Source organism: Vulcanococcus limneticus LL (assembly GCF_002252705.1).
GTDB lineage: Bacteria > Cyanobacteriota > Cyanobacteriia > PCC-6307 > Cyanobiaceae > Vulcanococcus > Vulcanococcus limneticus.
In genome coordinates, this window is sequence record NZ_NQLA01000013.1 from 1 (window position 1) to 54,385 (window position 54,385).

General features: G+C 70.0%; 55 protein-coding genes, 1 tRNA gene and 2 pseudogenes. 27 read left to right on the plus strand and 31 right to left on the minus strand.

Annotation, left to right across the window (positions count from 1 at the left end; genetic code table 11):
* Positions 1-479: 479 nt before the first annotated feature.
* Positions 480-626, plus strand: a pseudogene (locus tag CJZ98_RS19065) (YihY/virulence factor BrkB family protein); the annotation flags it as partial.
* An 85-nt stretch (positions 627-711) separates the two neighbouring features.
* Here the strand turns inward: CJZ98_RS19065 and CJZ98_RS07505 are convergent.
* Complete coding sequence (locus tag CJZ98_RS07505; RefSeq protein WP_094589979.1) at positions 712-3,246, minus strand: ATP-dependent Clp protease ATP-binding subunit; 2,535 nt, start codon at positions 3,244-3,246, stop codon at positions 712-714.
* Positions 3,247-3,426: 180 nt separating this feature from the next.
* A complete protein-coding gene (gene rimI / locus CJZ98_RS07510) occupies positions 3,427-3,969 on the minus strand; it encodes a ribosomal protein S18-alanine N-acetyltransferase (protein WP_390625504.1) in 543 nt (180 codons plus the stop codon).
* Positions 3,970-4,027: 58 nt separating this feature from the next.
* Here rimI and lysA point away from each other — a divergent pair, with 58 nt between their 5' ends.
* From lysA to CJZ98_RS07555, 9 genes are all read left to right on the plus strand, one after another.
* On the plus strand, positions 4,028-5,473 hold the full coding sequence (lysA, locus tag CJZ98_RS07515; protein WP_094589981.1) for a diaminopimelate decarboxylase: 1,446 nt from the start codon (positions 4,028-4,030) through the stop codon (positions 5,471-5,473).
* A gap of 90 nt (positions 5,474-5,563) precedes the next feature.
* Positions 5,564-6,394 (plus strand): diadenylate cyclase, encoded by an 831-nt coding sequence (locus CJZ98_RS07520; RefSeq protein ID WP_094590069.1) that lies wholly within the window; start codon positions 5,564-5,566, stop codon positions 6,392-6,394.
* Positions 6,391-7,185, plus strand: coding sequence for an isoprenyl transferase (locus tag CJZ98_RS07525; protein ID WP_094589983.1), 795 nt, complete (start codon positions 6,391-6,393; stop codon positions 7,183-7,185). Before CJZ98_RS07520 ends, CJZ98_RS07525 begins: the two co-directional genes overlap by 4 nt.
* A gap of 82 nt (positions 7,186-7,267) precedes the next feature.
* Complete coding sequence (bioB, locus tag CJZ98_RS07530; RefSeq protein ID WP_094590071.1) at positions 7,268-8,221, plus strand: biotin synthase BioB; 954 nt, start codon at positions 7,268-7,270, stop codon at positions 8,219-8,221.
* An 8-nt stretch (positions 8,222-8,229) separates the two neighbouring features.
* The gene (gene trhO, locus CJZ98_RS07535) at positions 8,230-9,183 is read left to right on the plus strand and encodes an oxygen-dependent tRNA uridine(34) hydroxylase TrhO (RefSeq protein ID WP_094589985.1); all 954 of its coding nucleotides are present in this window, start codon (positions 8,230-8,232) and stop codon (positions 9,181-9,183) included.
* Complete coding sequence (locus CJZ98_RS07540; protein ID WP_232756308.1) at positions 9,180-10,172, plus strand: DUF952 domain-containing protein; 993 nt, start codon at positions 9,180-9,182, stop codon at positions 10,170-10,172. The genes trhO and CJZ98_RS07540 overlap by 4 nt, the downstream gene beginning before the upstream one ends.
* Complete coding sequence (locus CJZ98_RS07545) at positions 10,169-10,690, plus strand: hypothetical protein (protein WP_094589987.1); 522 nt, start codon at positions 10,169-10,171, stop codon at positions 10,688-10,690. The genes CJZ98_RS07540 and CJZ98_RS07545 overlap by 4 nt, the downstream gene beginning before the upstream one ends.
* Positions 10,691-10,818: 128 nt before the next feature.
* Positions 10,819-11,190: a rhodanese-like domain-containing protein gene (locus CJZ98_RS07550; RefSeq protein WP_094589989.1), complete on the plus strand. Its 372-nt coding sequence runs from the start codon at positions 10,819-10,821 to the stop codon at positions 11,188-11,190.
* Positions 11,187-11,654, plus strand: a complete 468-nt coding sequence (locus tag CJZ98_RS07555) for a GNAT family N-acetyltransferase (protein ID WP_094589991.1) — start codon at positions 11,187-11,189, stop codon at positions 11,652-11,654. Before CJZ98_RS07550 ends, CJZ98_RS07555 begins: the two co-directional genes overlap by 4 nt.
* Here the strand turns inward: CJZ98_RS07555 and CJZ98_RS07560 are convergent.
* From CJZ98_RS07560 to recR, 3 genes are all read right to left on the minus strand, one after another.
* Complete coding sequence (locus CJZ98_RS07560; protein ID WP_094589993.1) at positions 11,651-12,034, minus strand: hypothetical protein; 384 nt, start codon at positions 12,032-12,034, stop codon at positions 11,651-11,653. The genes CJZ98_RS07555 and CJZ98_RS07560 overlap by 4 nt on opposite strands.
* A gap of 94 nt (positions 12,035-12,128) precedes the next feature.
* Positions 12,129-13,046 carry a lipoyl synthase gene (gene lipA / locus CJZ98_RS07565; protein WP_094589995.1) on the minus strand — a complete coding sequence of 306 codons (918 nt, stop codon included), beginning with the start codon at positions 13,044-13,046 and terminating at the stop codon, positions 12,129-12,131.
* Between the two features lie 28 nt (positions 13,047-13,074).
* A complete protein-coding gene (recR, locus tag CJZ98_RS07570; protein WP_232756320.1) occupies positions 13,075-13,644 on the minus strand; it encodes a recombination mediator RecR in 570 nt (189 codons plus the stop codon).
* Positions 13,645-13,865: 221 nt separating this feature from the next.
* Here recR and psbP point away from each other — a divergent pair, with 221 nt between their 5' ends.
* On the plus strand, positions 13,866-14,390 hold the full coding sequence (psbP, locus tag CJZ98_RS07575) for a photosystem II reaction center PsbP (RefSeq protein WP_094590075.1): 525 nt from the start codon (positions 13,866-13,868) through the stop codon (positions 14,388-14,390).
* Positions 14,390-15,301: pseudogene (locus CJZ98_RS19070) on the plus strand (FAD-dependent oxidoreductase); the annotation flags it as partial. The gene psbP and the pseudogene CJZ98_RS19070, both read left to right, overlap by 1 nt.
* Before the next feature lie 10 nt (positions 15,302-15,311).
* On the opposite strand, the gene CJZ98_RS07585 reads toward CJZ98_RS19070, so the two are convergent.
* Positions 15,312-17,129, minus strand: a complete 1,818-nt coding sequence (locus CJZ98_RS07585) for a TolC family protein (protein ID WP_232756309.1) — start codon at positions 17,127-17,129, stop codon at positions 15,312-15,314.
* 182 nt (positions 17,130-17,311) lie between these two features.
* On the opposite strand from CJZ98_RS07585, the gene CJZ98_RS07590 reads away from it, so the two are divergent.
* Both CJZ98_RS07590 and CJZ98_RS07595 read left to right on the plus strand, forming a co-directional pair.
* Positions 17,312-18,640, plus strand: coding sequence for an NHLP bacteriocin system secretion protein (locus CJZ98_RS07590; RefSeq protein ID WP_232756310.1), 1,329 nt, complete (start codon positions 17,312-17,314; stop codon positions 18,638-18,640).
* 5 nt (positions 18,641-18,645) lie between these two features.
* Positions 18,646-18,834: a hypothetical protein gene (locus CJZ98_RS07595; protein WP_094590003.1), complete on the plus strand. Its 189-nt coding sequence runs from the start codon at positions 18,646-18,648 to the stop codon at positions 18,832-18,834.
* Here the strand turns inward: CJZ98_RS07595 and CJZ98_RS07600 are convergent.
* Both CJZ98_RS07600 and CJZ98_RS07605 read right to left on the minus strand, forming a co-directional pair.
* Positions 18,795-19,922 carry an FUSC family protein gene (locus tag CJZ98_RS07600; RefSeq protein WP_094590005.1) on the minus strand — a complete coding sequence of 376 codons (1,128 nt, stop codon included), beginning with the start codon at positions 19,920-19,922 and terminating at the stop codon, positions 18,795-18,797. The genes CJZ98_RS07595 and CJZ98_RS07600 overlap by 40 nt on opposite strands.
* Positions 19,916-21,001, minus strand: a complete 1,086-nt coding sequence (locus tag CJZ98_RS07605) for an FUSC family protein (protein WP_094590007.1) — start codon at positions 20,999-21,001, stop codon at positions 19,916-19,918. Before CJZ98_RS07605 ends, CJZ98_RS07600 begins: the two co-directional genes overlap by 7 nt.
* A gap of 78 nt (positions 21,002-21,079) precedes the next feature.
* Between CJZ98_RS07605 and CJZ98_RS07610 the strand changes: the two genes are divergently transcribed.
* Complete coding sequence (locus CJZ98_RS07610; protein WP_232756311.1) at positions 21,080-21,697, plus strand: MgtC/SapB family protein; 618 nt, start codon at positions 21,080-21,082, stop codon at positions 21,695-21,697.
* Between the two features lie 8 nt (positions 21,698-21,705).
* Entirely contained in the window at positions 21,706-21,978 is a 273-nt protein-coding gene (locus CJZ98_RS07615; protein WP_094590011.1) for a DUF6737 family protein, read from the plus strand.
* A 43-nt stretch (positions 21,979-22,021) separates the two neighbouring features.
* On the opposite strand, the gene CJZ98_RS07620 is transcribed toward CJZ98_RS07615, so the two are convergent.
* The 4 genes from CJZ98_RS07620 to CJZ98_RS07635 all read right to left on the minus strand — a co-directional run bounded on the left by CJZ98_RS07620 (position 22,022) and on the right by CJZ98_RS07635 (position 25,895).
* Positions 22,022-22,933, minus strand: a complete 912-nt coding sequence (locus tag CJZ98_RS07620) for an LCP family protein (RefSeq protein ID WP_094590079.1) — start codon at positions 22,931-22,933, stop codon at positions 22,022-22,024.
* Between the two features lie 146 nt (positions 22,934-23,079).
* On the minus strand, positions 23,080-23,385 hold the full coding sequence (locus CJZ98_RS07625; protein WP_094590013.1) for a hypothetical protein: 306 nt from the start codon (positions 23,383-23,385) through the stop codon (positions 23,080-23,082).
* A gap of 120 nt (positions 23,386-23,505) precedes the next feature.
* On the minus strand, positions 23,506-25,320 hold the full coding sequence (locus CJZ98_RS07630; RefSeq protein ID WP_094590015.1) for an ABC transporter ATP-binding protein: 1,815 nt from the start codon (positions 25,318-25,320) through the stop codon (positions 23,506-23,508).
* A gap of 155 nt (positions 25,321-25,475) precedes the next feature.
* Complete coding sequence (locus CJZ98_RS07635; protein ID WP_094590017.1) at positions 25,476-25,895, minus strand: RNA recognition motif domain-containing protein; 420 nt, start codon at positions 25,893-25,895, stop codon at positions 25,476-25,478.
* 259 nt (positions 25,896-26,154) lie between these two features.
* Here CJZ98_RS07635 and CJZ98_RS07640 point away from each other — a divergent pair, with 259 nt between their 5' ends.
* Positions 26,155-26,355: a hypothetical protein gene (locus CJZ98_RS07640; protein ID WP_094590019.1), complete on the plus strand. Its 201-nt coding sequence runs from the start codon at positions 26,155-26,157 to the stop codon at positions 26,353-26,355.
* 143 nt (positions 26,356-26,498) lie between these two features.
* Here the strand turns inward: CJZ98_RS07640 and CJZ98_RS07645 are convergent, their stop codons facing one another.
* The 6 genes from CJZ98_RS07645 to CJZ98_RS07670 all read right to left on the minus strand — a co-directional run bounded on the left by CJZ98_RS07645 (position 26,499) and on the right by CJZ98_RS07670 (position 38,878).
* Complete coding sequence (locus CJZ98_RS07645; protein ID WP_390625503.1) at positions 26,499-28,478, minus strand: DEAD/DEAH box helicase; 1,980 nt, start codon at positions 28,476-28,478, stop codon at positions 26,499-26,501.
* A 206-nt stretch (positions 28,479-28,684) separates the two neighbouring features.
* A complete protein-coding gene (locus CJZ98_RS07650; protein WP_094590021.1) occupies positions 28,685-29,074 on the minus strand; it encodes a phosphomannose isomerase type II C-terminal cupin domain in 390 nt (129 codons plus the stop codon).
* 113 nt (positions 29,075-29,187) lie between these two features.
* Positions 29,188-31,047: an AAA family ATPase gene (locus CJZ98_RS07655; protein WP_261348105.1), complete on the minus strand. Its 1,860-nt coding sequence runs from the start codon at positions 31,045-31,047 to the stop codon at positions 29,188-29,190.
* Entirely contained in the window at positions 31,044-34,826 is a 3,783-nt protein-coding gene (locus CJZ98_RS07660) for a UvrD-helicase domain-containing protein (RefSeq protein ID WP_232756312.1), read from the minus strand. Before CJZ98_RS07660 ends, CJZ98_RS07655 begins: the two co-directional genes overlap by 4 nt.
* Positions 34,823-38,182 carry an exodeoxyribonuclease V subunit gamma gene (locus CJZ98_RS07665; RefSeq protein WP_094590022.1) on the minus strand — a complete coding sequence of 1,120 codons (3,360 nt, stop codon included), beginning with the start codon at positions 38,180-38,182 and terminating at the stop codon, positions 34,823-34,825. Before CJZ98_RS07665 ends, CJZ98_RS07660 begins: the two co-directional genes overlap by 4 nt.
* 3 nt (positions 38,183-38,185) lie before the next feature.
* The gene (locus CJZ98_RS07670; protein ID WP_094590024.1) at positions 38,186-38,878 is read right to left on the minus strand and encodes a metallophosphoesterase; all 693 of its coding nucleotides are present in this window, start codon (positions 38,876-38,878) and stop codon (positions 38,186-38,188) included.
* Between the two features lie 141 nt (positions 38,879-39,019).
* Here CJZ98_RS07670 and CJZ98_RS07675 point away from each other — a divergent pair, with 141 nt between their 5' ends.
* Positions 39,020-39,460 carry a hypothetical protein gene (locus CJZ98_RS07675; RefSeq protein WP_315855790.1) on the plus strand — a complete coding sequence of 147 codons (441 nt, stop codon included), beginning with the start codon at positions 39,020-39,022 and terminating at the stop codon, positions 39,458-39,460.
* Between the two features lie 35 nt (positions 39,461-39,495).
* Here CJZ98_RS07675 and CJZ98_RS07680 read toward each other — a convergent pair whose 3' ends face one another.
* Positions 39,496-39,816, minus strand: coding sequence for an MgPME-cyclase complex family protein (locus CJZ98_RS07680; protein ID WP_094590028.1), 321 nt, complete (start codon positions 39,814-39,816; stop codon positions 39,496-39,498).
* A complete protein-coding gene (locus CJZ98_RS07685) occupies positions 39,813-40,562 on the minus strand; it encodes a pyridoxine 5'-phosphate synthase (RefSeq protein WP_094590030.1) in 750 nt (249 codons plus the stop codon). The genes CJZ98_RS07680 and CJZ98_RS07685 overlap by 4 nt, the downstream gene beginning before the upstream one ends.
* 284 nt (positions 40,563-40,846) lie before the next feature.
* Here CJZ98_RS07685 and CJZ98_RS07690 point away from each other — a divergent pair, with 284 nt between their 5' ends.
* The 4 genes from CJZ98_RS07690 to grxD all read left to right on the plus strand — a co-directional run bounded on the left by CJZ98_RS07690 (position 40,847) and on the right by grxD (position 42,918).
* On the plus strand, positions 40,847-41,635 hold the full coding sequence (locus CJZ98_RS07690) for a lysophospholipid acyltransferase family protein (RefSeq protein ID WP_232756313.1): 789 nt from the start codon (positions 40,847-40,849) through the stop codon (positions 41,633-41,635).
* A 26-nt stretch (positions 41,636-41,661) separates the two neighbouring features.
* Positions 41,662-42,222: a hypothetical protein gene (locus tag CJZ98_RS07695; RefSeq protein WP_198537566.1), complete on the plus strand. Its 561-nt coding sequence runs from the start codon at positions 41,662-41,664 to the stop codon at positions 42,220-42,222.
* Between the two features lie 100 nt (positions 42,223-42,322).
* Positions 42,323-42,556 carry a BolA family protein gene (locus CJZ98_RS07700; protein ID WP_094590034.1) on the plus strand — a complete coding sequence of 78 codons (234 nt, stop codon included), beginning with the start codon at positions 42,323-42,325 and terminating at the stop codon, positions 42,554-42,556.
* Between the two features lie 41 nt (positions 42,557-42,597).
* On the plus strand, positions 42,598-42,918 hold the full coding sequence (gene grxD / locus CJZ98_RS07705) for a Grx4 family monothiol glutaredoxin (RefSeq protein WP_094590037.1): 321 nt from the start codon (positions 42,598-42,600) through the stop codon (positions 42,916-42,918).
* A gap of 50 nt (positions 42,919-42,968) precedes the next feature.
* Here grxD and CJZ98_RS07710 read toward each other — a convergent pair whose 3' ends face one another.
* A complete protein-coding gene (locus tag CJZ98_RS07710) occupies positions 42,969-43,235 on the minus strand; it encodes a DUF6761 family protein (protein ID WP_094590039.1) in 267 nt (88 codons plus the stop codon).
* Positions 43,236-43,447: 212 nt separating this feature from the next.
* Here CJZ98_RS07710 and CJZ98_RS07715 point away from each other — a divergent pair, with 212 nt between their 5' ends.
* Positions 43,448-44,173 (plus strand): response regulator transcription factor, encoded by a 726-nt coding sequence (locus CJZ98_RS07715; RefSeq protein WP_232756314.1) that lies wholly within the window; start codon positions 43,448-43,450, stop codon positions 44,171-44,173.
* Here the strand turns inward: CJZ98_RS07715 and CJZ98_RS07720 are convergent.
* Positions 44,170-44,781 (minus strand): hypothetical protein, encoded by a 612-nt coding sequence (locus CJZ98_RS07720; protein WP_232756315.1) that lies wholly within the window; start codon positions 44,779-44,781, stop codon positions 44,170-44,172. The genes CJZ98_RS07715 and CJZ98_RS07720 overlap by 4 nt on opposite strands.
* The gene (locus tag CJZ98_RS07725) at positions 44,778-45,074 is read right to left on the minus strand and encodes a hypothetical protein (protein WP_094590093.1); all 297 of its coding nucleotides are present in this window, start codon (positions 45,072-45,074) and stop codon (positions 44,778-44,780) included. The genes CJZ98_RS07720 and CJZ98_RS07725 overlap by 4 nt, the downstream gene beginning before the upstream one ends.
* Before the next feature lie 106 nt (positions 45,075-45,180).
* Between CJZ98_RS07725 and CJZ98_RS07730 the strand changes: the two genes are divergently transcribed.
* The gene (locus tag CJZ98_RS07730) at positions 45,181-46,581 is read left to right on the plus strand and encodes a glutamate decarboxylase (RefSeq protein WP_232756316.1); all 1,401 of its coding nucleotides are present in this window, start codon (positions 45,181-45,183) and stop codon (positions 46,579-46,581) included.
* Positions 46,581-47,240, plus strand: a complete 660-nt coding sequence (locus tag CJZ98_RS07735) for a MarC family protein (RefSeq protein ID WP_094590041.1) — start codon at positions 46,581-46,583, stop codon at positions 47,238-47,240. The genes CJZ98_RS07730 and CJZ98_RS07735 overlap by 1 nt, the downstream gene beginning before the upstream one ends.
* Positions 47,241-47,268: 28 nt before the next feature.
* Here CJZ98_RS07735 and crtH read toward each other — a convergent pair whose 3' ends face one another.
* From crtH to CJZ98_RS07755, 4 genes are all read right to left on the minus strand, one after another.
* A complete protein-coding gene (gene crtH, locus CJZ98_RS07740) occupies positions 47,269-48,864 on the minus strand; it encodes a carotenoid isomerase (protein WP_094590043.1) in 1,596 nt (531 codons plus the stop codon).
* A gap of 32 nt (positions 48,865-48,896) precedes the next feature.
* Positions 48,897-50,309 carry an FADH(2)-oxidizing methylenetetrahydrofolate--tRNA-(uracil(54)-C(5))-methyltransferase TrmFO gene (gene trmFO, locus CJZ98_RS07745; RefSeq protein WP_232756317.1) on the minus strand — a complete coding sequence of 471 codons (1,413 nt, stop codon included), beginning with the start codon at positions 50,307-50,309 and terminating at the stop codon, positions 48,897-48,899.
* 65 nt (positions 50,310-50,374) lie between these two features.
* A complete protein-coding gene (locus CJZ98_RS07750) occupies positions 50,375-50,497 on the minus strand; it encodes a photosystem II protein Y (RefSeq protein WP_094590045.1) in 123 nt (40 codons plus the stop codon).
* A 117-nt stretch (positions 50,498-50,614) separates the two neighbouring features.
* Positions 50,615-51,136: a gamma carbonic anhydrase family protein gene (locus tag CJZ98_RS07755; RefSeq protein ID WP_094590047.1), complete on the minus strand. Its 522-nt coding sequence runs from the start codon at positions 51,134-51,136 to the stop codon at positions 50,615-50,617.
* A gap of 115 nt (positions 51,137-51,251) precedes the next feature.
* Between CJZ98_RS07755 and CJZ98_RS07760 the strand changes: the two genes are divergently transcribed.
* Together CJZ98_RS07760 and CJZ98_RS07765 are read left to right on the plus strand one after the other, a co-directional pair.
* Positions 51,252-51,323 (plus strand) — tRNA-Lys (locus CJZ98_RS07760).
* A 235-nt stretch (positions 51,324-51,558) separates the two neighbouring features.
* The gene (locus CJZ98_RS07765) at positions 51,559-52,920 is read left to right on the plus strand and encodes a site-specific integrase (RefSeq protein WP_094590049.1); all 1,362 of its coding nucleotides are present in this window, start codon (positions 51,559-51,561) and stop codon (positions 52,918-52,920) included.
* On the opposite strand, the gene CJZ98_RS07770 is transcribed toward CJZ98_RS07765, so the two are convergent.
* From CJZ98_RS07770 to CJZ98_RS07785, 4 genes are all read right to left on the minus strand, one after another.
* Positions 52,898-53,173 carry a hypothetical protein gene (locus CJZ98_RS07770; RefSeq protein WP_198537568.1) on the minus strand — a complete coding sequence of 92 codons (276 nt, stop codon included), beginning with the start codon at positions 53,171-53,173 and terminating at the stop codon, positions 52,898-52,900. The two genes, CJZ98_RS07765 and CJZ98_RS07770, sit on opposite strands and share 23 nt — an antisense overlap.
* Positions 53,166-53,363, minus strand: a complete 198-nt coding sequence (locus CJZ98_RS07775) for a hypothetical protein (RefSeq protein ID WP_094590050.1) — start codon at positions 53,361-53,363, stop codon at positions 53,166-53,168. The genes CJZ98_RS07770 and CJZ98_RS07775 overlap by 8 nt, the downstream gene beginning before the upstream one ends.
* 94 nt (positions 53,364-53,457) lie before the next feature.
* Positions 53,458-53,757 carry a hypothetical protein gene (locus CJZ98_RS07780; RefSeq protein WP_094590052.1) on the minus strand — a complete coding sequence of 100 codons (300 nt, stop codon included), beginning with the start codon at positions 53,755-53,757 and terminating at the stop codon, positions 53,458-53,460.
* A 69-nt stretch (positions 53,758-53,826) separates the two neighbouring features.
* Positions 53,827-54,090: a hypothetical protein gene (locus CJZ98_RS07785; protein ID WP_157910910.1), complete on the minus strand. Its 264-nt coding sequence runs from the start codon at positions 54,088-54,090 to the stop codon at positions 53,827-53,829.
* Between the last annotated feature and the right edge of the window lie 295 nt (positions 54,091-54,385).

A 54,385-nucleotide genomic window follows, 5' to 3' on the forward strand; every position in this document is an offset into this window, starting at 1 on the left:
GGGTAGCCCCCTGCGAAAATAGCTCGATGCCAGGTAAAAACTTGTTCCAGCCAAAGCCTGACTCCTCCCTTGCAGCGGAGAGTTCAGGTTTCATCAGCCAGTCCTGGCAGCAGCTTCTGACAAGACACCCCTCGTGAGAGCTGTCTTGTCAGTGTTGTATTGATGACAGGACTGAGGCTAAGACTGATGACGAGAGAGCCACCCTACGGGGTGGCTTTTTTGTTGGGCTGATGGATGGCTCCGGCGGGTTGGATGGCCGCTGTGGCGTGGGGACTGTCCTGCCCGCACAGCCAGGACAGGATTGCGGCACCGCGGTGGCGGAGCGCCATGGCGCCCTGGCCATCCTCGCCACAGCACAGGCACAGGCACAGGCCAGCCGCAGGGATTGCCGCAGGCTTGGCCGGCAGGGCCGTATTCCTGGAAGGGTCCCTCCCTACCCTGGAGATCCCACCGCCGCCGCCTGTGTGAGCAGCCAGTTCATGGGCCGTCGTGTGGGCTTCCGCCACACCGTGAAGATCGGCTGGTGGGCCTATCGCCTCTGGGACCGGGAGGACTGCATCGATCTCAGTGCTGCGTTTGCCTACCACAGCCTCCAGTCCTTCTTTCCGATTCTGTTGATTGCCCTGGGCTCTCACCATGACAAAAGGGGCCCGGTAAGGGCCCCTGCTACAACGTTAGTTGCAATCACGAATTCACCGTTAGTCTGCTGGTTCAGACACCGCTTCCGGCAAGCTCGGGGATGGCCACGGCGCCTTGCTTGCGGATGACCACCTGCTTGTCGTCGTTGACATCAACCACGGCAGAGTCACCCTCGCCAATGCGGCCGCTGAGGAACTCTTCGGCCAGGGAATCTTCCAGTAGCCGCATTACAGCCCGACGCAGGGGACGGGCCCCATAGCTGGGGTTGTAGCCCTCTTCCACGAGACGCTCCTTGAAGGCCTCGGTGACGGAGAGGTGGATCCCCTTCTCGGCCATCCGGCCAAAGACCTCCTTGAGCATGATCTCGGCGATCTCCTTGACCTCGTCGCGGCTGAGCTGACGGAAGACGATGATCTCGTCGAGGCGGTTGAGGAACTCGGGGCGGAAGTACTGCTTCAGCTCCTCATTCACCAGCGAACGGATGCGGTTGTAGTTGGTCTCCTCGGCATCGCCACCGCCGAATTCAAAGCCAAGACCGCCACCCCCTTTCTCGATGACTTTCGAACCGATGTTCGAGGTCATAATGATCAGGGTGTTCTTGAAATCCACCGTGCGGCCCTTGGAGTCGGTCAGGCGACCGTCTTCAAGTAGCTGCAGCAGCAGGTTGAACACATCGGGGTGAGCCTTCTCGATCTCGTCGAACAGCACCACGGTGTAGGGACGCCGGCGTACGGCTTCGGTGAGTTGACCGCCCTCGTTGAAGCCCACGTAGCCCGGAGGCGAGCCGATCAGCTTGCTGACCGTGTGGCGCTCCATGAATTCCGACATGTCGAGGCGGATCATCGCCTCTTCGCTGCCGAAGAAGTAGGCCGCCAGCGACTTGGTCAGTTCGGTCTTGCCGACGCCGGTGGGGCCGGAGAAGATGAAGCTGGCAATGGGACGGTTGGGGTTCTTGAGCCCCACGCGGGCACGGCGGATAGCGCGGGACACGGCCTTGACGGCTTCGTCCTGACCAATCAAGCGCTGGTGGAGGGTTTCCTCCATGTTCAGAAGCTTGACGGACTCGCTCTCGGTGAGCTTCTGCACGGGCACGCCCGTCCACGAGGCCACGATGTGGGCGATGTCCTCCTCGGTGACCACCGGGCTGCGATCAACCGCAGACCCTTCGGCCACGGCCACAGCTCCCTCGGCCTCCTTGCTGAGCTCGCTCGTGGGTTCTTCGTCTTTGCGGGTCTGCAGGATGGAGCGGATCTGATCGCGCAGCTCTACTTCCTTGTCGCGCAGTTCGCCGGCCTTGCCGAAGTCCTGCTCGCGGACGGCGTCCTCTTTCAGCTTCTGGATCTCCCGCAGCTGCTTGTCCACCTCCTTGGCGGCAGGGGGCAGCTTGGAGTTCATCAGCCGCACGCGGCTGCCGGCCTCGTCGATCAGGTCGATCGCCTTATCGGGCAGGAAGCGATCGGAGATGTAGCGATCGCCCAGGGTGGCGGCGGCGATCAGTGCTTCGTCGGCGATCTTGAGGCGATGGTGGGCCTCATAGCGCTCCTTGAGACCCCGCAGGATCTCGATCGTGTCGTCGACCGAAGGCTCACCCACCATCACCGGCTGGAAGCGGCGCTCCAGGGCCGCATCGCGCTCGATGTGCTTGCGGTATTCATCGAGGGTGGTGGCGCCGATGCACTGCAGCTCGCCGCGGGCCAGGGCGGGCTTGAGGATGTTGGCGGCGTCGATGGCGCCCTCCGCCGCACCGGCCCCGATCAGGGTGTGCACCTCGTCGATCACGAGGATCACGTTGCCGGCGCTGCGGATCTCCTCCATGATCTTCTTGAGGCGCTCCTCGAACTCACCCCGATATTTGGTGCCTGCCACCAGCAGGCCGATGTCGAGGGTGAGGACGCGCTTCTCCTCAAGGATGTCGGGCACATCGCCCGAGTTGATGCGCTGGGCCAGGCCCTCGGCGATGGCGGTCTTGCCGACGCCCGGTTCGCCGATCAGCACCGGATTGTTCTTGGTGCGGCGCCCGAGGATCTGGATGACGCGCTCGATTTCTTTCTGGCGGCCCACCACCGGGTCCAGCTTGCCGTCGGCGGCCTGCTGGGTGAGGTTGCTGCCGAATTCGTCGAGGGTGGGGGTCTTGGTGGAGCCCTTGCTGCCGCCACCGGAGCTGACCTCTGCGGTCTCGCCCAGCATGCGGATCACCTGGGTGCGGACCTTGGCCAGGTCCACGCCGAGGTTTTCCAGTACCCGGGCGGCGACGCCTTCGCCCTCGCGGATCAGGCCCAGCAGCAGGTGCTCGGTGCCGATGTAGTTGTGACCGAGCTGGCGGGCCTCCTCCAGGGAGAGCTCCAGCACGCGCTTGGCCCGGGGGGTGAAGGGGATCTCCACGGCCACGAAGCCGGAGCCGCGGCCGATGATCTTCTCGACCTCGACCCGGGCGTCCTTGAGGTTGACCCCCATGGACTTGAGGACTTTGGCGGCCACACCGGTGCCCTCGCCGATCAGGCCCAGCAGGATCTGCTCGGTGCCGACGAAGTTGTGGCCGAGGCGGCGGGCCTCCTCCTGGGCCAGCATGATCACCTTGATGGCCTTCTCGGTAAACCGCTCGAACATGGGGCGGTGCCTTTTGCGGGTGTCACCAACCTATCAGGGTTGGACGGTGGTGTGTGGTTGCGGCGGCCACGGGGGCAAAGCCGTTGCAGCGCAGCTGGACTGCCCAGGTGTTTCCAACAATTCAACCGACTGAACTTTCGGTTCTTCGCATCAAAAAATGGCGGCAATCCGCACAGCCGCTCAGCGGTCGCAGGACGGAGCCTCCCGCCCGATTCGACGCCATTGGATCAGGGCGTCCTGGCCGTTGCGGTAGTAGCGGCGACGGACCCCTGCAGTCTCGAAGCCCAGGGCCCGATAGAGGGCCTGGGCCGGGCCGTTGTCGGCCGCGACCTCCAAGGTGGCGTGGCGGGCTCCGCGCCCCACGGCCTCGGCCAGCAGGGCCTCCAGCAGCTGGCGGCCCAGGCCGCCGCGTCGATGGGCCGGATCCACCGCCACCACGGTGATGTGCAGCTCATCCACCACCAGCCAGCCGCAGGCCAGCCCCACCAGCGCCCGCCCCTGCCAGAGGCCGAGCCCGGGGCGCTCCGCCGCCGCCAGTTCCGTGTGCCACTGCTGGTCCGACCACAGGCCGCCCAGGGCAGCGGCGTCCAGGCCCAGACAGGCCTCCAGGTCCGCCGGGGTCAGGGGGGCCAGCTGCGGGGTCGATGGGGCCGCCCCATCCCGGGTCGTGCCCTCCACCGTCGTGGCCGCCGGCTGGGCTGGCGCGTCGGATTCGCTGGGCACGGAAGACAGGCCGGGTGCTGCCTACGATTGTCAACTCGTTCTGTCATACGGCCCCGAGATGAGCAGCAGCACGGCCAGCGCCCCCTCCGGTGCCGCGATCAGCGCCGATGCCGCTGGCGCCGGGGCAGGAAGCCCCGCGGCCACCTCTGCTCCGCGCCCCTTCGAGGTCGAGCGGGATGCGGCCAGTCCCAACCGCAACCTGACCCCGCTCACCACCCGCATCGACGGCCAAGGTCAGCTCGAGGTGGGTGGCATTGCCCTGGGCGAGCTGGCCCGCCGCTACGGCACTCCCCTCTACGTGCTGGATGAGGCCACCCTGCGGGGCACCTGCGCCGCCTATCGGGACGCTCTGGCCGCCCACTACCCCGGCGAGGCTCTGGCCCTCTACGCCTCCAAGGCCAACAGCAGCCTGGCGATCACCGCCCTGGTGGCCTCCGAGGGGCTGGGCCTCGATGCAGTGTCGGCCGGCGAGCTGCTCACGGCCCTGGACGGCGGTATGGCGCCCGATCGGATCGTCTTCCACGGCAACAACAAGTCGCTTGAGGAGCTGGACCTGGCGGTGCAGCGCGGCGTGACTGTGGTGGTGGACAACTGGTTCGACCTGGAGAACCTGGCGGCCCTGGCGCCGACGGCCCCGGTGAACCTGATGCTGCGCTTCACGCCCGGCATCGAGTGCCATACCCACGAGTACATCCGCACCGGCCACCTCGACAGCAAGTTCGGCTTTGACCCCGACCAGCTGGAGCCGGTGCTTAAGCACCTGGCCGGCTGCCCCTGGGCTCGCCTCAGCGGCCTGCATGCCCATATCGGCTCCCAGATCTTCGAGCTGCAGCCCCACCACGATCTTGCGGCGGTACTGGCCGATGCCCTGGCCCTGGCCCGCTCCCTCGGCCATCCCGTGACCGATCTGAACGTAGGCGGCGGTCTCGGCATCCGCTATGTGGCCAGCGACGATCCCCCGTCGATCCAGCAGTGGGTGCGCACCGTGGCTGAGGCGGTGGTCGCCGCTTGCCAGGCACGTGGCCTGGAGCTGCCCCGGCTGCTGTGTGAACCAGGGCGTTCCCTGGTGGCCACCGCCGGCGTGACCCTCTACACGGTGGGCAGCCGCAAGGAGATTCCCGGAATCCGCACCTACCTGTCGGTGGACGGGGGCATGAGCGATAACCCCCGGCCGATCACCTATCAGTCGCGCTACACGGCGTTGCTGGCGGAGCGGCCCGAGGCCGAGGCCAGCGAGACGGTGACCGTGGCCGGCAAGCACTGCGAATCCGGCGACGTGCTGCTCAAGGACCTGGCCCTGCCTCCCGCCACCAGCGGCGAGGTGCTGGCCGTGTTCGCCACCGGCGCCTACAACGCCTCCATGGCCTCCAACTACAACCGCATCCCCCGGCCCGCCACGGTGCTGGTGGGCGATGGTCAGGCTGATCTGGTGCAGCGCCGTGAGCGGCCAGAGGAGCTGCTGCGCTACGACGTCCTGCCCGAGCGCCTGCGGCCGGTAGCCTGACCCGGAGCACGGGGGCAGTGGGCGGTGTTTGGGCTCGGGCCGTTGGATCTGAGGCTGCTGCTGGATCTGCTCTTCGCCACGGCCCTTGGCATGGTGCTGTTGTCGCGGGTGAACGAGCCGCGCACCCTCTGGCTGCTGCGGGGCTATCTCACCCTGGTGGCGCTGGCCTGGGTGGTGCAGCGCTACGCCGATCTGCCGCTCACCAGCAAGTTGGTGGATGCCCTGGTGCTGGCCTGCAGCCTGGCCCTGGCCATCCTCTGGCAAGGGGAGCTGCGCCGGCTGATGGAACTGCTCGGCACTGGCCGGCTTGATGTGCTGTTCGGCAGTCGTCGGGCCGACCAGCTCGCCTCGGGCTCGGTGGCGGTGCTGAGCGAGGCGGCGGGGCGCCTGTCCCAGCTGCGGCGCGGTGGCCTCATCGTGCTGGATCTGGGCAGTGATCTGCGCCCCGAGGACTTCCTCAATCCCGGCATCGCCCTCGATGCCCAGCTCTCGGTGGATCTGGTGCTCAATCTCTTCGCCCAGGACACGCCCCTCCACGACGGAGCTGTGCTGGTCAAGGACAACCGCATCCTCTCGGCCGGGGTGATCCTGCCCCTCTCGCGCCACCAGGGCCTGAACCGCTACGGCACCCGCCACCTGGCGGCCCTGGGGATCACCGAGCGCTTCGATCGCTGTCTCTGCATCGTGGTCTCCGAGGAGACCGGCACCCTGTCGCTGGCGCGTCAGGGCCGGCTGGAGCGCCCGATCACCAGCAGTCGCCTCCAGGAGTTGCTCAGCGCCGCTGTGGTCAAGAGCTCCACCAAGGCTGGCGGCAAGGGCTCCGTCAAACCCGCCGCAAAGGCGGCTGCCAATCCTGCCCCGCTGTTGCCATCGGCCAGTGGGCGTAGCGTGTCAGCGGATTCGCCCGATCGTCATCCATGAGTCGCGCCCTGGCGACCTCCGATCCATCCCAGGGGAGTCGACCCGTGCTGCAGGCCCTGCCGGCGGACCTCGATCCGACCCGGCTGCCGGCCCACGTGGCCGTGATCATGGACGGCAACGGCCGCTGGGCCCGACGCCGCAACCTGCCGCGGGTGATGGGGCATCGGGAGGGGGTGGAGGCCCTCAAGCGCACCCTGCGCCTCTGCAGCGACTGGGGCATCGGCGCCCTCACGGCCTACGCCTTCTCCACCGAGAACTGGAGCCGGCCCGGTGAGGAGGTGAGCTTCCTGATGGCCCTGTTCGAGCGGGTGCTGGCCCGCGAACTGGAGGGTCTGGAGCGCGAGCAGGTGCGCATCCGCTTCTTCGGTGATCTGCAGCAGCTGCCCACAGGCCTGCAGGAGCTGATCGCCAGCGCCGAGGCCCGCACCGCCAACAACGTCGGCATCCATTTCAACGTCTGCACCAACTACGGCGGCCGCCGCGAGCTGGTGCGCGCCGCCCGCCGCCTGGCGGACCAGGTCGCCCGTGGGGAGCTGGATCCGGCGGCGATCGATGAGGCTGCCTTCGCCGCCGAGCTGCACACCGCCGGCGAGTCCGACCCTGACCTGCTGATCCGCACCAGCGGTGAACAGCGCATCAGTAACTTTCTGCTCTGGCAGCTCGCCTATGCCGAGTTGCACGTCACCGATGTGCTCTGGCCCGACTTCGACGCCCAGTCCCTGACCCTGGCCCTGCAGGACTATCAGGGCCGCCAGCGCCGTTTCGGCGGCGTCGATCCCGTCTCCCCCTGATCACCCCGCCTTGATCGCCACCCCCGCTTACCACGCCAGCACCGCCGCCAACGCCGTCCCCGGGGCTCCGCCGGCACCGTCGATCCGTCACGACTGGACGGTCCCAGAGATCCAGGCGCTGCTGGAGCTGCCCCTGATGGACCTGCTCTGGTGGGCCCAGGCTGTGCACCGCGCCGCCAATCCCGGCTACCGGGTGCAACTGGCTTCGCTGCTGAGCGTCAAGACCGGCGGCTGCGAGGAGGACTGCGCCTACTGCCCCCAGTCGCTGCACAACAGCAGCGATGTAACGGGCCGGCCCGAGCTTGAGGTGGAGCCGGTGCTGGAGCGGGCCCGGGCCGCCAAGCAGGCCGGAGCCCACCGCTTCTGCATGGGCTGGGCCTGGCGCGACATCCGCGATGGCGCCCCATTTGAGGCGATGCTGCAGATGGTGCGTGGGGTGCGGGAGCTGGGATTGGAGGCCTGCGTGACCGCCGGCATGCTCACCGACAGCCAGGCGGCGCGGCTGGCGGAGGCCGGCCTCACCTCCTACAACCACAACCTCGACACCAGCCCCGAGCACTACGACCGGATCATCAGCACCCGCACGTATCAGGAGCGGCTGGAAACCCTGGCGCGGGTGCGCCGGGCCGGTATCTCCATGTGCTGCGGCGGCATCATCGGCATGGGCGAGACCACCACGGACCGGGCCTCCCTGTTGCAGGTGCTGGCCAGCCTCAACCCCCATCCCGAGAGCGTGCCGATCAATGCCCTGGTGGCGGTGGAGGGCACGCCGCTGCAGGAGCAGCCGCCGGTGGATCCGCTGGAGCTGGTGCGGATGGTGGCCGTGGCCCGGATCCTGATGCCCACCAGTCGGGTGCGGCTCAGCGCGGGCCGCGAAACCATGAGCCGCGAGGGCCAGGTGCTCTGCCTGCTGGCGGGCGCCGATTCGATCTTCTACGGCGACACCCTGCTCACCACCGGCAACTCCGCAGTGGACGCTGACCGCGAGCTGCTGGCGGCCGCGGGCGTGAACCCCTGGCTCGATCCCTCCCGCTGAGGTCGGCCATGACAGTGCAGGTGGCGGCCTTCTACGGCTTTGCGGCAATGGAAGGCCTGCTGGAGCTGCAGCAGGAGCTGAAGGCTCTGGCGGCGGCTGGGACTGTGCGGGGCACGATCCTGCTGGCGGGTGAGGGCGTCAACGGCACCATCAGCGGGCCGCCGGCCGGGGTGGGGCGGGTGCTGGCGCGGCTGCGGGCCCTGCCGGGCCTGACGAACCTGGAGGCCAAGCTCAGCTGGGCGCCGCAGCCGGTGTTCCACCGGCTCAAGGTGCGGCTCAAGCGCGAGATCGTGACCATGGGCTGCCCCACGGTGAAGCCGGCTGAACAGGTGGGCACCTACGTGCCCCCCGAGCACTGGGACGAGCTGATCCGCGACCCCGACACCCTGGTGATCGACACCCGCAATGCCTACGAGGTGGCGATCGGCAGCTTCGAGGGCGCCCTCGATCCCGGCACCGCCAGCTTCCGGGAGTTCCCCACCTGGGTGGAGCAGGAGCTGCGGCCCCTGGTGGCTCAGCGCCGGCCCAAGGCGATCGCCATGTTCTGCACGGGCGGTATCCGCTGCGAGAAGGCCACGGCCTACCTGCAGCAGCAGGGCTTCGCCGGGGTGCATCACCTCCAGGGCGGGATCCTGAAGTATCTGGAGGAGGTGCCCGAGCAGGGCAGCAGCTGGCGGGGGGAGTGCTACGTGTTCGACCGGCGCGTGAGTGTGAATCACCGGCTGGAGCCAGGGATCTACAGCCTCTGCCATGCCTGCGGCCTGCCCCTCTCACCTGCCGATCGGGCCCTCCCCAGCTACCGGGAGGGGGTGAGCTGTCGTCACTGCATCGAGCGGTTCAGCGAGGCCGATCGCGAGCGCTTCGCCGAGCGTCAGCGGCAGATGGAGCGGGCCCGCACCCGCCGGGATGTCCCCATGGGGGTGTCGCCGGGGGCTGTGGCGCGGGGAGGCCAGGGGGCGTGACCAACCGCATCGGGGCGCTGCCGATCCTCTACAGCTTCCGGCGCTGCCCCTATGCCATCCGGGCCCGGCTGGCGATCGCGGTCTCCGGTCTGGTGGTGGAGTTGCGGGAGGTGGACCTCAGGGCCAAGCCCAGCCCACTGCTGACGGCCTCTCCCAAGGGCACGGTGCCCGTGCTGGTGCTCGGGGATGGCTCCGTTCTGGAGCAGAGCCTGGAGCTGATGGGCTGGGCCCTGGACCAGCACGATCCGGGCGACTGGCTCCGCCGGGGACCTGGAACCAAGGCGATCGTGGAGCGGCAGCGCATCGCCGATCTGATCGCCTGCAACGACGAGCAGTTCAAGCCCCATCTCGACCGCTACAAGTACGCCAGTCGCTACCCGGGCGCTGACCCGCTGGAGAACAGGCAGGCGGCTCTGGAGATTCTCCGGGACTGGAACGGTTGGCTCCAGGCCGGTGGCTGGCTGCTGGGGGAGCGGCCCTCGCTCGCTGATGCCGCGTTGCTGCCGTTCGTGCGTCAGTTCCGCCTGGCCGATCCGGCCTGGTTTGATGCCCTGGAGGATCTCGCTCCGCTGCAGGCCTGGCTGAGGCGGTTCCTGGCCAGCCCCGAGCTGGCGGCGGCCCTGGAGTCCGTCTCCCCGTGGCGGCCGGAGGATCCCCAACGCCTGTTCCCCTCCCATCGCCGTCTGCATCACCTGGCTCTGGCCAGCGAGTGGGAGCAAGCCCGCCGCGACGGCAGCTACCGGCGCTCCACCCGGGGGCAGAGCCTTGAGCAGGTGGGCTTCATCCACGCCAGCTTCGAGCACCAGCTGGCGGCCACCCACGCTCGCTTCTTCGCCGAGGCGCCGCCGTTGCTGCGGCTGGAGATCGATCCGGCCAGGCTCTCCGCGCCCCTGGCCCTGGAGCCCGCTCCGGGCGGCCATGAGCTGTTCCCCCACATCCACGGGCCCCTGAATCTGGACGCCGTGGTGGCGGTGGAGCCCTACCCATGACCACACCCGCCGTGGTCGATCCTCCGATCGGCCTGGAAACGATCGAAGCCAGGGCAGCCCGGCGCGGCCTGCTGCTGCGGCTGCGGGCCCCGCGCCGCCTGGGGGTCTGGAGTCTGCAGGTGGTGGTGGCACGGCCCCGGCCTGGCCAGTCGCCCCTGCTGCTGGGGGAACTGAAGGGGTGGGCCGTCCCGACGGCGACGGGTCTGCATCTGGACACACTGCGGGTGTGGGGGGAGACCAGCTACAGGGTGGGCCCCCTGATCTGGGCCGCCACCTTCGCCTGGGCCCTGGAGACCACCCCTTGCCGCCGGGCCCGGCTGCTCGCCATCCGCGATGGGCCTGAACAGCACAGACGGCTGGTGCGTTATTTCCAACGGCTGGGCTTTTGGCCGCAGCGGGAGCTGGGGGCCGGGCCCCTGGATCTGGGGCCCCGGCTGCTGTGGGGCGGCTCGGGGCTGCTGATGGAGGGTGACTGTGCCGGCGGGCTGCGGCGCTGCCAGCACTTGCTGGGGGAGTGAACAGCGCGACCGGCCTGAGCATCGAGCCGTCTCGGGTCGCACCGTCACCCGGGCGCGAAGGCCCTGGAACTACAGCGACCCGTCGCACCTGTCCCCTACATTGCGGCCCCCGTTGACCGGAACCCACCATGGCGGTCCATGACCCGGACTTTCTGCGCAGGGCCGCTGAGGCTCGATCCAGGATCACCGAGCTGAGCCCCGCCGAGGTGGAGGCCCTGCGGGACCAGGGAGCCCCGCTGCTGGATCTGCGCAGCGCCGCCGATTTTGCCGCTGGCCACATCGAGGGTGCGGCGCAGGTGGCGTTCGATCGACTCGCTGAAGAGATCTCCGCGCGGGTTCCCGATCGAAACACCCCGGTGATCTGCTACTGCAACGCTGGCAACCGCGGCGCCCTCGCCGCCGATGCGCTCCAGCAGCTCGGCTACCGGCGGGCCACCTCGATTGCCGGTGGGCTGACGGCCTATCGCGAGGCGCAGGCCAGCCGTTCCCCGGAGCCATGAGGCTGGGACCCGTCCTCTGCCGTGGGGTCACCGCCGCCGATGCGCCGGCTCTGGCGCAGCTGGCGGACCAACTGGGCTACCCCGTGAGCGCTCTCGAGGTGCTCGGGCGTCTGGAGCGCCTCCTGGAGCGTCAACGGCATGGGGACCGGGAGCGGGTGATCGTGGCCGAGGGGCCGCAGGCGCTGGTGCTGGGCTGGACCAGCTGCCGCCTCTGCGAGCCGCCCCATGAGCCTGCCCACGTGGAGATCGCGGGCTTCGTGGTGGACAGGTCGGCCCGACGGCAGGGGGTGGGCCGGGCCCTGATGGAGGCCGTGGCCGTCTGGGGACGGGAGCAGGGGGTGAGGTCCATTCACCTGGGCGCCAACGTGCTCCGTGAGGATGCCCATGGTTTCTATGCCGCCCTGGGGTTCCGGGAGGTGAAGCGTCAGGTGCGTTTCACCAGGGCCATCGATCCCGCGCCCTAGGGCCGCTCCGCCGCACGGTCGCCATTCCGTGGGGCCTGGCGCCGCTGGGGCCATTCCTGGGGGGCGAAGCTGCGGATCCAGCCGGCCCCAGGCTTCGGGGAGTGCCAGCCGCAGAGCACGACGCGAGGGAGCGGCGATCCGTGCAGGCCCACGAGGTAGCGGTCGCGCACCTGGGACCAGCAGGGAGTCGCCACCCGTCTGGCCCCGGCCAGATCTTTCAGTCGCTCCCCCAGGCAGGTCGCCAGGTCATCGGGTTCGCCGGCGGCGCAGCGGAGCTGATCGAAGAGCCTGGCCGGGCTGTCCAGCCCCTGTGGCAGCCACCAGTGGTGCTGCTCTCCTGACGCGACGGACAACACGGAGACGATGGCGCCCTGGCCCATGGGGGATCGATGTGGCTATCCGATCAGTGCCACCCCCGTTCCAGCAGGATCCGTGTGCTGGGTCGGCAGGCCCACCGCCCCTGAGCTCACCAGCTCAGGCCAGCTCCCCGGCGTGGTAGCTGCTGCGCACGAGCGGGCCGCTGCGGACCTGGGTGAAACCCTGCTCTCGGGCGATGGCGCCCAGCGCGGCGAACTCCTCAGGGTGCCAGTAGCGGGCCACGGGGATGTGGGCCAGAGAGGGGCGCAGATACTGCCCCAGGGTGAGCCGCTGGCAGTCGACGGCGCGCAGATCCGCCATGGTGGCCACCACCTCCTCGAAGCTCTCTCCCAACCCCAGCATCAGGCCGCTCTTGGTGGGGATTCCGGGGGCCAGCTCCCGGGCGGCGGCCAGCAGCTCCAGGGAGCGCCGATAGGTGGCGCCGCGGCGCACCTCGCCCTGGAGCCGCTCCACGGTTTCGAGGTTGTGGTTGAAGCACACCGGGCCCGCCGCCAGCACGGTGCCCAACCGCTGCCGCTGGGCCGCCAGACCTTCCGCCTCGTCGCGATGGCCGCCCCAGAAGTCCGGGGTGAGCACCTCGATCCTCACAAGCGGATTGCGGTGGCGAATGGCCGCCATGGCTGCGGTGAACAGGCCGGCGCCGTGGTCGGGCAGGTCGTCGCGGGCAACGGCGGTGAGCACCACGTAGCGCAGGCCCAGGACCTGCACCGCCTCCGCCACCCGTTCGGCCTCGGCGGGATCGAACGGGGTGGGGGCGCTGCCCTTCTCCACCTGGCAGAAGGCGCAACTGCGGGTGCAGATCGGACCGCCCAGCAGGAAGGTGGCGGTGCCGGCGGCGTAGCACTCGCCGCGGTTGGGACAGCGACCCTCCTCGCAGATGGTGTGCAGCCGCTGCTGCCTCACCACGCCCTGCACGGTCTCCAGCTGGGAGGCGTTGCCGATGGGTGCGTGAATCCAGTCGGGCAGCCGCTGGGCCGGGGGGATGGCGCTGTAGCGGGTTGATCGGGTGGCCATGGCCGGCGTGCGGGGTGGCTCGTGGGGGTCAGCCCATGGGCCGGCGCCCCTCCAGGGCCCGCGCCAGGGTGACCTCATCGGCGTACTCGAGTTCGCTGCCCACCGGCAGGCCGTAAGCGATGCGGCTCACGGCGGTGAAGGGCTTGAGCAGCCGCGCCAGATACAGGCTGGTGGTGTCACCCTCCACGCTGGGGGTGAGGGCCAGGATCACCTCCTCGATGCCATCGCGATCCACCCGCTCCACCAGCGGCGGGATCTGCAGCAGCTCCGGTCCCACCCCATCCATCGGCGAGATCAGCCCCCCCAGCACGTGGTAGCTGCCCTTGAATTCACGGGTGCGCTCCAGGGCCAGCAGGTCGCGCGAGTCGGCCACCACGCACAGCACGCCCGTCTGGCGGTTCTCGTTGCGGCAGATCTCACACAGCGGCTCAGCCGAGAGGTGGAAGCAGCGCTGGCACTGGCCCACCTGGCTGCGGGCCGTGAGCAGCGCATCCGCGAAGGCCTGGATCTGCTCGCTGGGCTGGCGCAGCACATGCAGGGCCAGCCTCTGGGCCGTGCGCGGACCGATGCCCGGCAGCCGCTCGAACTGGTCGATCAGGCGGGCCAGGGGGCGGGTGAAGCCGCTCAGGGCGCTGCTGCAGATGGCTGGAATCTAGGGGCGCTGCCACGGCGGCGGCCGCCGGACCGCCAGCCCCGGCAGCGCCCGTGCCCTGCGGACGGGAGAATGGCCATCACTCGCTCCCCCGATCCGTGCTCCTGGCCCCCCTCCGCTCGATCTGGACGCGCCTGCACGGGCGCCTCGGGGCCGGGGCCCGGGGCCTGGCCCTCGCAGTGGTGCTGAGCCTGGCGCTGGTGGGCTGCAGCGCCGCGGCAGCCGGTCTCAACTCCTTCCAGAGCCCCGATGGCCGCTACGCCTTCCTCTACCCCACCGGCTGGACACGGGTGCAGGTGAGCGATGGGCCCCAGGTGGTGTTCCACGACCTGATCAACAGCGATGAGACCCTCAGCCTGGTGATCTCCGATGTGAATGCCACCAACGACCTGGAGTCCCTCGGCAGTGCCGTGGCGGTGGGCGAGAAGCTGCGCCGCGTGGTGATCGCGCCCGAGGGCAGCGGCCGGCAGGCCGAACTGGTGGAGGCCCAGGAGCGACTGGACGGCGGCCGCACCTTCTACGACCTTGAGTACTCCGTGCACCTGAGCGACCGGGACCGCCACGAGCTGGCCACCGTTGTGGTGGACCGCGGCCGTCTGTACACCCTGGCCGCCAGCACCAACGAGGCGCGCTGGCCGCGGGTGAAGGTCCTGTTCCACCAGGTGATCCAGTCGTTCACGCTGCAGATCTGATGGCGGTGCCTGCCGGGGAGTTCTCCTCGGAGCGACTGGTGATCGGCGGGGGGCTGGCCGGATCTCTGCTGGCCCTGGCTCTGCGCGAGCGCGGGCTGGCCGTGACGCTGCTGGATCCCGGATCCGGTGAGACCGCCACCGAGCTCAGCTACGGCGTGATCCCTGGCTGGCCGCTGGCCGCCACGGGTCTGGCCCGGCTTGCCGCCCAGGCGGGTGCGCGCTGGCGGGTCTTGGAGGATCGCCATGGAGCCCTGGGCTGGCATCCCGCCCACTGGCGCCTGCCCCTGCCCGTGTCGCAGGTGGATGGGGAGGTCTTCGGCCAGCGGCTCCCGGCCGTGCTGGCCGCGGCGGGGGTGGAGCGGCGGCGGGGCCAGGCCCAGGGTCTGGAGCGCTCGGGTGCCGGCTGGCGCGTGGACCTGGTGGAGGGGCCGCCGCTGCAGGCCGCCCAGGTGGTGCTGGCGGCGGGCAGTGGCTGCCGGGCGCTCTGGCCGAAGCTGCCGGTGCGGCTGCGCAGCAGTTGGGCAGGGGTGCTGCAGCTGCAGGCCCGTCCCCGTGAGCTGCAGCCCGATCAGCTGCAGCTGCCGCTGCAGTTCCAGCGGGCGGATCTGGAGCGGCGGGCGCCGCAGCTGCAGGCCGAGGCCTGGATCGTGGATCCTGGCGTGGTGCCGCGGGGCCGTGGCGCCCTGGTGGGCCAGCTCACCCTGGTGCGGCCGGCCGACACCAGCTCCGGCGCCCCGGCAGATCCGGAGCCCGACCCCCAGCGGATGGAGCAGCGCCTGCGCCGGGGCCTGGAGCCCCTGGCCCTGGGCTGGCAGGCCGTGCCGGCCCGCTACCGCCAGGCCCGCGTGAGCTTCTGCAGCGAAGGGCAACCCCTGGTCGGACCCGTGGCCGGGGCCCCAGGCCTGTGGGTGTTCAGCGGCTTCAGCGGCGGCTTTGCCCAGGTCCCGGTGCTGGCGCCCCTGCTGGCGGAGTGCCTGGCTGATCCTGGCGGCCAGGCCCTGGACTCCCTGCAGCGGCTTGGGCTGCTGCCCCAGGCGGCAGGTTGAGCTGGGGTGTGAGTGGTGCCTGCGGATCCAGGGGCATCGGCAGCAGCTCCCGCAGCAGCCGCGCGTAGCTGATGTTCACGCCCACGGTGGCGTTGAGCCGTTGCACCAGGCTGGCGATGAGCCGTTCCTGGGTATTGGAGAGATCCAGTTCACTGGAGAGGCCGGTGCGGTAGCGCAGGGTCACGTCGCGGAAGGCCTCAAGGGCGGCGGCGACACCCCAGCGGGCCGCCGAGAGTTTTGCCAGGCTGGCCTCGTGGCTGAAGAAGGCCTGCTCCAGCCTCAGCCGGATGGCATCCCGCTGGGCGGCGTATTGCTGACTGGTGGCGGCCTCGCGGCGGGCCAGGGCGCGTGCCTGGCCGGCGCTGCTGCCGGCGTCGAACAGCAGCCACTGCAGGCTCAGCCCCACCGACCACTCGCCGCCGCTGCTGTTCTGCACCGGGATCACCGTGCTGCCGCAGCAGCCGCCGTTGCTGGCGCTGACGTTCGAGCTGTTGGCGTTGCTGCCGTAGACGCCGCCATTGGCGAACAGCGACAGCCTGGGCAGCAGCGCAGCCGCCGTGGCATCCCGCTGCCGGGCCAGGGCCTCACGGGTGGCGAGGATCGCCTCCAGTTCGGGGTTGCCGCGGTAGGCGCCCAGCAGGCTCTCCTCCAGGTTGAGGGGCCACCGGGGCATCGGCGTGATCGGATCGCCGGCGCTGGGCGTCAGGCCCGGTGGAAGGTTCAGCAACACCGCCAGCTGGCGACGGGCGACGGCCCGATCCGCCAGGGCCTGGATCAGGGTCTCCTGGTTGGCCGCTTCGATGGCGCGTCGCCGCAGCACATCGAGGCGCGGCACCAGGCCGGCCTGCTTGAGATCCAGGGCATCCCGCAGGATCAGCAGGTCGTTGCGCACGGCGGCGTCCTGGATGCGCACGGTCTGATCCGCCTGCTGCAGCTGGTAGTAGGCCTCACTCACCTGCAGCTGCAGCAGGCGAAGCTGGTTGGCGTAGCTGTGCCGCTCCCGCTGCAACCGTGCCCGGGCCGCCTGCACCGTGGGGGTGCGGGCGAAGTCGATCAGGGCATAGTCGAGCTGCAGACCCGCTGTGCCACCGCTGGTGGTGGTGGTGAGGGAGGCGGAACCGCCGCTGGGAACGTAGAAGGCGCCGGCCGTCGCCTGGCCGTTGGCGCCCAGCAGCCCCGTGGCCGAAAACTGGGGTCCCAGGCCCAGCCGGCCATTGCCCACCGGCGCGTTGGCGTAGAGGCTGCTCTGGCCGCTGCTGCCATTGGCGAAGGCACTGATGCGCGGCCAGTAGCTGCCCAGCTGGGCCTGCAGCTCCGCCAGGGCCGCTGCCACCAGCTCCCGCTGGGCCTGCAGGGTGGCGCTGTTGGCGAAGGCGATCGCCAGGGCCTGCTCCAGGCTCAGGCTCTGGACGCCCCCTGTCTGCAGGCTGGAGGCGGTCGGCAGGCTCAGGGGCGGGACCGGTGTGGCGGCAGGCCGCATCAGCGCACCCGTGGCGGGGCGGTTGGGTTGGAGCAGGGCCTCCGGCAGGGGCTGGCTCGGGGTGAGCCCACCGGCGCTGCGGTTGGCGCCCGGCTCGGGGTCGGGTGGGATCAGGGCATCGAGGGCCCGCAGCTGCTGATCCAGCTCCCGCCAGCTGCGCTCCAACAGCGCGGTGCCCGGGCTCTGGGCCTGGCTGGGGGCGGGCAGGGCCATCAGCGCGGTGAGAACGCCTGCGAGGGCGCCCCGCCAGCTCCCATGCGGTGCAGCCGTGCCCATCTGCCCAGGTTCCGCCAGCGGCGCCCAGTTTGCTCGATCGATCTGAGCCGTTTGAACTCCTGGCGCTGCCCTCTGCCGGCCTTGCTTCAATCGGGTCAGCCTGCCCCAAGCTGGGCGCCATGGTGCCGTCTCCACCTCCCCCCGAATCCGCGTGGCCCCAGCGCTTGCATGGCCGCTGGCGGGGGCTCGGCGAGCACGGCCAGGTGGGGGTCTGCCTGGCCGGCATGGGCGGGGCCCTGCTGCTCTGGGGGCTGTTCTGGCCAGTCCCCACCGAGGTGATGGGCCATGGGGTGCTCCTCTACCCCAACGACGCCGGCATCCTCGATGCCCGCGCCGGTGGCCAGGTGCGGCGCCTCCACGTCCAGGTGGGCGAAGCGGTGCGCCGGGGGCAGGTGCTGATGGAGCTCTATCTCCCCGTGCTGGAGCGGCAGCTGCAGCAGCAGAAGGGCAACCTGGCCCAGCTGGAGCGCATCAACCGCGATCTCGATCGTCGTGATCGGCTGCGGCTCACCAGCGAGCAGCTGAGCGTGGACACCGCCCTGGCCAAGCTGCAGGGCGACCGCCGTCGCTATCAGCGCCTGAAGACCACCTATGCCGACAAGCTCAGCAGCCTGGAGTGGCTGGCCAAGCGCGAGGTGGTGGCTCCGCTCTCCAACGCCGTGGTGGCGGCGGAGCAGGGCTTCACGAGCACGGGCGTCGATCTCGACCAGGTCGCAATCGACGAGAAGACGGTGCTCACCAACTACCAGAAGGTGAAGCTCCAGATCGAGAGCGAGGCCCAGCAGCGGCGCTATGAGATCGACGATCTCAAGCGCCAGATCCGGGTCACCGAAGCCAGGATCGCCTACGACGGCCAGGTCGAGGCCGAACGGGACGGCACCGTGCTCGACCTGCAGGTGATTCCCGGTCAGACCGTGGGCACCGGGCAACGGCTGGGCACCATCGGCCGCCCCATCGCGCCCGGTGCCAAGCAGCCTCCGCTGATGGCGGTGGCCTACTTCGATCCCGCCGATGCCCGGCGCCTGCCCCTGGGGCTGCCGGTGGAGGTGGTCCCGATGTGGAACCAGCGGGGGCGCTTCGGGGGCATCGTGGGCACGGTGAGCCGGGTCCTGACCCTGCCTGCCACCGAGGACGACATCTCGACGACGATCGGCAACCCGCAGCTGGCCCGGGAACTCAGCAAGGGTGGGCCGGTGATGCGCGCCGATATACGCCTCCTTCGCGACCCCCGCAGCACCGATGGCTACCGCTGGACACTCTCCGGTGGCAGTGGGGTCTTCCCGGTGCGCGAAGGACTCACCGTGAGTAGCCATGCCTATGTGGAATGGCGGAGTCCGATCAGCTATGTGATTCCGGGCCTGCGCTCCCTCACTGGCGGGTACCGCAGCCTGAGAATCGACAGCCTCTGGAACAGGCCGTTCCTGCGCCAGCCCGGCGCCCTGCCCTGATTGCCATGGCCTTTCCCCGCCCGAGGTTCCGAAACCCGCTGTTGCGTCAGGAGTTGCCTTGGCTGGTCAGTGAGCTGGTGTTGCTGATCGTGCTCTGCAATGCCAACCCACCGGAGCTCTGGTTCTGGCTGGTGGTGCTGCTTGTGCTGCTGGGCTACCGGATTGAGCGCTGGCTGGCCTCCCGGCCCGACTGAAGCTCTGGCCAGCCCTGCTCCAGGCGGGCCACGCTGGCGAGGGCCTGGCGGCACAGCATCAGACGGGTGGCGATGCGCTCCAGCTGCGGTAGCTCGAGTTCACCCGGATCCCCAGCGGTGGCGAGGGCCGGGGCCAGCAGCCAGCTCTCCACGGCCAACCAGCTGGCTGGGGGATCCAGAGGCTGGCGCTGTGCGCTGCGTCCTGCTGAGGCCGAACGGCCCGCACCGCTCCTGGTCAGAGCCCCAGCCCAGTGGCGCAACCGCAAGGCGAGCCAGGCCAGCAGCTCGGCTTCACCCCGGTGCAGGTGCTCCAGAGTGGCTTGCCCCTGCCGTGACGGTTCGGTGGCTGCTGGCGCCTGGCGCCCCAGGCCATCGACCACGCCGATCAGGCGGGAGCAGGCCACGTCGAGCCGTTGCAGGTGCCTGTAGCTGGGGTGGTGCTGGGGATTGCTGCCAAGTTCCGCGGCCACCGTCTGCATCTGCCGCCGCAGCCCTACCAGCTGGCTGCGCAGGCCGGCACTGGAGGGTGGCGGTGCCGCCCTCCGATCCGACCCTGTCGGCCCCACCGATTCGGCCCGCTGCTCCAGCTGGTTCGCCAGGGCCAGCACCAGTGTGGCGAAGTCGCGGTGGGCGGCATCCAGGGCCCGGGCCGGCCAGAACAGGCGCAGGCTCAGCAGGGCCCAGAGGATGCCGAGGGCGGTCCAGAACAGGCGCAGGGGAACCCAGGTGCCGAGCTGGCTGTCGTGCACCACCCAGCCCATCACCAGCACGATGCCGCCCACCTTGTAGCCCACCTGCAGCCCCAGGGCTCCGCCCAGCAGCCGCAGCCCACCCAGGGCGATGGCGATCCCCAGCGGCAGCGGCAGGCTGCCCAGTCCAGCCGAGGCCACCAGCAGCACGGCCGCCCCCAGCACCGATCCCAGCAGCCGCTGGCGCCCCAGGGCCAGGGAGCCGCCGTAGGAGCCGGTGCAGACCGCCAGCACCGCCAGGGGCATGTAGTAGCCGTAGGGAAGGCCCCCCAGCTGGCTGAAGGCGTTGGCCAGGCCAGCGGTGAGGGCCAGCCGCAGCTCGGAGCGCGTGATCAGCACAGCGCCTCCCGGGGGCCGCCAGCTGCTCCGGTTGTCCGAATCCCAGATCCCGCCCGTGGGGCGACGTTGGTGGCGCGGCGCAGCAGGGCCAGGCTGCTCAGGCTCGCCTGCAGGGGGTATTGCTCCTCCGCCAGGGCCAGCAGCGGCAGCAGCGGCAGACCCGCGGCGGCGGCCAGCGCCTGCCAGGTGCCTGGGCGGCGCTCCGGCCCGATGGGGGGGCCCCCTTCCAGCAGGTCGGCCATGGCCGCGATGCTGGCCTGCAGGGGGCCGGCGACGCGACCGGCGATCGGTTGATCGGCGATGCGGCCGGGGATCGTTGGATCGGCGATTGGGCTGCCGGGAAGCTCCAGCCCGCCCAGCTGCCGTTCCCATTGGATCCAGTGGTGATGGACTGCCTGCCAGAGCAGCAGGCGCTGGGGCCAGCGGCCACCTGCCAGGCCCCGGCGGTGGGGGCCGCGCCGCTCCTGCTGCACCAGCTGCTCCATCCGCAGCAGGGCTTCGCTGAGGGGGGACACGGCCAGGGGCTGGGGGCGCCCCGCCTCACCCCGCAGCCAGCGGTCGTAATGGCCCAGCTGCCCGGCCAGGGACGCGCGCAGCTGCTCCTCCAGCTGCTGCAGCTGGTGCAGGCCGTTGCGGGGCCAGAACAGAAGCCCCACACCGATGGCGATCAGGCAGCCCACGGCCGTGTCCAGGCTGCGGTCCAGCACGTAGGTCCAGTCGAGGGCGGCGTAGTGGGCGACGCTCAGGAACATCACGCTCACCAGGGTGGCGGTGCCGGCGGAGGCCTGCCAGCCGCAGCAGCGCAGCAGCGGCAGCAGGATCAGCAGCGACACCAGCACCCCGATCCAGCCGTCGAGGACCGTGTGCACCACAAAGGTGACCAGGCCCCCCGTCAGGGTGCCCAGGATGCGGCCGCTGGCGGATCGCAGGGTCTGGTCGTCGTTGTCGTCGACCACCACCACCACCGCCAGCAGCGGATACCAGAGGAAGGCGATGCGCTCCCACCACATCGCCACCGCGGCCGTGAGCAGGGCGGCAACCGCCAGCTTGAGGCTGTGGCGCAGCAGCTGGGGATCCACCGATGGCCACGGCCCGAAGGTGCCCGGAGCCTATGGCGCCCGCCGGCTTGCCGCCCTAACCATGGGAGCATGCCGGTCATGCAGCTCACCCCGGACCTTGAAGCCCTGCTGCGCATGGGCTTGGCCGTGCTTTGCGGTCTGGCCGTGGGCTTCAACCGCGCCCGCCACACCCAGGCGCCCCATCCCAACCGGGTGCGGGTGCACGTGCTGGTGGGGCTGAGCGCCTGCCTGATGGTGCTGGCGGCGGCGGGCCTGGATGGTGATCCCCAGGCCCGCAGCCGCGCGATCCAGGGGGTGGCCACTGGCGTGGGCTTCCTCGGCGCCGGCGAGATTCTGGTGGACCGGGGTACGCGCAAGCGCGGCACGCCCCAGGTCCATGGGCTCACCAGTGCCGCCTCGATCTGGTTCACCGCCTCCCTGGGCGTCACCGTGGCGGCCTCCACGCCTGTGCTGGCGCTGGCGGCCCTGGGCCTGGCCCTGATCACCCTCTCCAGCAGCGAAAACGGCCACGGCGAGGGCCCCATCGCCGCGCCCAAGGTCGCAGCTCACGCCGATGCCGCCCCCAGTGATCACCGCGCCCATCACCACGGCGTCCATGGGGCTGGGGCAGATGGGGGGGCTGGCCGGGAGCGCCGCGCCGCTGGCGATCGGCGCGCGGGCGAGCGCCGCCGCGGCGCGGACAGACCCGATGGCTGAGTGACGCAATGGCTGACGAGGCAACGGCCCCCGACTCCCTCTGGCAGCACAAGCCCTGGTGGTGTCAGCCCTGGTCGATCCTGCTGAGCGGAGTGGCGGTGGTCACCGGCAGCTGGTTCCTGCTGGGGCGCTGGTGGATCACCGTGCCCCTGGCGGCGGGGGTGCTGCTGTGGTGGTGGCTGTTCCTGGTGCTGGTGCCCGCGGCCTACAGGGCCGAAGTGGCTGACCTGGCGGTACGGCCAGGCACGGGCGAGCAGCCGGCGATTGCCGAGAAGCCCTGAGATTGCCGAACACCCGGGGCTGCTGAGTCGCTACCCCCCAGGATCAGAACAGGAAGCGGTAGCGGTCGCTGGTGGCCCCGGCGGCGGCCCCGGCCGCGCCTGCTGCGGCCTGGGCGGGCCACTCGGCCTCCCAGTAGCTGATGCCGTCACGCTCGAAGGGGCGGCCGCCGAGGCGCTCCGCATCGAGCTTGGTGCCACCCATGGCGGTGATCAGACCGCCCAGTTCCATGGGGCCCAGGTCGGTCTTGAGGTCCTTGCCGGCGGCCGACAGCAGGGCAGGCAGCCTCACCAGGTTCTCGGGGGTGGTGATCTTCTGGAACAGGGCCTTGAGCAGCAGCTTCTGGCGGTCGAGCCGGCCGATGTCGCCCATCTCGTCGTGCCGGAAGCGCAGGAAGCCCTCCAGATCGCGGCCCTTGAGGGTCTGGAGACCGGGCTGGAGATCGATGTAGAGCCCCTGGGTGTTATCGGTGTAGTACATCCGCTTGGGCACGGTCACCTCCAGGCCGCCGAGGGCATCGCCCAGGCGCCGGATCACCGACAGGTTCACCAGGATGTGGTGGTCGATCGGTCGGCCCAGGTGGCGGGAGAGCTCGCCCTTCACGGCCTCCGGTCCGCCCATGGCGTAGAGGGCATTGGCCTTGAGCGGCCCGAAGCTGCTGGAGTCGATGTAGGTGTCCCGCGGCACCTGGGTCAGGTGAGTGACCCCGTCCTTGACCCGCAGGGTGTACATCACGTCGGTGTTGCCGCCGCCCACATCGGTGCCCAGGATCACCACCTCCTGATCCCCCAGGCCGGCCCAGGCGCTGAAGGGGTTGATCAGGGCCTTGGTCTGCTCCTGCAGCTGGCCCTGGAGCAGCTCGGTGAGGGGGGCCGCCAGCAGCAGTCCGCCCCCCAGGCCAATCGCAGCCGCGAGCAGCACCGGAGTGCGGCCATCGCGGCGGGGAGCCTGGGACATCTTCAGGGCGGGACTCTTCATTCTCAAAACTTATTTCATGCCTCTTGACCCGCTGCATTCTGCGACCTAGCAGGCGGTCAGTTTCTGGGCTGGCCGGTGCTGGGCGAACCTGGTCCGCAGCGGACCCTCGGATCGCCGAGCCCGGTTCACGACCGACTGGCGGCCAGGGCATGGAGGCCCATGCGGATGTGGGCGCCGAGGGCACCCAGGGCCATCAGCTGCTGGGTGGTGCGGTTGGCCTGGAGCTCGCCGCTGTCCTGGTCCAGCTGGTCGAGCACGGTGCGGCCGATGCGCGCATAGGCCTCCAGGAGCCGCTCCAGCTGGGCCAGCTGCCCTTCGCTGGCTTCACCCGCTGTGGACCCATCGGCCGCGGCGTTCTCCAGCAGGCTGCTGAGCTGGCGGAAGCTGATGGCCTCGGGGACGGCCTGGGGGCCGGGAAAGGACCCTTCCATCACGGCTGGGGAACAACACGATGGATTGAGCCTATGGAGGGCTGATGGTGGGCAGAAGCCCTGCGCTGGTAGGGATCTCCCGACCCGGGGGTACGGTCTGGCCCGGTGGCGCCGCAGGCCTCAGAGGCTGAGGGCCTCGCCGTCGCGCAGACCAGCCTGCACCCTCCAGAGGTTGGCGTAGGCCCCGCCGGCCCCGATCAGTTGTTCGTGTCGCCCGCTCTCGACGATGCGGCCGTGGTCCATCACCACGATCCGATCGGCGTGGCGCACGGTGGAGAGGCGGTGGGCGATCACCAGGGTGGTGCGGTGCCGGGTGATGGTGTCGAGGGAGCGCTGGATCGCCGCCTCGGTCTCGTTGTCCACGGCGGCGGTGGCCTCATCGAGGATCAGTACCGGCGGGTCCTTGAGGATGGCCCGGGCCAGGGCGATGCGCTGGCGCTGACCGCCCGAGAGCCGCTGGCCCCGCTCCCCCACCACCGTGTCGTAGCCGTGGGGCAGGGCCTCGATGAAGCGTGACGCCTCCGCCAGCTGGGCCGCCCGGGCGATCGCCTCGCGGGAGGCGTCAAAGCTGCCGTAGGCGATGTTCTCGGCCACCGTGCCATGGAACAGGAACACCTCCTGGCTCACCAGGCCGATGGCGCGGCGCAGGTCGCCCAGTTCCAGCTCCTGGATCGGCAGGCCGTCGAGGCGGATCTCGCCGCGCTGCACGTCGTACAGCCGCAGCAGCAGCTTCACGATGGTGCTCTTGCCCGAGCCGGTGGCGCCCACGATCCCCACGGTGCTGCCGGCCGGCACCCGCAGGTTGAAGTCCTCCAGCAGCGGTTCCCGGCCGGCGTAGCCGAAGCCCACCCCGGCAAACTCCAGCTCCCCCCGCACAGCGGTCAGGGGCAGGGGACGATGGCCATCGGGGATGGCGATCGGCGTCTCCAGCAGATCCAGGACCCGCTGGGTGGAGGCCATGCCCCGCTGGTAGTCGTCGAGGGTGCGGCCCAGGGTGGTCAGGGGCCAGAGCAGCCGTTGGGTGATGAACACCAGAAACGAATAGGTGCCCACGGCGATGGCCCCCTGCCAGGCCTGCAGCCCACCGATCACCAGGATCGCCAGGAAGGCGAACAGCACCGCGAAGCGGATCAGGGGAATGAAGGCCGCCGAGAGGCGGATGGCGCGGCGGTTGCTGCTGCGGTAGGCGTCGCTCTCGATTCGGAGCCGTTCCCACTCCCACGCCTCGGCGGCGTAGCTCTTGATCGTGAGCATGCCGCCGAGGTTGTTGCTGAGGCGGCTGGCCAGGTCTCCGGCCTTTTCGCGCACCTCGCGGTAGCGGGGCTGCAGGCGTTTCTGGAAGCTGAGCGACCCCCACAGGATCACCGGGATCGGCAGGAACGACACCCCCGCCACCATGGGCGACAGCCACAGCATCGCCCCCCCGATCGCCAGCACGGTGGTGATCAGCTGCAGCAGCTCGTTGGCGCCGTGGTCGAGGAAGCGCTCGAGCTGGTTGATGTCGTCATTGAGGATCGCCATCAACCGGCCGCTGCTGCTGGCCTCGAAGAAGCCCATCTCCAGTTTCTGGAGGTGGTCGTAGGCCTCCAGCCGCAGCTCGTGCTGCACGGTCTGGGCCAGGTTGCGCCAGAGCAGGGCGTAGAGGTATTCGAACAGCGACTCGGCGCTCCAGATCAGGAAGGAGAGCACCGCCAGCACCCCCAGCTGGCTCGGCACCGACACGAAGCCGAAGGCGGCCAGCCAGGAGGTGTTCTGCTTCACCACCACGTCCACCGCCAGGCCGATCAGCACCGGCGGCGCCAGATCGAACAGCTTGTTGAGCACCGAGCAGCTGCAGGCCAGCCACACCAGGCGGCGGTGGGGCCGCAGGTTGGTCAGCAGCCGCCGCAGGGCCGGGGGCTGGGGGCGGGGCGGGCCGGCGAGGGCTGGGGCCATGGGAACGGCGGCCTGGGGCCGGCGGATTAGGCGCCATTTAAAGGGCTGGGCTGGGAGGAACCGCGTAGCCGGAGGCCATTCAGATTGCACCCCCCAAAAGAAACCCCCGGACTCGCCTTGGCGCGTCCGGGGGGAGGGATGTCAACGGGGGATGCTCACCAGCGGTTGCCGCCGCCGCCGTAGCCGCCAGCATCGCCACCGCCGTAGCCGCCACCGCCGCCGCCGCCATAGCCGCCGCGACCGCCGCCACCACCGCCATAGCCACCGCCGCGGTTGCCACCGCCGCCGCCGCCGTAACCACCGCGGCCGCCGCCGCCGCCACCACCGCCACCTTCACGGGGGGTGGCCTTGTTGACGCGGATCATGCGGCCCATCCACTCCACGTTTTGGAGGTCGTCGATGGCCTTCTGCTCATCGGCGTCGTTGGCCATCTCCACGAAGGCGAAACCGCGCTTGCGCCCGGTCTCGCGGTCGAGGGGAAGGCTGCACTTGGAGACTTCGCCGTACTGGCTGAAGAGATCGAGCAGATCCTCCTGTTCGGCCTGGAACGAGAGGTTGCCTACGTAAATGGTCATTCCTTTAGCGGAACCTGGAACTGATTCGTGGATGCTGCGGTTCCGAGTGGAGCCTGAAAGCCTTGGAATCAGGGCCAAGCCTACAGGGTCAGCGCGGCGTCCAGCCAGTGGCCGCAGGCCGTTCGGGGCCTGGTGCGCCCGCAGGGGAAGCTCCATGTAACGAGGCTTGAAGCAGAAGCGAAGCGAAGCGGAAGGAAGCCCCGCTCGCCCGACTACTGTCCCATTGTCAGAGAATCCTCACCCGTTACCGAGTCCTGCGATGACGGCACCCGTTCCCTGGAGTCTGGCCTGGCGCGACGATGGTGAGCTCAATCACCAGGATCGCTTTGACCTCCTGCAGAGCCTGGTCGCCTGCGAAAGCGAGGCTGTTCAGGCCACGTTGATTGCGGCCGTTGAGCAGCTGAGCCTGGAGCAGGTCAGCGTGCTCTCCATCGGTGAAGTCACCGGCCTCTGCTCCTGAGCCTCGCTCTGGGGCCTGGAGGGGGTGGATCTCCAGGCCCGTCGCGGCCAGCCAGGCGGACAGCCGGGGCTCGCTCGGTTATGGCTTCCGGACAGGGACTGATCCCGCCGACGCCAGACCCCTGAGCCCCAGGGGACTGGGGCTCAGATCCGCACGCGGCTGATCTGCAGCTCCTTGTTCATCACCCGCAGGCGCTTGAGCGAGGTGAACACGTCCTCGGGCATGCCCTTGGGCAGATCCACCATGCTGTGGCTGTCGAAGATCTGGATGCGGCCGATGCTGCGACCATTCAGGCCGGCCTCATTGGCGATGGCGCCGACGATGTTGCCCGGCTTGACCCGGTCCTGCCAGCCCACCTCGATGCGGAAGCGCTCCATGTGACCTTCCGGCGGGCCGGCCTGCTCACGGGGGCCGCGGCGGGCGGCGCCAGCGTCGGCGGGGCCGGGGCGATCGCCGCGTTCCCGCTCACCCCGGCGGCTATCGCGGGCGCCGGGGAGCTGGCGCAGCCAGTTCTCATCGCCGTGGACCAGCAGGGGCTGCTCACCCACCGCCAGCTGCAGGGCGGCCAGGGCCAGCTGGTCGCCGCTGACACCCTGCTCCCGGGCGACGCGCTGCAGGATTTCGGAGAGCAGGGCCCGTTCTTCCGCCTTGGGGTCGCGGTTGGACTGCTGGCCAGGATCGGCCTCGACCAAGCTGGTGGCCAGGGTCTTGGTGAGCCGGTCCCGCAGGCGATCGAGGCGGTTCTGGTTGATGGTGGCGTTGCTGGGCACCTCCATCGGCTCGATCGGCCGGCCCACGGCCCGCTCCAGGCCGCCGAGGAAACGGCGCTCCCGCGGGGTGATGAACAGGATCGCGTCGCCGGTGCGGCCGGCCCTGCCGGTGCGGCCGATGCGATGCACGTAGGCCTCTGAATCGAAGGGGATGTCGTAGTTCACCACCAGGGTGATGCGATCCACATCCAGGCCGCGGGCGGCCACATCGGTGGCTACGAGGACATCGACACTGCCGCTCTTGAGCCGCTCGATCGTGCGTTCGCGCTGGTTCTGGGCTACGTCGCCGTTGAGCACGGCCACGTCGTAGCCCTTGGCCTCAAGGGATTCGGCCACAGTGACGGTGATCGCCTTGGTGCGGGCAAAGATGATCACCCCCTCCTTGGTTTCCGCCTCGAGCACGCGGCTGAGGGCCTCCAGCTTCTGGGGGCCGTTCACCGTGATGTAGCGCTGGCGGATGCGGCTCGAATCCGACCCCTTGGTCTTGATCGTGATCTCGGCCGGATCGTTCAGGTATTGATGGGAGATGCGGCGGATCTCGGCGGGCATGGTGGCCGAGAACAGCACCACCTGGCGCTTCTCGGGCAGCTGACCCAGCACCCATTCCACGTCGTCGATGAAGCCCATGCGCAGCATCTCGTCGGCTTCGTCGAGCACCAGGCTGCGCAGCCCGGACAGGTCGAGGGTGCCCTGGCGCATATGGTCCATCACCCGGCCGGGGGTGCCCACCACCACCTGCACGCCGCGCTTGAGTCGGGCGATCTGGTCGCGGAAATCGGCGCCGCCGTAGATGGGAAGCACCCGCAGGTGCGGCAGCTTGGCGGCGTAGCTGTTGAAGGACTCGGCCACCTGGATGGCCAGCTCACGGGTGGGGGTCAGCACCAGCACCTGGGGGGTGCGCTGGGCCGGATCGAGGGCGGCGAGCAGCGGCAGGGCGAAGGCCGCGGTCTTGCCGGTGCCGGTCTGGGCCTGGCCCACCAGGTCACGGCCCAGCATCAGCTCGGGGATGGCGGCCTTCTGGATCGGCGAGGGCTCCTGGTAGCCAATGGCCGCCAGGGCTTCGAGCAGTTCGGGGCCGAAGCCGAAGCCGGAGAAGCCACTGGCTGGGGCTGGGGTGGCGCTGGCGTCGATGTCCTCGCTGAGGACGGCGCTGGCTGTGGTCTCCAGCACATCGCTGTCGCTGCTGGTCACGACGGACTGGCTCACCGTGGCGCTGGTCACCACGGTGGTTTCGATCTGGTCGCGGAGGATGACGCCCTGGTCCGAGAGCGTTTCGGAGAGCTGTTCGGATACGTGTTCCGACACGCTGAGATCCACAGAGCAGCTGAAGCTCTCGACGGAGGTATGGGTCACTGGTTAGGTCTGGGCCTGTTGATTCCTTCGTCGCAGGCCGGCAGACACCCGTGGATCACTGCGAGCACCGAGGTGAGCCGTTGCGTGGATCCATGGCCTGGGTGCCGATGAATCTGCGGACGGCTGGTGCGGTCGCGGATCAGAAAACTGCCTTGCCCTTCACAAAGGGTGAAAGACAACCTTAACACCTGGCCCGAAGCACCCCATCAGGCCCGGTTGTAGTCGTCGGCGAAGCGCTCGATGTCGTCCTCGCGCAGATCGGCTCCCCGCTGCACCTCCACGATCACCAGGTCGCTGGCGCCGGCCGTGGCGCGGTGGATGGCGCCGCAGGGCACCATCAACACGGTGCCGGGGCTCGCCTCATGCTGCTGGCCATCGCACTCGAGCAGGCCCGAACCGGCCACCACCACCCAGTGCTCGCTGCGGTGGTGGTGACGCTGCAGGCTGATGCGGGCGCCGGCCTGGATCCAGAGCCGTTTGACCCGATAGCCCTCACCGCCGCCCAGGCCCTCAAACCAACCCCAGGGCCGCAAGACCCGCTCGCCGCTCTCCTGAGGAGCTGAAGGATCGGCCGAAGGATTGCTGGGCTCACACATGGAGCGGTGTCGGACAGGCCCGGCAGTGCCTGGACCTTAGGCAGGCTGCACCATCTTCAGACCGGCCCAACCCGGCGGACGCCGCCCCACTGCTGCGCGATGGGGTGCCCTGCTCAGGGCAGCAGCCACTCCGGATCCGGCGGTGTGAAAAGGCTGGCCTGCAGGCGGGCGCGGGTGAGTCCGGTGTAGAGCAGCCGCGGATCCCAGTGGCGACTGGGGGGCAGCAACAGCAGCACCTCGCCGTACTGGCTGCCCTGGGACTTGTGGACTGTCAGGGCCAGGGCCGGTTCCGCGCCGACCAGCCGGGCTGGGTGCAGCAGCCTCGGGCCCGGAAACAGCACGAGCCGCTCGCCCCGGCGCTCCACCAGCACGCCGATGTCGCCGTTGGCCAGGCCCTGCTCCGGCAGGTTGCGCTGGTTCAGCACCGGCGTGGCCAGGGGCCAGTGCTGCAGCGGGCGGCTCAAGCTATCCCCCAGCAGCTGGCGGTGGATCTCCTCCACCCCCCAGCGCCCCTGGCGGACGGGGCTGAGCAGGATGCAGGCCTCCAGCTCCGCCAACAGCGCTTCCACTCCACCGGCAAGCGGCGGTTGGGTGGGCGCCCCCGTGGCGGGGGAATCCGGGCTGAGATCGGCGTTGGCTTCGGCGGAGGCTTCGGGCCAGGTCAGCGCCAGCGCCAGGGCCCGCAGCCGCTGCTGGTGGGCGCGCAATCGCTCAAGGGCCGGCTGGGGCGCACGGTTCAGCGGCAGCCGGTGCCAGCGCAGGTTGTCCGCGGGGGAGAGATCCTGCAGCTGCACGAGCAGTGGCGGCGCCTCGCCCGGTGGCAATCCAGGCCGCAGGCTCTGCGCCACCCGTGCCAGGGCGCCGTTGTTGCGGTAGGTCGTTGTCAGTTCCAGCATCGTCTCCCCCAGGGCGACCTGGCGGGCGGGCCGGTGCAGCTCCAGCAGTACGGCCCCGGGGCCCACTGGCGCCAGCTGGGCCGGATCCCCCACCAGCACCAGCTGGCAGCGGGCCGGCAGGGCATCCAGCAGGGCCTGCATCAGGGGCAGATCCACCATCGACACCTCATCCACCACGAGCAGATCGAGACCCAGAGGATTGCGGCGGTGACGGCCAAAGCGCTCGCCGTTGCTCTCCAGCAGTCGGTGCAGGGTGGTGCATGGGGCGCGCTCCAGCCGGGCCGCGATGGCGGGATCGAGCCGGCCGGAGCCCGCCGCCAGGGCCTGCTGCAGGCGGGTGGCGGCCTTGCCGGTGGGGGCCGCCAGGTGCAGCCGCAGCATCGGATCGACGGCCAGGGCGGCCCCCAGCATCTGCACGACGGTGCTGGTTTTGCCGGTGCCGGGGCCGCCGCCGAGCAGCACGAGGCGATGGCGCAGCAGAGCCGCCACGGCCCGCTGCTGCTGGCGGTCGAGGCCATGGCCGGCGGCTGTGGCCATGGCGCGCTCGATGGTCTCGGGCGGCAGCGGCGGCTCCAGCGGCGCGGCGGCGCGCTCGGCCAGGGTCGCCAGCACCGCCTCGAGCTGGCTGTGCCAGCGGCGCCAGCGCAGCCGGTCCCCATCCAGCACCAGCGGTGCCTCGATCGGGGTCGTTGGGTCTGCGGGGTGCCCGTTGAGGGCCTCGCCGGGTTGGGCCAGGGCCTCCGCGCGCACCACCAGCGGCGAATCCTCCAGGGTCCGGCGGTGGCCCTCCGGCCAGTGCGGGGCCGCCACCTCCGCGGGCGCCGGCCCCGCCAGCGCCAGCTCCAGCTCGCCCCGCTCCAGGGCTGCCGCCAGGGCGGCGATCAGCTCCAGCAGCAGGGGATCACCGGCTCCTCCATAGAGCCGCGGCAGGGTTTCGAGCAGGGCAGCGGCCAGAGGCCCCAGGGCCTGGGCCTCAGCCCGGGCCGGCTGGGCGGCCGGCGGTTGGAACCCTGGAGGGTCTGCTTGTGGATCCGGTGCTGCCGGCAGGTCCGGCGCTGTCTGTGGTTTCCGCGTCATCGGGCGCCCTCCTGCAGGAGCTGGTCGAGGGCCAGCAGGCGCTGCAGCGGCGGCTGCTCCACCAGCATCCCCGGCACGGGGTCCGCCGTGGTGGGGCCGGGCGCGCCGCGCAGAAACACGTAGGCATAGCCGCCCAGGTGACGCTCCGGCGCGTAGCCGGGCATGCGCCAGCGCAGGTAGCGGTGCAGGGCCACCAGATAGAGGTGGGCCTGAAGCGGGTAGTGGTTGGCGGCCATCAGTTCGGCCATCGCCAGCTGGTCGTAGTGGGCCGGGCCGCAAGCCAGGGGCTGGCCGCTGGCGTCGCGCTCCCCCAGCCAGTTGCTCTTCCAGTCGGCCACCCACCAGCGCTCGCCGCAGCGGAACACCAGGTCGATCGAGCCGGTGAGGAAGCCGCGGCTGGCCACCTCCAGCCGGGAGAGGGCTCTGGCATAGCCGGTGCCGAACAGGCCGCTGGGATGGGCGGCGAACACCTCCGCCAGGGCCCGGGCCGTGACGCACTGGCGCAGGGCGGACTCCCCGCTGGCCGCACCCATCCCCGCGCCCGCGGGCACCGCCAGGGGCAGATCGAAGTTCATCTCGTTGAGCCGCTGCCGCTGCTCCAGATCCGCCAGGCGGAATTGGCCGAGGGGGCCGCCGAGGGGCGTGAGTCGCAGTCGCTCGAGGCCCTCCAGCAGGGGACCAGCAAGGGCCAGGTCCAGGCCGGCCCGCCCCAGCTCCCGGTTCACCACGGCCACCGTGCCCGGGTGGCCGGACTCCTGGCGGTAATCGATCTGCTCGAGGATGGCGTGCAGGGCCTCGCCGGGGCCTGCACCGCGGGGAAAGTCCGCCAGGGGACCCCGGCGCTCCAGGGATGCATCCGGGGCGGGGGGGATCGGCGCCTGGTCGCTCGCCAGGGCGAGGACCTCGCTGTCGCGGCTGAGGGCATCGGTGTCGCGCCCCTCCTCGGCGGCCTGGGGCGGCAAGGGGCTGGCGCTGTGGGCCCAGCTGGAATAGCTGGCCCGGCCCCAACTGGTGTCGAGCCGGTGCTGGGGGATGGGCCCGCAGCTGAGGGCGCCCTCGGGAGCCTGCGGGCTCCAGTGCCGCTCAGGGGCGGGGAGTGGGGTGGGATCGAGGCGATGCAGCGGCAGGTCCGTCCGCAGGACGCCGGCGGTGTCGAGCAGCCAGGGGGCCAGGGGATTGGCAGCGTGCTTCTTCTCCTGCCGCCAGCCGAGCACCAGCAGGTGCTGGGCCCGGGTGGCGGCCACGTAGGCCAGGCGCTCGCTCTCCTGCTCCTGGGCGAGCTGGTGCTCCAGGGCCGCCTGGCGGCCCACCCCCCAATGGGGACTGAGGTGCAGATCCAGGCGCGCCGCCCGGCTATCCCGCGGCCGCCAGCGGCGCCCGAGCTCGCGGCTGGCGCTGGTGGGGGGCTGGGGCGCCATCCACAGATAGGGGCAGATCACCACCGGGTACTCCAGACCCTTGCTGCGGTGCACGGTCACCACCGCGATCGAGGAATCGGCGGCGGCGCTGTGCAGCTGGTGGGCTTCAGGCACCTCCCGGTCGGGATCGAGCCGAAGGCGCCGCAGCCAGTCGGCCGCGGCGGCAGCCGTGAGGCCGTGGCGGTGCATGTGCTCCTGGGCCAGCTCCGCCGCCTGTTGCAGGTCGGCCAGGGCCCGCCCCCCCAGCGACAGCCGGGCCAGGCCCTCGGTGCGCAGCAGCTGGCCAAGGGCCGCCATCAGCCCCTGGCGCGGCAGGGCGACGGCCAGGCGGCTGAGGGCATCGGCCAGCGCATCCCAGGCCTCCGGTGGTGCCGTGGCGATCCGCTCGGCCGACCAGCCCAGCAGCGCTGAGGCCGCCAGCAGCCGCAGCCGGCCGGCGTGGCCTGGATCCGCCAGGGCATCGAGCAGCCGCTGCAGGCCCGTGGCCCCCTCGCTGGCGAACACATCACCGCGGCTCACCAGCCGGCTGGGCAGGTGGCGGCGCTCCAGGGCCCGCCGCAGCTCCTCCGCCTGGCTGTGGCGGGCCACCAGCAGGCAGAGATCGCCAGGCTCCAGTGGCCGTTCGCGGCCCGCCGTGCCCTCCGGGCCGGGCTGCCGCAGCAGCAGGCGGCGCTGCAGCAGATCCAGGCAGAGGCCTGCCACCTGTTCCGGCAGGGTCTCGCTGTCCAGCTCCAGCAGCTGCAGCGGCGCTTCGCCCGCCGGCAGCAGCAGCTCCCCCTTGCGGGCGCAGGCCTCCACCGCCGGCACAGCCAGTTCGGAGCGCCGCAGGCCAGCGGGCACCATCAAGGCGTTGAACCCCGCCACCAGCCCCTGGGAGGAGCGGCGGTTCTGGGTGAGGCCGTAGCAGGCGTCGGCCCGCTCGCGGGCCTGGCGGTAGGTGGCCAGCTCGCCGCCGCGGAAGCGGTAGATGGCCTGCTTCGGGTCACCCACCATCACCAGCAGGTGGCGCGCCGGTTCACCGGCCGCGGCGGTGAAGGCCCGCTCGAGGATGCGCCACTGGATCGGATCGGTGTCCTGGAACTCGTCGATCAGGGCCACGCGGTAGCGCTCAGCCACCGCCGCGATCAGGGTGCCCTGGCCGCCGTCCGCCCCGGGATCCAGGCCCTCGAGCAGCTGGCCGAATCCCATACGGCCGCTGCGGCCGCGGCGCCGGGCCAGCTCGCGGCGGCCCCAGTGGCCGAAGTGCAGCAGCAGCCGCTCGGCGGGCCCATCCACCAGCTCGGCGACCGCCCGCAGCAGCGGCGCCTGCGGCAGGGGCCTGCCCTCCCCTTCGATCGGCGCCGTGGCCTTGACGTAGGGACCGGGGTGGAACACGTCGAGCAGCAGGCTTTCGCGGCTCTTCTTGGCGCTGTTGCTGAAGTCCAGCACCTCCGCGTAGCCCGGCACCGTCCCGTTCTGGGCCGCGATCCAGGTGCTCACCTGCGCGTCCCGCCCGCTGGGCTTGAGCACGTAGGGGTCGTATTTGGCCCCGGCTTGCTTCAGGTCGGCGGCGGCGGCGCAGAGGGCCTGCTCCAGGGCCGCCCCCCGCTGCTGCCACTCGGCCTGGAACCGCTCCCAGAGCCCGGGCCAGAGCCCGTCGAGCTGGGGGGCCAGGGGCTGCTCCAGATCCAGCTCCGCCGGCAGGGGATCCAGCTCCAGGGCGGGATCGCCGTCGAGCCGCTGCAGCAGCTTCTCCAGCACCTGGGGGTCGAGCCCCCGCTGCCGCAGGCCCGCCAGCAGCGCCGGGGGAACGGGTAGCACCTGCTGCTGCCAGTAGTCGTGGCAGACCTGGGCCCGCCGCTCCCCGTCGTCGCTCTCCAGCTCCACGGCCGGCCCCAGGCCCGCTTCGAGGGAGCGGCGCTGCAGGGTGCGGCGGCAGAAGCCGTGGATCGTGGTGATATCGGCCCGATCGAGCTGCTCGAGGGCCAGCAGCAGCTGGCCGCGCAGCCGCTGGCCGTCGTGCTGTTGCTCCAGCCAGGCCAGCAGCACCGGATCGGGCTGCTGGCCGCCAGGGTCAGGGACCTCCGGATCGGGGGCGCCGGATCCAGGCAGCCTGGCGCTGCCCTCCACCAGGGCCAGGGCCTGCTGCAGGCGCAGGGCGATCCGGTCCCGCAGCTCGGCGGCGGCGGCCTCGGTGAAGGTCACCACCAGCAGCTCCTGAAGGGTGAGGGGAGCCTCGGGGCGGGTCACCAGCCGCAGCACCAGGTGGGCCAGGGCAAAGGTCTTGCCGGTGCCGGCGCTGGCCTCCAGCAGCCGCACGCCCGGATCCAGCGGGAAACAGTTGGCCTCGAACGGCTGCAGGGCGGGGCTGGCGGGGCTCACGGCTTCACCTCCTCGTACAGGGCCAGCACGGGTTGCCAGAGCTCCAGGGCCCACTGCGCGAAGGCTTCCCCCAGCAGCTCCCGGGCCGGCAGCGAAGCCCCGAAGCAGAGGGCCTGGGCCTCCTGGTCGCGCTCGCCCGGCCCCTGGAAGCCCCCCTCCCAGGCCGCCGCCGCCTTGATGAAGCCCGATCCGGGCTTCCTGGCTTCGGCGGCCGCGAAGGCCCAACCCGTGTCCGGGGGCACGGGCCAGCAGCGGTGTCGGAACTGCTCCCGCCAGGCCCGCAGCCGCTCCAGCTGCTCCCGGGCCGCGGCGGCCGGTGGGGTCCCGAAGCGCCCCACCACGCGGAAGCGCGGCCCGTCGCGGCCGATCAACACAGCGCGCGCCGGCGCCTGGCCGGCGGCCGCGGCCAGCACCAGCTCCAGCCACAGCTGCAGCACCTGGCGACTGCGCACCTTGGCGGTATGGGCCAGTACTAGGGCGTCGCCACGCCAGCGCAGCTCCGCCGCCTGCTCACCATGGCGGGCGGTCTCCAGCCGCTCCTCCCCCAGCTCCGCCAGGCAGTCCCGCAGGGAGCTCCAGCGGCTGGTGAGCTGCTGGGCCTCCAGCTGGCCGGCCGCGTGGGGCGGCAACACCCCCTGCCCCCGCTGCAGCCGCACCCAGTCGGGGGCTCCTTCGCCGGGGGCGGCGCTCCGCTCGAGCTCCTGGCGCAGCAGGGCGGAGCGGCTGCGCTCCTCCAGGGCCAGGGGTTCAAGGTTCTGCACCTGCAGGCCCCATTCCTTTGGCTTCAGGCCCAGGGATGCCAGCCAGCTCTCCTGGGGGGCCAGTAGCCAGTGCTGCAGGTCGCTGAAGGCCTCGGTTTCGGGATCCGCCAGGCTGCCGGGCCCAGGGGCTGGACCGGCGGCCAGGGGCTGGGGCGGGCTGGCGCCGCGCCCATCCAGCAGCTGGCGGGCCTTCAGCAGGCGCCGGTCGCAGCTGGCGGGCGGCCAGGGTCCCTCCGCCAGGAAGTTGCGCCGCTCCAGGGGATTGGGACTGTGGTCCCGCCGCAGCCGCGCCATGGTTCCGGAACCCAGCTCCTGCTCCAGCAGCGCCAGCCATTGGCGCACGGGAGTGGAGGGCATCAGGGCCTCGCCGGTGCGCTCGTCGCGGCTGCTCCAGCTGATCAGCAGGTGGTCCCGGGCCGAGAGCAGGCTCTCCAGCAGCACGTAGCGGTCCTGGTCGCCGGGGCTGGGGTCCCCCAGCTGGCGCTGCTGTTCCATCAGGTGGAAGCCGGGGCGCTCCCGCTGGCGGGGGAAGCTGCCGGCATCCAGGCCCATCAGCACGATCACCCGGTGGGGGATGGCCCGCATCGGCTCCAGGGCGCTGATGGTGAGGGCGCCGCTGCGGTGGCCGAAGCGGCCGCTGTCGGCGCTGAGGCGCTCCCCCAGCACCTCCGCCACCACCGGCGCCTCCAGCTGCAGCGGACTGGCGGCGGCCAGCTCCACCCAGTCGGCGAGGGCCGCGTGGATCGCCTGCAGCTCCCAGGCCCGCTCGCCGCCCTGGCCGAACAGATCCGCCAGCAGCTGCCGCAGCAGCGCAGCCCAGGCCGCCGGGGTGCGGGGCCGGGCCAGCTGATCGAGGGCCCGCCTCAGGCCCTGCAGTAGGTGCAACCAGCGGCCCTGCTGCTCCAGGCTGCCGGCCATGGCCAGCGGCGCGGTCCCGGCCGGTGCCAGGCCGGGCTGCTCCGGCAGCACCAGGCCGAGCACCAGCCGGTCCAGGGCCCAGGCCAGGCTGTGGGTCGGATCGCCGCCGCGGGCGGCACCATCGAGGCCCCAGCGGAAGCCGGCGCGCTGCAGCAGCTCCGTGATCGCGCCGGCCTCACCGGGCGGCACCTGGCGGTGCTCCAGCAGGGGCCGGCAGGCCATCAACCCCTCCAAGGCCGAGGCCGTGAGCCGTTCGCCCCCCAGCTCCAGCAGGGCCAGCAGGCCGCTGCTGATGCCGGCCTCGCTCTGCTGGCTGCGGTCGGTGAGCCGCCAGGGGAGTTCCACCCCGGTGGCCTCGCCGTCGCCGAAGACGGCTCCCACCAGTGGGGCGAAGGCATCCACCTGGGGCGTCATCACCAGGATGTCGCGGGGGGCCAGGCTGGCATCGGCGGCCAGCAGCTGCAGGATGCGGTCGCGCACGATCTGCACCTGGCGCAGCCGGCCCGGGCAGGCGTGGAACTCCACGGAGGGGTCGCCCGCGGCCAGCTGCAGCGGCTCGGCCTCGTCCGGATCCACCAGCCGCTGCTGCAGCTGCTCCAGCAGGGTGGGTTCCCGATGCTGCTGCTCCCGGGCCAGGGAGGCGGCACCCAGGAACAGGTCGCGCTCCTCCCAGGCGCCGAGCTGGGTGTCGCCCGAGCCCTCCAGCAACTGCTGGAACTCGGCCCCCAGCCGCCCGAAGCGAGCCTCCAGGCCGGGGACCTGCAGCAGCCAGTCCTCCCCGAGGGGATCGAGGCCCGCTCCGCTGAGTCCGCCACCGTCCGTACCTAGCCGCTGCCAGAGCGCGCGGCAGGGGGTGAGCAGGTAGAGCTCCACCTCAAGACGACCGGAGAGGGCCTGCAGCAACTCCACCTGCACCGGCGCCATGCTGCTCAGGCCAAACAGGCGCAGGGGGCTGCCGCTCTCCAGGCCTGGGATCGGCCGCTCCCGGGGCCAGTGGCGCAGCCGCTCGATGGCGTCGGCCACCCGCAGCCCGAAAGGCGCCCGTCCCAGCCGCTCCGTCAGCCGGGTGAACAGCAGCGGCTGCCACTGCTGCAGGGCCGGCAGGGGCTGGCCGCGCCCATCCAGCCGCTGGCCGGCACTCCAGGCGGCGAGCATCGCCGGGCGGTAGAGGGTGTAGTCGTCAAAGGCATCGGCGATGGCCCGGCCCAGCTGCCATAGGGGACGGTCCAGGTGGCCCAGGGCCATGCCCCCTGAGGCGTGGCCTTCTGGTCCTTCGCCATGGCCCCGCTGCTGCAGCCACTGGCGCAGCAGCGTCGCCTCGCCCTGCTGCACCAGGTCTGGCAGCAGCTCCAGCAGCGGCCACACCAGCTGGCTGGCGCGCCAGGGATCGGCGGCAGCTGCACTTCCCCCTTCCCCGTCCTGCAGCACGGCCTCCACCAGCTGGCGCAGGTGGCTTCCGGGGAAGGGAAAGCGCAGGTTGGCGGCGATGCCGTCGGCGAAACCAGCGGCGCCGCTGCCGAGCCCGAGCGCCAGCTGTTCCCCCAGCCAGCGGCTGGTGGGCCAGGTGTTGACCACCACCTGCACCTGCTCGAAGGGCCCGGGCGGACTGATCCGTAGACGGGCTGCCAGGAGCTGGGCCAGCAGTTCAGCCCGATTGCTGCGGTAGACCGTGAGCAAGGGTCAGCCGCGGCTCAGGCTGGGGGCTTGCAGGGAGTAGCGACCCATGCCCGGCCAGGGCTCCAGACCCAGGGGCTGGTCGCCGGCCCGCAGACCTGGCACGGACACCACGTCTCCGGTTTCCGGGCAGTAGGCACTGAGGGCGCCGCCGTAGCAGGCTCCGGTGTCCACCATCACGATGTGGCGCAGATGCCGCACATGGGGCCCGGGGGTGTGGCCGATCACCACCTGGCCGAAGCGGCCGTCGTAGTGCTCCCAGAAGGCCATGCGGATCGTCAGATCCGGCTGCCAGGTGATCGGGTCGAAGCCGGCGTGGGTGGCGACCCAGCCGTCGCCCCAGTAGGCCAGGGGCAGGTGGTCGAGCCGCTCCTGCCAGGCGCGACAGAGGCGATCGCCGAGGTGGCGATAGGTGTCGCAGCCGGCCAGACCCTGCTGGGCGCGCCAGCTGCCGCGCTGCAGCGCCTGCACCAGTTCCTGTTCGTGGTTGCCCTTGAGCCACACGGCCCGGCCGCGCTGCACCAGCCCCCAGGCGCGCTCCATGGTGGCCCCGATCCCGGGGCCCCGATTGATCACATCGCCGCAGAACACCAGCCGGTCCTGGGCCGGCAGCACGTCGAGCAGCCGCTCAAGGGCGGCATCACAGCCATGGACATCGCCGATCACCCAATGGCGTGAGCTGCTGCTTGGGGACGCCATGAATCGGACGCGTTAGGACCAGTGTTGCCTCCGACACCCCCATCTGTCAGCCCCCAGCTAGGCGGATTGCCGGCTCGGCAGTGGCTCGGCATCGCTGGTAACTTGCGCCCACAGGCAGCAGCGGCCGGAGGCGCGGTAGCCATGGATCCCGAAGCCCCGCTTCCCGACGTCCAGGATCCGCAGGCCGCGGCTGCATCGGCTCCAGCCCCAACCCCTCCGGTGCAGGATCTCAAGTCCCTGCCCGTGGGCCGCCGGGTGGACGCCCTGGTGAAGGCCCTCGATGGGGCCAAGCGCACCAACGAGGCGTTGGCCCGCTGCGCCGACGGCGACGCGATGGTTGAGGTGCTGCTCGATGCCTCCCGCAAGCTGGGTCTGGGCCTCAGCCGCGGCGACCTGCTGAGCACCCCGCCGATCCGCGACTGGATCTGGTGGAAGAACAAGGAGGCGGTGTTCACCGTGGGCGACTCCAAGCCCCGCTATCAGCAGGACGGCCAGCAGGGCCGCCCCGCGCCTGGCAAGCCCGGCGAGTCCTCCGCTCCAGAGGGCGAAGCACCGCGCAAGAAGTTCCTCGGGCTGTTCTGAGCTTCGCAGCTCTGAGCTTCTCCGCCCTGAGCGGCTCAGCCGACGCTGGCCAGGGCGTCCGCGATGGCGGGGCTGGGTGCCTCGAAGCTGCCCCTGGCCACGAATTCGAGGCGCAGCTTCAGGAATTCGATGAATTTGGCATCGGTGGACACCACCGCAGCCGCCGGCCGGGGTACGCCGGCAGCTGCGCTCGCCAGTTCGGGGGCCTCGAGGAAGGCCGGGCGCTTCACCAGCCAGAAGTCGATCGCCTTGCCGGTTTCGCCGTAGTGGCGCACGCGCTCCCTGAGCACCTCATCGAGGGGCTCCTCCACAGTGAGGAAGGCCTCGCTGGCGGCCACGAAGTGGTACTGGGTCATGGGGCGGTGTTGCCGAACAGGGGGTCCCGGCGGGGATTCTGAACCAAGGCCCGCATCTCGCTCACGGCCTGCTGCAGGCCCACCGCCAGGGCCCGGGCCACGATCGTGTGGCCGATGTTCAGCTCCTCCATCCCCTCAATGGCTGCCACTGGCTCCACGTTCTGATAGGTGAGGCCGTGGCCGGCATTGACCCGCAGGCCGAGGCTGCGGGCGATGAAGCTGCCCTCGGTGAGTCGGGCCAGCTCCAGGGGCTGCCGGCTCCAGCTGGCCTCCGCGTAGGTGCCGGTGTGCAGCTCCACCCAGCGGGCGCCGGTGGCTTGGCAGGCCTCCAGCTGGCGCGCCTCGGCATCCACGAACAGGCTCACGCCGATGCCGGCGTCCTGCAGGCGGCCCACCAGAGCCTGGAGGGGCGCCTGCTGGCCTCCCACATCCAGCCCCCCCTCCGTGGTGACTTCCTCCCGTTTCTCGGGCACCAGGGTCACCATGTCGGGCCGGAGCCGCAGGGCGATGGCCTCCATCTCGGGGGTGGCGGCCATCTCCAGGTTGAGGCGGCTGCGCACCACCTGGCGCAGCAGCTCCACATCCCGGTCCTGGATGTGGCGCCGGTCTTCGCGCAGGTGCACGGTGATGCCATCGGCCCCGCCCAGTTCCGCCAACAGGGCGTAGGTCACCGGGTCTGGTTCAACGGTGCGGCGGGCCTGGCGCACGTTGGCGATGTGATCGATGTTCACGCCGAGGCTGGCCATGGCACCGGGGATGGGGCGAGTCCGGATCCTATGGATCGCCTGGTCGGAGCGCGGAGCTCGCCGTGCGGACTGTTGGCCAGGGGGGCCGCGCCGGCAACTGCCCGCACCCTCTCCCTCGGCCGCCTGGTGGCCCCTAGGTTGCGAACCACGCCGAGGGCGGCGTCCAGGCCCAGTTCTTGGCCGAGGCCCAGTTCTTGGCTGAGGCCCACAGTTCAGTTCAGGCCCACAGTTCAGTTCAGGCCCACAGTTCAGTTCAGGCGCGGATGACGGCCCACCAGGCGCAGATGACAGCCCCGACGATGGCCAACCAGACCAGGGTCGAGCCACTGCCGCCTCCCGTACCGCCAACCCCCAAGGCCGAGGCGGCCACCTCCCTGGCCCTGAGCGAGCGGGAGCGCAGCCTCTGCAACGGCATCAACCCCTGGCTGGCGCCCCTGGCGATGGTGCTCACCCAGGACGTGGCGCTGCGGGGCTTTTTTCGCGCTGGCGTGAGCGTGCAGGGGGCCGAGCACCTGCCGCGCTCCGGGCCGGTGCTGCTGGCCCCCACCCACCGCTCCCGCTGGGACGCGCTGATGCTGCCCCACGCCGCCGGCCGCCGCGTCAGCGGCCGCGATTGCCGCTTCATGGTCAGCAGCGACGAGATGGTGGGGCTGCAGGGCTGGTTCCTGCATCGGCTGGGCTGCTTCCCGGTCAACCCCCGCAAGCCCGCGGCGGCCTCGCTGCGCTTTGCGGTGGAGCTGCTTCAGGCCGGCCAGCAGCTGGTGGTGTTCCCCGAGGGCCGGATCATTCAGGACGGTGAGGGTGCCCTGCGGCTGATGCCAGGCCTGGCGCGGCTGGCGGCCCTGGCGGTGGGCCAGGGGGTGTCGGTGCCCGTGGTGCCGGTGGGCCTGGCCTACGGCCATGGCAAGCCCCGCTTCGGGGACCGCGCCGCCCTCTGCTTCGCGCCCCCGCTGACGCTGGCGGGAGTGGGCCGTCAGGCGGCGGCCGATCTGAACCGGGAGCTGGCGGCCGCAATGCGATCAGCTGAGGAAGCGGCCCGCCGGCTGGTGGGGCGTCCCCTTGAGGGCCCGTAGAGTTTTTTCACCTCATCGGAGTTGCCGTGCGCCGGCCCCTCGCAGCCCTTAGCCTTGCCGCCCTGGCCGCCGCTTCGGCTGCTGCACTGGCCCTTAGCCCCGCCCTCAGCAGTCCCGCGGCCGCCCAGGAGGAGCCCCAGAAGGTGCTGGAGTCCGGCACGACAGGCCTCAACCTGGCGGCGATCAACGCCAAGGTGGCCCAGGGCGATGCCGCCGCCGCCGCCGGCCGCCTGGCCGAGGCCCGCGCCGCCTACGACCAGGCCCGCTCCGGCTCCCAGAGCCTGACCCGCTTCTACCGCAACCTCAGCGGTGCCTTCCGCGGTCTCGATGCCCGCATTCCCCGTGAGATGGACCAGAAGGGCCGCGAAGCCCTGGAACTGCAGGCCAGCATCAACCTGCGCCTGGCCGCCCTGCTGCGCCGCCAGAACCAGCCCGAGGTGGCCGTGCCCCTGCTGGTGGAGGTGGTGCAGATCATGACCCCCGCCAGCGCCATGGGCCAGAAGGCCTACCAGAACCTGCTGGAGCTGGGCTTCGTCTCCACCCCCTACGCCGCCGCCGGCGCCCCCGCGCCGTCTCCCGGTCGCTGATCCGGTTTCGACCGTTCGCAGCACCTGCCGCACCCAGCGCCAGCCAGATCGCGAGCGCGGGTGCCTAGATTCTGCGGCCGTTGCCGCGTCCCCGGTCTGCATGGTCCATCCCGACCAGGTCCGCTCCGCCATCACCCAGGCCCTGCCCGATGCCGTCGTCGCGGTGGAGGACCTCACCGGTGGTGGCGATCACCTTTCGGTGAGCGTCGTCTCGGCGGCCTTCGCCGGTCTCAGCCGGGTGAAGCAGCACCAGCTCGTCTACGGAGCCCTGCGCAGTGAGCTGGCCAGCGAGGCCATCCACGCCCTGGCCCTCAACACCTCGATTCCGGCCTGAACCCTGTTCTTGCCTGAGTCTTTCCCGCCACTTTCTGACCCATGGATCCCAGCACCCAGCAGCGCATCGAAGCCCTGGTCTCCGCCAGCCCCGTGTTCGTGTTCATGAAGGGCAGCAAGCTGATGCCCCAGTGCGGCTTCAGCAACAACGTGGTCCAGATCCTCAACTCCCTGGCGGTGCCGTTCGAGACCTTCGACGTGCTCTCCGATCCGGAGATCCGTCAGGGCATCAAGGAGTTTTCCGACTGGCCGACGATTCCGCAGGTGTATGTGAACGGTGAGTTCATCGGTGGCTCGGACATCCTGATCGAGCTCTACAACTCCGGCGAACTGCGCGAGACCCTGGCCGTCGCCCTCGCCTGAGGGGCGGAGGCCAAGGCAGCTGCGCAGCCCGGCCAGTCGCCCTCAGCGCCTCAGTTGCGGCCCGTTTCGTAGAGGGTGCTGAGGTCGCCACCCGGGCCCACGAAGCTGGAGGGATCGAGGATCCAACGGTCCACCATCTCCTCCAGTCGGCGCTGGGCGATCGGATCGAGGATGGCGGTGCGGCGCAGGGCGTGCAGATAGCCATCGGCGTAGAGCCGCAGCTCCGAGGGCCCGTGGTAGCGGCTCGCCAGCGACTGGCAGGCGTCACAGAGCGACTGGAAGTGACGGATGGCGTCGGGGTTCTGCAGGGAGGTCATGACCGGGGTTCAGGCTGTGTGGCCTGGAACGACGACGCGGGTGGGGGTCTGGGGAGAGGGCCAGGGCTTGGGCCAGCTGGGAAGGCAGCGCCCGATACCGCTGTGCCGCTGGAATTCCCGATAGCCTAAGCAGAGACCGGGAGAGGCGGGTGGAACTCGCGCCAAAACAGATCCCAGTCGCGGCGGCTTCTGGTCCGACGCCAGGGGCCGGCTTGGGCGCCGGTGGTTCCGCCTCGGAGGTGGGCCTCAAGCGGGTGTTGGTGGTGGATCCCCATCCCACCCTGCGCACGGTGCTGGCCCAGCGTTTGCGCCAGGACGGCCACCTCTCGGCGGCCGTCGCCACGGCCGCCGAGGCCGTGCTCCTCTGCGAGGACCAGACCCCGGATCTGCTGGTGTCCGCCGAGCTGCTGGAGGAGACCAGCGCCCTGCGGCTGGCGGCCCAGCTGCGCTGCCCGGTGATGGTGCTCACGGCCCGCACGGGCGCTGAACCGGTGGTGGCCCTGCTCGATGCCGGCGCCGACGACGTGCTGCGCAAGCCCTTCGGCCTGGAGGAACTGGCGGCCCGCTGCCGCAGCCTGCTGCGCCGCAGTGGTAGTGGTCTGCAGGAGCGGGTGTGCGTGGGGCCTTTGGAGGTGCATCTTCTGTTGCGCCAGGTGACCCTGCGGGACCAGCCCGTGGAGCTCAGCCCCCGTGAATTCGCCCTGCTCTGTGCCCTTCTGATGCCTCCGGGCACCGTGCGCAGCCGGTCTGAGCTTCTGCGCATGGCCTGGCCCCCTTTCAGTGGTGGCCCCCGCTCGGTGGATACCCAGGTGCTCACCCTGCGCCGCAAGCTCGAACAGGCCGGCCTGGGCGAGGGCGGCGGCATCGAGACGGTGCGCCAGCAGGGCTATCGCTTCAGCCTCGACACCTTGCCCGAGCCGGCCAGCGTCCAGCCTTAGCCGGCGGCCATGGCCGCCGGAATGGCCCACAGGCCCCGGGCCAGGGCCGCGCCGGCCAGCAGTTCCGCCGCCAGCATCAGGGCCGTGAGCCCTGCCAGCAGCTGGTAGGTCCAGGGCGGGCTGATGCGTCCGATGGCGCTGGTGTCCAGGCCGGTGTGCATCTGGAACTGCGCCAACAGCGCCTCCAGGTGCTGTACCCGCTGCGGCAGCAGGTAGGCCTGCGCAGGGGTCGTGCCACCAGCTGCCGTGGCCCGGCGCACGTACCAGACGCGGCCCCCCTGGCTGGTGGCCACGGGAGTGAGGCCCCCGATCTCGTGCCACTCCAGCCGCCAGCCGCGCCGCAGCAGCCAGGCGCACCAGCGGGGATGCCCCACGGCCAGGGCGGTGTCGTCCACGCTCACCTGTTCGCTGGTGGCGGCCACCACCAGCAGCAATCCCAGCGGTAGGGCCAGGCCAAGGCCGGCGCGCAGCTCCGGCGGCGCCAGGGCGGGCAGGGGCAGCACCAGGGCCAGGTAGAGGCCGATCAGGGTGAAGCGGATCAGCGGCGCCATCGGGTAGCGATGAACTGCTCCCAGGCGGTCGGTGACGGCTGCCGGGGCTGAGGTCATCGGTCTTCGGGGGAGCCGGGCAGGGGTTCGATCAGGGTCGGCGGTACGTAGCGGCCGGTGAACACCTCCTGTTCGCGCCCCTTCCAGAACTCGCCCAGACGCAACAGATCGGCGGTGGCCTCCTGCAGGCTGACCACGAACTCGTCGGGGTCCATGGAGTCCTTGGCCTCCTTCAGTTTGGTGAGTCGCAGCAGGTGCAGCATCCAGGGCTTGCCCAGCTCGCCCCGCTGCTCCAGGTAGCGGGCCAGGTCCTCGGAACTGGGGGTGGGAGAACTTGGCGAGGAGAAGCTCATGGCCAGGCGCATCGGTTCTCAATCCTATGGACTCCGGCTCGGCACCGTTGTGCTGCTGCCGTGAAAACGATCTAGTTTGAGAGGGAACTTTCCAGGAATCTGATCGGTGGTGCAACGCAACCGGGCTTCATTGTTGGATCTTGAGTCTCGGCTGGGGCACCGTCTGCACCTGCGCAATCTGCCCGCCCAGATTCCACGGGATCGCCTGGGTGAGGATGGTCTTCCGGCTGATCTGGCCTACCAGTTGGTGCACGATCACCTGATGCTGGATGGGAATGCGCGCTTGAATCTTGCAACGTTTGTGGGCACCTGGATGGAGCCCGAGGCGCTACAGCTGATGCAGGAATGTGCCGAGAAGAATATGATTGATAAGGATGAATATCCGCAGACTGCCGAAATAGAGGAGCGTTGTTTGCGGATTCTCGCTGACCTCTGGCATGCGGATGCTGCCGATGATCCCATTGGTACGTCCACCACCGGCTCCAGTGAGGGCTGCATGCTCGGTGGGATGGTACTGAAGTGGCATTGGCGCCAGCGCCGTCAGGCGGCGGGGCTGGATGATCGCCGCCCAAATTTAGTGATGGGAGCCAATACCCAGATCTGCTGGGACAAGTTCTGTGCCTACTTCGATGTGGAGCCAAGACTGGTGCCGATCACGCCGGAGCGGTTGCATCTCACCGGAGAGGAGGCTGTGGCCCGTTGCGACGAGAACACCATCGGTGTGGTTGGCATCCTTGGCAGCACCTTTGATGGCAGCTATGAACCCATCGCCGCGATGCAGCGCTGTCTTGACGACTTGGAACAGCGTACGGGGCTCGATATCCCGATCCATGTGGATGCGGCTTCGGGTGGCTTCGTCGCCCCGTTCAACTCCCCTGACCTGGCTTGGGATTTCCGTTTGCCTCGGGTGAAGTCGATTAACGCCAGCGGCCACAAGTATGGAGGTGTTCTGCCTGGGGTTGGCTGGGTGCTCTGGCGTTCCCAGGATGCCTTGCCAGATGCATTGCGGTTCAACGTTAATTATCTTGGTGGCCAGATGCCAACCATTGGCATGAACTTCTCCAGGCCAGGAGCCCAGGTGGTGGCTCAATATTTTAACTTCCTGCATCTTGGGCGCTCCGGTTATGCCCAGCGCATGGCGATGCTTGAGGCGATTGCCTGCTACCTGGCGGATGGCATGGCTGGGCTGGCCTGCTTCCGTTTGGTGAGCCATCCGCGGGGACAGTTGCCGGTATTTGCTGTGCAGTTGGATCCTGCTGTCCGCAATTGGACGGTGTTTCAACTCTCCGACAGGCTGCGGGTCCGAGGCTGGTTGATCCCCGCCTACACCATGCCTGGCGATTGTGAGTCGATGGCGGTTCTTCGTTTTGTGGTGCGGGCTGGCTTCAGTCGGGACATGGCCGATCAGTTGCTGGAGGACATCCAGCGGGCTGTTGATTGGTTTGAGCGCCTTCCTGGCCCCATGCCTGAGCCTGGTGTTGTTGCCGATCAGGCCTTTCACCATTGATGGATCACACCTCGTTCCAGCACTATTTGTTCGGCCTGCTGGCAATCGGGAACAATGTTTCGGCCCTGGGTGTTTTCCTGTCGCACACCAAAGGCTTACCGCAAGCGAAGGTGCGGCGCATCATTCTGATCACCAGTGGCGCCTGCCTCGGGATGTTGTTGATGTTCATGCTCGTTGGCCCGGCGATTCTTGATTTCTTCGGGATTTCGATCAGCTCCTTCCAGATCGCTGGCGGTCTGTTGCTGGGTGGCGTTGGCCTCGACATGATGAACACCAGGCAGACCGATGATGTCGATCTAAAGGCTGTGGACCCCAGCCGCGCGCTGCAGCGCTCTGGAGATGATGCCCATCTCTATGCTTCCGCCGTGGTGCCGATCGCGATTCCGCTCACGGTGGGGGCTGGCACGTTTTCAGCTGTGATCCTGTTTGCCGATCTGGCTGAGCGCTCTGGTGCATCCATCAATCTGTTTGCGGCGATTGTGGCCCTGGTGCTGGTTAATCATCTGGTGTTCAACTTCAGTGTCCGCATCGTTCGCTATGCCGGAGAGGTGGGGCTCAGCGTGTTCACCAAGATCATGGGACTGTTCACCCTGGCGATCGGCGTTGAATTCATCGTGCGCGGCCTGAGCACGATCTATCGCCAGCTCCATTCCGGCTGAACCCTGCAGGCCGGCAACCTCGGCCGGCTCAGTCCGGCAACGACCAGGGGTTGAGGCCCAGGTCGGCGCCGATGCGGTGGGCGCAGGCGAAGCCGCTGAAGGCCACGGCGTTGAGGCCCTGGCCGGGGAAGCAGGAATCGCCCACGCAGTAGAGCCCGCCCAGGCCGGTGCGGTTGAAGGGCATCGGCAGCAGGCCGGGCAGGCGCAGGGCTGGGATCGGGCCGTAGCTGCCCCCCATGCGGCCCAGGAAACGGCGATGGCTGCGGGGGGTGCCCACCTCCCGGTGGCGGATGGCCCCGGCCAGGCCCGGCAGGATCGCCTCCAGGCGTTGGATGAGCCGGTCGGCGTCGGCCTGTTTCTTGGCGGCGTAGGCACTGGGGCCGAGTCCCTGCCAGTGCTCCATGGAGCTGGGGGTGAAGCTGTGCACGATGTGGCGGCCGGGCGGGGCCAGGGCGGGATCCAGCAGGGTCGGGATCGACACGAAGATCACCCCCTGTTCGTCCTCCATGGCGCTCCACTCCTCGAGGATCAGGTGGTGGCAGTGGAAGCCCTCCGGGATCAGTGAGGCCTCCACCCCCAGGTGCAGGGAGAGGAAGGAGGGCGAGGGCCGGTAGCGGCGACGCCAGCGGCTTTCGGCGGCTGGGGTGTGCGCGGCATCCACCAGGGCCGAGGCTGCCGGACGGTGGATGGCGTCGTCCTCCGGCTCCGTGGCGAAGGTGTCCCAGCGGGTGGCGTTGCTCACCACACGACGGGCCTGGATCTGCTCGCCACTGGCCAGCTGCACCCCCACGGCCCGGGCGGTGGCGCCCTCTCCGTCGAAGAGCACCCGGGTGACGCGTGCCTTGTAGCGGATCTGGCCGCCATGGCTCTCGAGCCCCGCCACCAGTTTCTCGGCGATCACGCCGACTCCCCCCCTGGGGTAGTTGATGCCGCCGGCATGGCGATCAGAGAACACCATCCCCGCGTTGATCATCGGCGTGAGGTCCGCTGGCATCACGCTCCAGCAGAAGCACTCCATGTCGATGAACTTGAGCAGGGCTTGATCACTGATGTGTTTGCGGGCCACATCGCCCACGTTCACCGGTAGCCAGCGGGCCAGGCCAAGGCAGGCCAGTGGTGCCCTGAAGAACACCTTGGCCAGGTAGGCCGGATCCTCCAGCGACAGCAGCGGCATCGCATCGAGGCAGCGGAACACCTGCCAGCAGGTGTCATAGAAGGCGCGGATGCCCTTGGCCTCGTGGGGGAACAGGGCCGTGAGCCGGGCGACGAAGCTGTTGTAGTCGCGGTCAACGGCCACGTTGAGGCCGCCGGGCAGGTGGTACTCGAGCTGGGCCGGATCGGGAACGGTGTCGCAGTGCTGGCCCACATCCGCGAGGGCCCGGGTGAGCAGGTTGGTGTGCCCGTTGTCTCCGAAGCCGAAGATCATCGAGGCGCCCACATCAAAGGTGTAGCCGTCTCGCTGGAAGCTGCCGCCCGAGCCGCCCGGGATCAGGTAGCGCTCGAGCACCAGCACCTTGGCGCCCTTGGCGGCCAGTTGGCTGGCGGTCACGAGGCCGCCGATGCCGGCGCCGATCACCACGACATCCCAGGTGGAGGCGGGGCTGCTGGCGGGCACGGGGAGCATGGCTTAGAAGGCTCCGACCCTAGGTGCCGGCCTCAGGCGCAGACGAGCGGGGGCTCCGCGGCCTGGGCCATGAAGGGAGCCAGATCCGCCAGGGCCCGGTCGCGGTAGGCGCCGTAGCGCTCGCGCTTGCCCTGGATGCGGCTGGGAAGTTCCGGCAGGAGGCCGAAGTTGGGCGGCATCGGCTGGAAGCCACCCCGTTTGCCCTTGCCGCCGCAGGGGGCCTCGGCGACGAAGTGGGTCAGGGCGCCGATCATGGTGGTGGGGGGCAGGGCGATGGGCTCCAGGCCCCGGGCCAGGCGGGCGGCGTTGGTGCCCGCCAGCCAGCCACCGGCCACTGCCGCCGCGTAGCCCTCGGTGCCGGTGATCTGCCCCGCCGCCAGCAGGCTGGGCCGGCTGCGGAACTGCAGGGTGGGATCGAGCAGCTGGGGCGATTCCAGGAAGGTGTTGCGGTGCATCACCCCGAAGCGCACGAACTCGGCGTTTTCCAGCCCCGGGATCAGCCGCAGCACCCGCTTCTGCTCGCCCCACTTGAGATTGGTCTGGAAGCCCACCAGGTTCCAGAGGCGGCCGTCCCGGTCTTCCTGGCGCAGCTGCACCACCGCATAGGCGCGCCTGGCGCGGCGCACCTCCCGGTCATTCACGTCGCCCCAGCGGGGATCCCAGAGGCCGATCGGCTTGAGCGGTCCGTAGCGCATCGTGTCCTCGCCGCGGCGGGCAAGCTCCTCGATCGGCAGACAGCCCTCGAAGAACGTGGCGCTCTCCTGTTCGAAGTCCTTGAGGTCGGCCTGTTCGGCGCTCAGCAGCGCCTCGCGGAAGGCGAGGTACTGCTCCTTGGTCATCGGGCAATTGATGTAGTCGGCGTCGCCCTTGTCGTAGCGGGAGGCGCGGAAGGCCACCGAGAGGTCGATGCTCTCCCCCTCCACGATCGGGCTGGCGGCATCGAAGAAGTGGCAGTCGTCGCGGCCGGTGAAGGCCCGCAGCTGCTCCGCCAGGACTTCGCTGGTGAGCGGGCCGGTGGCCAGCACGGCGATCTCGCCGGGCTCGGGCAGGGTGGTGTGCTCGCGGCGCTCGACCGTCACCAGGGGGTGCTGCTCCAGGGCAGCGGTGAGGGCAGCGCTGTAGCGGCCCCGATCGACCGCAAGGGCGCCGCCGGCGGGCACGGCATGGGCATCGGCGGTGCCGATCACCAGGGATCCCAGGCGCCGCAGCTCCTCCTGGAGCAGCCCGGCGGCCCGATCACTGCTGAGGGCTCCGAAGCTGTTGCTGCAGACCAGTTCAGCGAACTCGGCGCTGTGGTGGGCCGGAGAGCGGATCACCGGCCGCATCTCCACCAGCCGCACCGGCATCCCGGCCTGGGCGATCTGCCAGGCAGCTTCAGTACCAGCCAGGCCAGCCCCGATCACCAGCAGGGGGTCTGGGCTGGTGATGCTGCTGGCGCTGGGCAAGGACACGCGAAAACCGGCTCGGCCTGAAGAGGCAGGCTAGGAGCCGGTCTGCGCTGACGAGGCGATCAGGCGCGTGCGCGCTTGAGCATGAGCTGCAGCTGGCCCACGGCGGCCCGGCCGATGTTGAATGCGGCCCAGCCCACGGCCAGCAGAACGGGGGTGGCAACGAGTAGGAGCCGTGCGTCCATGGCGAGGGAAAAACTGCGTGGCGTGATCTTACGAACTTGTCCAGGCTCCGGAGGGCAGCGGCGCCGCGGCTGATCGAATTCGCAGCAAATGGAGGCGCCGCTGGGCGCCAAACGGCCTCAGGGGCTGAAGCCCAGCTCCGGGCTGCGGCCGGCGTGGGCCATGGCCAGTTGCCGGTAGCGGCGGGCATGCTGCCGCTGCTCGGCGGCCGCTTCCTGGCTCAGCTCGCGCTTGACCTGGGCAGGCGCCCCCATCACCAGGGCCCTGGGCGGCACGTCCCGGGTCACCACCGAACCCGCCGCCACCAGCGCTCCGGATCCCACCGTGACGCCGTTGAGCACCACGGCGCCGATGCCGATCAGGCAGCCGTCCTCCAGGGTGGCGCCGTGCACCACGGCCCGGTGGCCGATGGTCACGTCCGCCCCGATCAACACCGGCTGGCCGGGATCGCCGTGCAGCACCGCCCCGTCCTGCACGTTGCTGCCCTCCCCGATCACAATCGGGCAGACATCGCCGCGGGCCACGGCCGTGGGCCAGAGGCTGGCGCCCGCCGCCAGCTGCACATCACCGATCAGCACTGCCGAGTCGGCCACCCAGGCGTCGGGATGCACGCTCGGTTCAGGCCAGGGAAAGGCGTCCATGGGAAGGGCTTTGGGGCGCAGACTCCCATCCTGCGGCGGCTTGGAGCTCGGACCCGCTGGGTGATACGTTCTTTTGGTGCCCGAAAGGGCCACCCCGCGGGTTCATCCCATGGGCGGGTCGCTAGCTCAGCGGTAGAGCACTCGGCTTTTAACCGATTGGTCCTGAGTTCGAATCTCAGGCGACCCATGTTCTGAGACTTCTGCCCTGCTGGCGGCTTTGGTTGCTGCGCAGTAGATCTCAGCGATTTCAGCCGCTGGTGCGATTCTCGGCTTAAGACCGCAGATGACCGCCAAAAACCGCAGTTGTGTCATTTCCTTGGGACTCTGTCCCAAGGAATCCGGCCTGTCTCGTACTGCGAGACTGGCTAGAGCGGGTCCAGAGCTTGGCGAGGTGGGAACCCTCACCAGAACGAGCGATTCCCATGGCCACGATTCAGAGCCCTTTGCAGCGCTGCAACGCCGTGCTGCGTGCTCTGGGAGCCCGTTACCGCCTGCGGGAGCACCGTCGCAGCCCTTGGCTCACCATCTATCAGCTGTGCCCGGGTGGCAAGACCCGCGAGGTCGCGGTTCACGGGTATGCGGCGTCAGATCCCGCAGCTGTTGCGTCTCTGCAGGAGCTGCTGATCGACGCGACCACAACCGGCAACTCCCTCGTATTGCCGGATCGCGGGGCCGTCGCCTCCGCTCCTCAGAACCAGCCCTGCTGGCCGGAGATCTGTGACGCGGTGGTGCGGTTCCAGCGGGGCCAGGGCGTGAACATGAACCTGGCGGGGCCGTTCAAGGGCAAGGGTTACTTCTGCCTGCTGCCGGCCGACCAGCCGGCAACTGAAGAAGACGTGCGCCGCTTTGCGCTGCACACCAGCGAGAGCCTCAAGGCCCGGCTGGAGGATCCCGCGGAACCGCTGATCCCGATGGCGACCCATCGCCAGGGCTTCCGGCAGAAGCGGGAGGTGGTGTCGCTGCTTCGCCGTGCCGGCTTTGGGGCGATTGCCCCGCAGGCGCTGAGCGAGGAGCTCAAGGGGCTGGTGAACCGCAAGAAGCAGGCGCTGGTGGCGGCGGGTGAGTCGCGGCGGCGGATCCCGAGCACGGAGGCGATCGAGCAGTGGCTGGATGCGGTGATGGAGGAGGACCCGCTGTGGGGCTGGGTGTTCGCGATGGTGGCCACCTACGGCCTGCGGCCCCATGAGGTGTGGCACATTGCCGAGCTGCCCGATGCGCAGGGCATGGTGAGCGTGGGTGTCGCCGCCCGCCATATCAAGGTGACCAAGACCGGCTTCCGGGTGGCGCTGCCCCTGCCGGCGGCCTGGGTGGAGCGGTACGCGCTCGGCGGTGTCAATGGTGAGCGGCGGCTGGAGGAGCTGCGGCGCCGCTACCGGCCTCGCTACGTGAATGAGGAGGGGGTGCCCTATGACCCCGAGCGGGACCTGGTGATGCGCTGCGACAACAACGAGCGGCTGGGCGCGGTGTGCTGCCACAAGCTGCGCAGCAGTGATGCCCGGGCGGAGTTCGAGCTGCAGACCAAGCTGTACGCCTGGGTGGAGACGGCGCCGGCCCAGGGGAAGCGCAAGGCCCAGCGCCGCCGGGAGCGCTGCGTGCCTTACGACCTGCGGCACGCCTACGCGATCCGGGCGCGGGAGACGACGAGCTGGAACTACGCGGATGTGGCGGCGGTGATGGGCCACAGCCCGGAGGTGCACCGCCGCACGTACCTGAGGGAGATCAGCGGGGAGCAGACGAAGGCGTCGGTGGCGCGGCGGATGCTCACGCAGGCCGAGGCCGCCTGAGGGAGCTGGCCGGGAACCACCGCCTGGCAGCGATCACGTCCTTGCAGTGATCGAGGTGCCAGAGGTGGTCGGAGCGCGGCGCGGCGGGGTTCTTGCGCACCCAGTGGAAGCCGTGGCGCAGGACCCGCCGTTGCCGCCAGCGACAGAGGGTGGAGCGGCTGATGCTCAGGTGCTGGCAGAGCGCAGCGGTCTCCAACCAGGGGCTCTCCGCTGGTTGAGGCGGCTCTGCCGTGCTGGTGGGGACGTCAGCCAAGGCGCCCCAGGGCGAGCTGACAGCGCTGCAGGTGCCAGAGCAGGTGCGAGCGGCTGGCGGTGGGGTTCTTGGGCACCAGATGGCGGCCGTCCTTGAGCAGGCCCTGGCGGCGGATGAGGAAGAGGGTGGAGCGGCTGATGGCCAGCTGGGCGCAGAGCTGGTCGGTGGTCAGCCAGAGGTCAGCGGCCATGGGGTGTGGCGTGGAATCCGCTGCGGCTGGTGCCGGCAGCAGGGGAGGCTACCGGCGGCGTCAGGTAGGCCCGGTGCCTGTCCTGCATGACCCCTCACTCCTCCCAGTCCCAGACCCCCAGCCGCTCGAGCCAGGCATCGCACTGCTCGGGGTTCCAGCCGTGGTGCTGCTCGAGCCGATCGGCGATGGAGAGCATCAGGTCAAAGACCTCCCCCTCGTAACCGCCCTGCCACTGGGCCTGCTGCTGCAGGGCCTGGGCGAGCTGGAGCAGGTCCAGCTCAGCCAGCAGGTTGGCCTGGTCCGCGGTTGCCTGGGCGTGGGTGGCAACGGCCCTGGCGCGGGGCGGCCATCGCCAAAGCCGGCACCAGGCGAGGAGCTGTTGGAGAACCGGCACGGGCGCAGAGGCGGGGCCCTTGAGGGTTCCGGGGAGCTCCAGGTGGACATTTAATCGACGTGCCGCTCATCAATCTTTCTCCTCAATCGCATTGAGCGTGTCTGGTGTGATGTGGCTGATGATGCGAGGTAATCCATCGGGCTCCACAATGGCTCCGCAGAAGTCGATGCCCTTGGCGATGGCCTGTTCCCTCATCGCGATGAGCAGTTCGATTGTTTCCTGATCGTCACTGTCATCGGGTGATGGGCTTGGCTGTCGTTCCTGGGTCATTTCCTGATTGCTGTTAAGCAGAGCTATAGCAAAGCAAAGCGGCGATAAAAAGCGCCAGCGCATCCAGTAAGGTGGTGGCTGGGAGGAGGAGGTGGCTGTCTAGGAATTAGAAGCAGTTGCATTCTAGCCGCACTCCCACTGACATGCCCCCCCTTTTTTTTGTTGATCTAGGCAGATTGCGATTGGGTGGTCAAATGGCCGCTGCTTGCCATGTCCCTGGACTCACAGTTCCCTATGAGTCGAATAGGAAATTCTGCAGCGGCTGATCTGTGACTGCACCGCAGATAGCCTTGCACATGAATAATCCTCCACTTCGTCTCCCAGTCCGCCGAGGCAGTCACTGAGCCAGTCTGAACCC

Excerpts from the sequence above, each read along its gene's own strand:
- CJZ98_RS07505 (WP_094589979.1), bottom strand. The coding sequence starts at position 3,246 with ATGTTCGAGCGGTTTACCGAGAAGGCCATCAAGGTGATCATGCTGGCC.
- lysA (WP_094589981.1), top strand. The coding sequence starts at position 4,028 with ATGAGCAGCAGCACGGCCAGCGCCCCCTCCGGTGCCGCGATCAGCGCC.
- CJZ98_RS07520 (WP_094590069.1), top strand. The coding sequence starts at position 5,564 with ATGGTGCTGTTGTCGCGGGTGAACGAGCCGCGCACCCTCTGGCTGCTG.
- CJZ98_RS07525 (WP_094589983.1), top strand. The coding sequence starts at position 6,391 with ATGAGTCGCGCCCTGGCGACCTCCGATCCATCCCAGGGGAGTCGACCC.
- trhO (WP_094589985.1), top strand. The coding sequence starts at position 8,230 with ATGACAGTGCAGGTGGCGGCCTTCTACGGCTTTGCGGCAATGGAAGGC.
- CJZ98_RS07545 (WP_094589987.1), top strand. The coding sequence starts at position 10,169 with ATGACCACACCCGCCGTGGTCGATCCTCCGATCGGCCTGGAAACGATC.
- CJZ98_RS07550 (WP_094589989.1), top strand. The coding sequence starts at position 10,819 with ATGGCGGTCCATGACCCGGACTTTCTGCGCAGGGCCGCTGAGGCTCGA.
- CJZ98_RS07555 (WP_094589991.1), top strand. The coding sequence starts at position 11,187 with ATGAGGCTGGGACCCGTCCTCTGCCGTGGGGTCACCGCCGCCGATGCG.
- CJZ98_RS07560 (WP_094589993.1), bottom strand. The coding sequence starts at position 12,034 with ATGGGCCAGGGCGCCATCGTCTCCGTGTTGTCCGTCGCGTCAGGAGAG.
- lipA (WP_094589995.1), bottom strand. The coding sequence starts at position 13,046 with ATGGCCACCCGATCAACCCGCTACAGCGCCATCCCCCCGGCCCAGCGG.
- CJZ98_RS07585 (WP_232756309.1), bottom strand. The coding sequence starts at position 17,129 with ATGGCCCTGCCCGCCCCCAGCCAGGCCCAGAGCCCGGGCACCGCGCTG.
- CJZ98_RS07590 (WP_232756310.1), top strand. The coding sequence starts at position 17,312 with ATGGTGCCGTCTCCACCTCCCCCCGAATCCGCGTGGCCCCAGCGCTTG.
- CJZ98_RS07595 (WP_094590003.1), top strand. The coding sequence starts at position 18,646 with ATGGCCTTTCCCCGCCCGAGGTTCCGAAACCCGCTGTTGCGTCAGGAG.
- CJZ98_RS07610 (WP_232756311.1), top strand. The coding sequence starts at position 21,080 with ATGCAGCTCACCCCGGACCTTGAAGCCCTGCTGCGCATGGGCTTGGCC.
- CJZ98_RS07615 (WP_094590011.1), top strand. The coding sequence starts at position 21,706 with ATGGCTGACGAGGCAACGGCCCCCGACTCCCTCTGGCAGCACAAGCCC.
- CJZ98_RS07620 (WP_094590079.1), bottom strand. The coding sequence starts at position 22,933 with ATGTCCCAGGCTCCCCGCCGCGATGGCCGCACTCCGGTGCTGCTCGCG.
- CJZ98_RS07625 (WP_094590013.1), bottom strand. The coding sequence starts at position 23,385 with ATGGAAGGGTCCTTTCCCGGCCCCCAGGCCGTCCCCGAGGCCATCAGC.
- CJZ98_RS07630 (WP_094590015.1), bottom strand. The coding sequence starts at position 25,320 with ATGGCCCCAGCCCTCGCCGGCCCGCCCCGCCCCCAGCCCCCGGCCCTG.
- CJZ98_RS07635 (WP_094590017.1), bottom strand. The coding sequence starts at position 25,895 with ATGACCATTTACGTAGGCAACCTCTCGTTCCAGGCCGAACAGGAGGAT.
- CJZ98_RS07640 (WP_094590019.1), top strand. The coding sequence starts at position 26,155 with ATGACGGCACCCGTTCCCTGGAGTCTGGCCTGGCGCGACGATGGTGAG.
- CJZ98_RS07650 (WP_094590021.1), bottom strand. The coding sequence starts at position 29,074 with ATGTGTGAGCCCAGCAATCCTTCGGCCGATCCTTCAGCTCCTCAGGAG.
- CJZ98_RS07655 (WP_261348105.1), bottom strand. The coding sequence starts at position 31,047 with ATGACGCGGAAACCACAGACAGCGCCGGACCTGCCGGCAGCACCGGAT.
- CJZ98_RS07670 (WP_094590024.1), bottom strand. The coding sequence starts at position 38,878 with ATGGCGTCCCCAAGCAGCAGCTCACGCCATTGGGTGATCGGCGATGTC.
- CJZ98_RS07675 (WP_315855790.1), top strand. The coding sequence starts at position 39,020 with ATGGATCCCGAAGCCCCGCTTCCCGACGTCCAGGATCCGCAGGCCGCG.
- CJZ98_RS07680 (WP_094590028.1), bottom strand. The coding sequence starts at position 39,816 with ATGACCCAGTACCACTTCGTGGCCGCCAGCGAGGCCTTCCTCACTGTG.
- CJZ98_RS07685 (WP_094590030.1), bottom strand. The coding sequence starts at position 40,562 with ATGGCCAGCCTCGGCGTGAACATCGATCACATCGCCAACGTGCGCCAG.
- CJZ98_RS07690 (WP_232756313.1), top strand. The coding sequence starts at position 40,847 with ATGACAGCCCCGACGATGGCCAACCAGACCAGGGTCGAGCCACTGCCG.
- CJZ98_RS07700 (WP_094590034.1), top strand. The coding sequence starts at position 42,323 with ATGGTCCATCCCGACCAGGTCCGCTCCGCCATCACCCAGGCCCTGCCC.
- grxD (WP_094590037.1), top strand. The coding sequence starts at position 42,598 with ATGGATCCCAGCACCCAGCAGCGCATCGAAGCCCTGGTCTCCGCCAGC.
- CJZ98_RS07710 (WP_094590039.1), bottom strand. The coding sequence starts at position 43,235 with ATGACCTCCCTGCAGAACCCCGACGCCATCCGTCACTTCCAGTCGCTC.
- CJZ98_RS07720 (WP_232756315.1), bottom strand. The coding sequence starts at position 44,781 with ATGACCTCAGCCCCGGCAGCCGTCACCGACCGCCTGGGAGCAGTTCAT.
- CJZ98_RS07725 (WP_094590093.1), bottom strand. The coding sequence starts at position 45,074 with ATGAGCTTCTCCTCGCCAAGTTCTCCCACCCCCAGTTCCGAGGACCTG.
- CJZ98_RS07735 (WP_094590041.1), top strand. The coding sequence starts at position 46,581 with ATGGATCACACCTCGTTCCAGCACTATTTGTTCGGCCTGCTGGCAATC.
- crtH (WP_094590043.1), bottom strand. The coding sequence starts at position 48,864 with ATGCTCCCCGTGCCCGCCAGCAGCCCCGCCTCCACCTGGGATGTCGTG.
- CJZ98_RS07750 (WP_094590045.1), bottom strand. The coding sequence starts at position 50,497 with ATGGACGCACGGCTCCTACTCGTTGCCACCCCCGTTCTGCTGGCCGTG.
- CJZ98_RS07755 (WP_094590047.1), bottom strand. The coding sequence starts at position 51,136 with ATGGACGCCTTTCCCTGGCCTGAACCGAGCGTGCATCCCGACGCCTGG.
- CJZ98_RS07765 (WP_094590049.1), top strand. The coding sequence starts at position 51,559 with ATGGCCACGATTCAGAGCCCTTTGCAGCGCTGCAACGCCGTGCTGCGT.
- CJZ98_RS07775 (WP_094590050.1), bottom strand. The coding sequence starts at position 53,363 with ATGGCCGCTGACCTCTGGCTGACCACCGACCAGCTCTGCGCCCAGCTG.
- CJZ98_RS07785 (WP_157910910.1), bottom strand. The coding sequence starts at position 54,090 with ATGCGCTGGCGCTTTTTATCGCCGCTTTGCTTTGCTATAGCTCTGCTT.